General features: G+C 69.0%; 56 protein-coding genes and 4 pseudogenes. 36 read left to right on the top strand and 24 right to left on the bottom strand.

Features of this window, described 5'->3' with window-relative positions; all coding sequences use genetic code 11:
- The first annotated feature begins 363 nt into the window (after positions 1–363).
- The 4 genes from ACH35V_RS32385 to ACH35V_RS32400 all read left to right on the top strand — a co-directional run bounded on the left by ACH35V_RS32385 (position 364) and on the right by ACH35V_RS32400 (position 3821).
- Entirely contained in the window at positions 364–1266 is a 903-nt protein-coding gene (locus tag ACH35V_RS32385) for a hypothetical protein (RefSeq protein ID WP_395978302.1), read from the top strand.
- 200 nt (positions 1267–1466) lie between these two features.
- The gene (locus ACH35V_RS32390) at positions 1467–2456 is read left to right on the top strand and encodes a beta-propeller fold lactonase family protein (RefSeq protein ID WP_395978304.1); all 990 of its coding nucleotides are present in this window, start codon (positions 1467–1469) and stop codon (positions 2454–2456) included.
- A 482-nt stretch (positions 2457–2938) separates the two neighbouring features.
- Positions 2939–3313, top strand: a complete 375-nt coding sequence (locus tag ACH35V_RS32395) for a hypothetical protein (RefSeq protein WP_395978306.1) — start codon at positions 2939–2941, stop codon at positions 3311–3313.
- Between the two features lie 178 nt (positions 3314–3491).
- Complete coding sequence (locus tag ACH35V_RS32400) at positions 3492–3821, top strand: hypothetical protein (protein ID WP_395978308.1); 330 nt, start codon at positions 3492–3494, stop codon at positions 3819–3821.
- 23 nt (positions 3822–3844) lie between these two features.
- On the opposite strand, the gene ACH35V_RS32405 is transcribed toward ACH35V_RS32400, so the two are convergent.
- Positions 3845–4222, bottom strand: a complete 378-nt coding sequence (locus ACH35V_RS32405) for a hypothetical protein (RefSeq protein ID WP_395978310.1) — start codon at positions 4220–4222, stop codon at positions 3845–3847.
- Positions 4223–4274: 52 nt separating this feature from the next.
- Between ACH35V_RS32405 and ACH35V_RS32410 the strand changes: the two are divergent.
- From ACH35V_RS32410 to ACH35V_RS32420, 3 genes and pseudogenes are all read left to right on the top strand, one after another.
- A pseudogene (locus tag ACH35V_RS32410) lies at positions 4275–4340 on the top strand (hypothetical protein); the annotation flags it as partial.
- Positions 4339–4509: a pentapeptide repeat-containing protein gene (locus ACH35V_RS32415; protein WP_395978312.1), complete on the top strand. Its 171-nt coding sequence runs from the start codon at positions 4339–4341 to the stop codon at positions 4507–4509. The pseudogene ACH35V_RS32410 and the gene ACH35V_RS32415, both read left to right, overlap by 2 nt.
- A 31-nt stretch (positions 4510–4540) precedes the next feature.
- Positions 4541–4789 (top strand): hypothetical protein, encoded by a 249-nt coding sequence (locus ACH35V_RS32420; RefSeq protein WP_395978314.1) that lies wholly within the window; start codon positions 4541–4543, stop codon positions 4787–4789.
- A 785-nt stretch (positions 4790–5574) separates the two neighbouring features.
- On the opposite strand, the gene ACH35V_RS32425 is transcribed toward ACH35V_RS32420, so the two are convergent.
- The 3 genes from ACH35V_RS32425 to ACH35V_RS32435 form a co-directional block, all read right to left on the bottom strand.
- On the bottom strand, positions 5575–7164 hold the full coding sequence (locus ACH35V_RS32425; RefSeq protein ID WP_395978316.1) for a caspase family protein: 1590 nt from the start codon (positions 7162–7164) through the stop codon (positions 5575–5577).
- Between the two features lie 31 nt (positions 7165–7195).
- Positions 7196–7579, bottom strand: coding sequence for a hypothetical protein (locus ACH35V_RS32430; RefSeq protein WP_395978317.1), 384 nt, complete (start codon positions 7577–7579; stop codon positions 7196–7198).
- A 201-nt stretch (positions 7580–7780) separates the two neighbouring features.
- Positions 7781–8221: a hypothetical protein gene (locus ACH35V_RS32435; RefSeq protein ID WP_395978319.1), complete on the bottom strand. Its 441-nt coding sequence runs from the start codon at positions 8219–8221 to the stop codon at positions 7781–7783.
- A 1088-nt stretch (positions 8222–9309) separates the two neighbouring features.
- Between ACH35V_RS32435 and ACH35V_RS32440 the strand changes: the two genes are divergently transcribed.
- The 8 genes from ACH35V_RS32440 (at position 9310) to ACH35V_RS32475 (ending at position 17148) form a co-directional block, all read left to right on the top strand.
- Positions 9310–9681 carry a CU044_2847 family protein gene (locus tag ACH35V_RS32440; RefSeq protein ID WP_395978321.1) on the top strand — a complete coding sequence of 124 codons (372 nt, stop codon included), beginning with the start codon at positions 9310–9312 and terminating at the stop codon, positions 9679–9681.
- On the top strand, positions 9678–10622 hold the full coding sequence (locus ACH35V_RS32445) for an AAA family ATPase (RefSeq protein ID WP_395978323.1): 945 nt from the start codon (positions 9678–9680) through the stop codon (positions 10620–10622). The genes ACH35V_RS32440 and ACH35V_RS32445 overlap by 4 nt, the downstream gene beginning before the upstream one ends.
- Before the next feature lie 26 nt (positions 10623–10648).
- Positions 10649–12367, top strand: coding sequence for a hypothetical protein (locus tag ACH35V_RS32450; RefSeq protein WP_395978325.1), 1719 nt, complete (start codon positions 10649–10651; stop codon positions 12365–12367).
- Positions 12364–13680: a CHAT domain-containing protein gene (locus ACH35V_RS32455; RefSeq protein ID WP_395978327.1), complete on the top strand. Its 1317-nt coding sequence runs from the start codon at positions 12364–12366 to the stop codon at positions 13678–13680. The genes ACH35V_RS32450 and ACH35V_RS32455 overlap by 4 nt, the downstream gene beginning before the upstream one ends.
- Entirely contained in the window at positions 13677–13892 is a 216-nt protein-coding gene (locus tag ACH35V_RS32460; protein WP_395978329.1) for a hypothetical protein, read from the top strand. Before ACH35V_RS32455 ends, ACH35V_RS32460 begins: the two co-directional genes overlap by 4 nt.
- A 105-nt stretch (positions 13893–13997) precedes the next feature.
- On the top strand, positions 13998–15314 hold the full coding sequence (locus tag ACH35V_RS32465; RefSeq protein WP_395978331.1) for a TIR-like protein FxsC: 1317 nt from the start codon (positions 13998–14000) through the stop codon (positions 15312–15314).
- An 866-nt stretch (positions 15315–16180) separates the two neighbouring features.
- Positions 16181–16633: a hypothetical protein gene (locus ACH35V_RS32470; protein ID WP_395978333.1), complete on the top strand. Its 453-nt coding sequence runs from the start codon at positions 16181–16183 to the stop codon at positions 16631–16633.
- A 110-nt stretch (positions 16634–16743) separates the two neighbouring features.
- Entirely contained in the window at positions 16744–17148 is a 405-nt protein-coding gene (locus ACH35V_RS32475) for a hypothetical protein (protein WP_395978335.1), read from the top strand.
- A gap of 316 nt (positions 17149–17464) precedes the next feature.
- On the opposite strand, the gene ACH35V_RS32480 is transcribed toward ACH35V_RS32475, so the two are convergent.
- Positions 17465–18013: an AAA family ATPase gene (locus ACH35V_RS32480; RefSeq protein ID WP_395978337.1), complete on the bottom strand. Its 549-nt coding sequence runs from the start codon at positions 18011–18013 to the stop codon at positions 17465–17467.
- Positions 18014–18377: 364 nt separating this feature from the next.
- Positions 18378–18899, bottom strand: coding sequence for a transposase family protein (locus tag ACH35V_RS32485; protein WP_395978339.1), 522 nt, complete (start codon positions 18897–18899; stop codon positions 18378–18380).
- Here ACH35V_RS32485 and ACH35V_RS32490 point away from each other — a divergent pair.
- Together ACH35V_RS32490 and ACH35V_RS32495 are read left to right on the top strand one after the other, a co-directional pair.
- Positions 18892–19086, top strand: a complete 195-nt coding sequence (locus ACH35V_RS32490) for a hypothetical protein (RefSeq protein WP_395978341.1) — start codon at positions 18892–18894, stop codon at positions 19084–19086. The genes ACH35V_RS32485 and ACH35V_RS32490 overlap by 8 nt on opposite strands.
- Positions 19087–19134: 48 nt before the next feature.
- Positions 19135–19374 carry a hypothetical protein gene (locus ACH35V_RS32495; RefSeq protein ID WP_395978343.1) on the top strand — a complete coding sequence of 80 codons (240 nt, stop codon included), beginning with the start codon at positions 19135–19137 and terminating at the stop codon, positions 19372–19374.
- Positions 19375–19436: 62 nt separating this feature from the next.
- On the opposite strand, the gene ACH35V_RS32500 is transcribed toward ACH35V_RS32495, so the two are convergent.
- Positions 19437–20330, bottom strand: coding sequence for a tyrosine-type recombinase/integrase (locus ACH35V_RS32500; protein WP_395978345.1), 894 nt, complete (start codon positions 20328–20330; stop codon positions 19437–19439).
- A gap of 294 nt (positions 20331–20624) precedes the next feature.
- Here ACH35V_RS32500 and ACH35V_RS32505 point away from each other — a divergent pair, with 294 nt between their 5' ends.
- The 4 genes and pseudogenes from ACH35V_RS32505 to ACH35V_RS32520 all read left to right on the top strand — a co-directional run bounded on the left by ACH35V_RS32505 (position 20625) and on the right by ACH35V_RS32520 (position 23029).
- A complete protein-coding gene (locus ACH35V_RS32505) occupies positions 20625–20897 on the top strand; it encodes a hypothetical protein (RefSeq protein WP_395978347.1) in 273 nt (90 codons plus the stop codon).
- An 86-nt stretch (positions 20898–20983) separates the two neighbouring features.
- Positions 20984–21667: a DUF5994 family protein gene (locus tag ACH35V_RS32510; protein ID WP_395978349.1), complete on the top strand. Its 684-nt coding sequence runs from the start codon at positions 20984–20986 to the stop codon at positions 21665–21667.
- A 138-nt stretch (positions 21668–21805) separates the two neighbouring features.
- A pseudogene (locus tag ACH35V_RS32515) lies at positions 21806–22060 on the top strand (STAS domain-containing protein); the annotation flags it as partial.
- A gap of 306 nt (positions 22061–22366) precedes the next feature.
- The gene (locus tag ACH35V_RS32520; RefSeq protein ID WP_395978351.1) at positions 22367–23029 is read left to right on the top strand and encodes a DUF4386 domain-containing protein; all 663 of its coding nucleotides are present in this window, start codon (positions 22367–22369) and stop codon (positions 23027–23029) included.
- Between the two features lie 165 nt (positions 23030–23194).
- Here ACH35V_RS32520 and ACH35V_RS32525 read toward each other — a convergent pair whose 3' ends face one another.
- Positions 23195–23356, bottom strand: coding sequence for a hypothetical protein (locus tag ACH35V_RS32525; RefSeq protein ID WP_395978353.1), 162 nt, complete (start codon positions 23354–23356; stop codon positions 23195–23197).
- A 1200-nt stretch (positions 23357–24556) separates the two neighbouring features.
- Between ACH35V_RS32525 and ACH35V_RS32530 the strand changes: the two genes are divergently transcribed.
- A complete protein-coding gene (locus tag ACH35V_RS32530) occupies positions 24557–24856 on the top strand; it encodes an ANTAR domain-containing protein (protein WP_395978355.1) in 300 nt (99 codons plus the stop codon).
- Positions 24857–25439: 583 nt separating this feature from the next.
- Here the strand turns inward: ACH35V_RS32530 and ACH35V_RS32535 are convergent.
- Entirely contained in the window at positions 25440–25925 is a 486-nt protein-coding gene (locus ACH35V_RS32535; RefSeq protein WP_395978357.1) for an STAS domain-containing protein, read from the bottom strand.
- A gap of 525 nt (positions 25926–26450) precedes the next feature.
- Here ACH35V_RS32535 and ACH35V_RS32540 point away from each other — a divergent pair.
- The 3 genes from ACH35V_RS32540 (at position 26451) to ACH35V_RS32550 (ending at position 27981) form a co-directional block, all read left to right on the top strand.
- Positions 26451–26813 (top strand): hypothetical protein, encoded by a 363-nt coding sequence (locus ACH35V_RS32540; protein WP_395978359.1) that lies wholly within the window; start codon positions 26451–26453, stop codon positions 26811–26813.
- A gap of 47 nt (positions 26814–26860) precedes the next feature.
- Entirely contained in the window at positions 26861–27457 is a 597-nt protein-coding gene (locus ACH35V_RS32545) for a DUF5994 family protein (RefSeq protein ID WP_395978361.1), read from the top strand.
- Between the two features lie 92 nt (positions 27458–27549).
- Positions 27550–27981, top strand: coding sequence for an STAS domain-containing protein (locus ACH35V_RS32550; RefSeq protein ID WP_395978363.1), 432 nt, complete (start codon positions 27550–27552; stop codon positions 27979–27981).
- Between the two features lie 595 nt (positions 27982–28576).
- Here ACH35V_RS32550 and ACH35V_RS32555 read toward each other — a convergent pair.
- The 14 genes and pseudogenes from ACH35V_RS32555 to ACH35V_RS32620 all read right to left on the bottom strand — a co-directional run.
- Entirely contained in the window at positions 28577–28894 is a 318-nt protein-coding gene (locus tag ACH35V_RS32555; RefSeq protein ID WP_395978365.1) for a DUF6458 family protein, read from the bottom strand.
- Positions 28895–29528: 634 nt separating this feature from the next.
- A complete protein-coding gene (locus tag ACH35V_RS32560; RefSeq protein ID WP_395978367.1) occupies positions 29529–29804 on the bottom strand; it encodes an ATP-binding protein in 276 nt (91 codons plus the stop codon).
- Positions 29805–30719: 915 nt separating this feature from the next.
- Positions 30720–31742 (bottom strand): CrcB family protein, encoded by a 1023-nt coding sequence (locus ACH35V_RS32565; protein WP_395978369.1) that lies wholly within the window; start codon positions 31740–31742, stop codon positions 30720–30722.
- The gene (locus ACH35V_RS32570; protein WP_395978371.1) at positions 31739–32731 is read right to left on the bottom strand and encodes an urease accessory protein UreD; all 993 of its coding nucleotides are present in this window, start codon (positions 32729–32731) and stop codon (positions 31739–31741) included. The genes ACH35V_RS32565 and ACH35V_RS32570 overlap by 4 nt, the downstream gene beginning before the upstream one ends.
- Positions 32713–33348 (bottom strand): urease accessory protein UreG, encoded by a 636-nt coding sequence (ureG, locus tag ACH35V_RS32575; RefSeq protein WP_395978373.1) that lies wholly within the window; start codon positions 33346–33348, stop codon positions 32713–32715. Before ureG ends, ACH35V_RS32570 begins: the two co-directional genes overlap by 19 nt.
- A gap of 26 nt (positions 33349–33374) precedes the next feature.
- Positions 33375–34091 carry an urease accessory protein UreF gene (locus tag ACH35V_RS32580; RefSeq protein WP_395978375.1) on the bottom strand — a complete coding sequence of 239 codons (717 nt, stop codon included), beginning with the start codon at positions 34089–34091 and terminating at the stop codon, positions 33375–33377.
- Positions 34088–35812, bottom strand: a complete 1725-nt coding sequence (gene ureC / locus ACH35V_RS32585; protein ID WP_395978377.1) for an urease subunit alpha — start codon at positions 35810–35812, stop codon at positions 34088–34090. The genes ACH35V_RS32580 and ureC overlap by 4 nt, the downstream gene beginning before the upstream one ends.
- A gap of 158 nt (positions 35813–35970) precedes the next feature.
- A pseudogene (gene ureB / locus ACH35V_RS32590) lies at positions 35971–36267 on the bottom strand (urease subunit beta); the annotation flags it as partial.
- Complete coding sequence (locus tag ACH35V_RS32595) at positions 36257–37078, bottom strand: sirohydrochlorin chelatase (RefSeq protein ID WP_395978379.1); 822 nt, start codon at positions 37076–37078, stop codon at positions 36257–36259. The pseudogene ureB and the gene ACH35V_RS32595, both read right to left, overlap by 11 nt.
- Positions 37075–37386 carry an urease subunit gamma gene (locus ACH35V_RS32600; protein WP_395978381.1) on the bottom strand — a complete coding sequence of 104 codons (312 nt, stop codon included), beginning with the start codon at positions 37384–37386 and terminating at the stop codon, positions 37075–37077. The genes ACH35V_RS32595 and ACH35V_RS32600 overlap by 4 nt, the downstream gene beginning before the upstream one ends.
- 55 nt (positions 37387–37441) lie before the next feature.
- Positions 37442–38416 carry an urea transporter gene (locus ACH35V_RS32605; RefSeq protein WP_395978383.1) on the bottom strand — a complete coding sequence of 325 codons (975 nt, stop codon included), beginning with the start codon at positions 38414–38416 and terminating at the stop codon, positions 37442–37444.
- Between the two features lie 142 nt (positions 38417–38558).
- Positions 38559–39770 (bottom strand): ammonium transporter, encoded by a 1212-nt coding sequence (locus ACH35V_RS32610; protein ID WP_395978850.1) that lies wholly within the window; start codon positions 39768–39770, stop codon positions 38559–38561.
- Between the two features lie 237 nt (positions 39771–40007).
- Entirely contained in the window at positions 40008–40325 is a 318-nt protein-coding gene (locus ACH35V_RS32615) for a hypothetical protein (RefSeq protein WP_395978870.1), read from the bottom strand.
- 76 nt (positions 40326–40401) lie between these two features.
- Positions 40402–40644, bottom strand: a pseudogene (locus ACH35V_RS32620) (hypothetical protein); the annotation flags it as partial.
- A 260-nt stretch (positions 40645–40904) separates the two neighbouring features.
- Between ACH35V_RS32620 and ACH35V_RS32625 the strand changes: the two are divergent.
- The 7 genes from ACH35V_RS32625 (at position 40905) to ACH35V_RS32655 (ending at position 49755) form a co-directional block, all read left to right on the top strand.
- Complete coding sequence (locus ACH35V_RS32625; protein ID WP_395978385.1) at positions 40905–41075, top strand: hypothetical protein; 171 nt, start codon at positions 40905–40907, stop codon at positions 41073–41075.
- 499 nt (positions 41076–41574) lie between these two features.
- Positions 41575–43011, top strand: a complete 1437-nt coding sequence (locus ACH35V_RS32630) for a sugar porter family MFS transporter (protein WP_395978387.1) — start codon at positions 41575–41577, stop codon at positions 43009–43011.
- Between the two features lie 88 nt (positions 43012–43099).
- Positions 43100–43438, top strand: a complete 339-nt coding sequence (locus ACH35V_RS32635; protein ID WP_395978389.1) for a TraR/DksA family transcriptional regulator — start codon at positions 43100–43102, stop codon at positions 43436–43438.
- Between the two features lie 239 nt (positions 43439–43677).
- The gene (fdh, locus tag ACH35V_RS32640) at positions 43678–46992 is read left to right on the top strand and encodes a formate dehydrogenase (RefSeq protein ID WP_395978391.1); all 3315 of its coding nucleotides are present in this window, start codon (positions 43678–43680) and stop codon (positions 46990–46992) included.
- A complete protein-coding gene (locus ACH35V_RS32645) occupies positions 46992–47987 on the top strand; it encodes a 4Fe-4S dicluster domain-containing protein (RefSeq protein ID WP_395978393.1) in 996 nt (331 codons plus the stop codon). The genes fdh and ACH35V_RS32645 overlap by 1 nt, the downstream gene beginning before the upstream one ends.
- Positions 47984–49075: an NrfD/PsrC family molybdoenzyme membrane anchor subunit gene (gene nrfD / locus ACH35V_RS32650; protein ID WP_395978395.1), complete on the top strand. Its 1092-nt coding sequence runs from the start codon at positions 47984–47986 to the stop codon at positions 49073–49075. The genes ACH35V_RS32645 and nrfD overlap by 4 nt, the downstream gene beginning before the upstream one ends.
- 146 nt (positions 49076–49221) lie before the next feature.
- Positions 49222–49755: a hypothetical protein gene (locus ACH35V_RS32655; RefSeq protein ID WP_395978397.1), complete on the top strand. Its 534-nt coding sequence runs from the start codon at positions 49222–49224 to the stop codon at positions 49753–49755.
- A 162-nt stretch (positions 49756–49917) separates the two neighbouring features.
- Here the strand turns inward: ACH35V_RS32655 and ACH35V_RS32660 are convergent, their stop codons facing one another.
- Positions 49918–50766, bottom strand: coding sequence for a cation:proton antiporter (locus ACH35V_RS32660; protein ID WP_395978399.1), 849 nt, complete (start codon positions 50764–50766; stop codon positions 49918–49920).
- A gap of 188 nt (positions 50767–50954) precedes the next feature.
- Here ACH35V_RS32660 and ACH35V_RS32665 point away from each other — a divergent pair, with 188 nt between their 5' ends.
- The 4 genes from ACH35V_RS32665 to cydC are packed head-to-tail and all read left to right on the top strand — an operon-like array spanning position 50955 to position 56736.
- Positions 50955–52349 (top strand): cytochrome ubiquinol oxidase subunit I, encoded by a 1395-nt coding sequence (locus ACH35V_RS32665; protein WP_395978401.1) that lies wholly within the window; start codon positions 50955–50957, stop codon positions 52347–52349.
- A 21-nt stretch (positions 52350–52370) separates the two neighbouring features.
- On the top strand, positions 52371–53459 hold the full coding sequence (cydB, locus tag ACH35V_RS32670; RefSeq protein ID WP_395978403.1) for a cytochrome d ubiquinol oxidase subunit II: 1089 nt from the start codon (positions 52371–52373) through the stop codon (positions 53457–53459).
- Positions 53460–53467: 8 nt separating this feature from the next.
- Positions 53468–55081, top strand: coding sequence for a thiol reductant ABC exporter subunit CydD (gene cydD / locus ACH35V_RS32675; RefSeq protein ID WP_395978405.1), 1614 nt, complete (start codon positions 53468–53470; stop codon positions 55079–55081).
- Positions 55078–56736, top strand: a complete 1659-nt coding sequence (cydC, locus tag ACH35V_RS32680; protein WP_395978407.1) for a thiol reductant ABC exporter subunit CydC — start codon at positions 55078–55080, stop codon at positions 56734–56736. Before cydD ends, cydC begins: the two co-directional genes overlap by 4 nt.
- Positions 56737–56748: the final 12 nt, after the last annotated feature.

The following is a 56748-nucleotide window of genomic DNA, read 5'->3' on the forward strand; positions in this document are numbered from 1 at the left end:
CATTGTGCGCCGCGTGCCCCCGCCGCACTGACCGGGGCCCCAGCGACATCCAGGCCCGACGGAACGGGCGCTCGCTGCCGTTCCTCGACCTTTGCGCCCCGCCGTGTCCGAAATTCGGGGCGACACGCGCGACCGGTGCGGTCCGGCCCCATGCCAGGCCGCACATATTGCCTCCCGTCTCGCACTTAATTGCGATTTCGGCCATTAATGCCGGTCGTCGAGCACGGAGTCATGCATTTGCCGTGCCCAATTTCGAAGACCTGTCGGCTCCTCAAGTTGGCAGGCATTGCACTGTTTCTCTGCGCCGCCCGCGCCTACCTTCATCGGTGTTCGAGAATCCGACCACGATTGGCGGTGTTCGAGATGAGTCAGATCACCCCGAGGGAATGGACGGGCAGGTGGGAGGCGATTGTCCAGGCTCCGACCCTGACCAAACTGTATTGGCTGCTGCGGATCGGAGTGGCCGTGGAATACGTGGGCCACGGGTGGGCGGGACTGAGCCGCTCGCGGGCCTGGCTGCCCTACTACGACATGTTCGGCATCTCCGCCGACTTCGCCCTCGACTACATGTTCTTCATCACCGGCTCCATCGACATCACCGTGGGACTGCTCGTCCTGGTGTGGCCTGCCCGGATCCTGCTGCTGCACGCCACCGTGTGGGGAGTGTTCACCGCGCTGCTGCGCCCCGCCGTCGGCGAAGGCTGGTGGGAGTTCCTGGAGCGTGGCGGCAACTACGGAATGCCGGCGGCCATGCTGATCCTCGTCGGACTGGGAGGCTGGTCGGTGCGCGGCTGGCTCCGGCGTGCCGACGCGCCGACCGCCGTCTCCGACCGCTCCCTCATCGCCGCGCACTGGGCCGCCCGCGGCGGCCTGGCCCTGCTCCTCATCGGCCACGGCGGATTCGGCGCTTTCGAGGACAAGCCCTACTGGTACGACTTCTTCGACTTCTTCGGCATAACCCGTTCCACGGTCGAGTCCGCCGATCTCATGGTGGTGTTCGGGACTTTCGAGATCTTGCTCGGCCTGGCCATACTCATCAAACCGTGGCGGGCGCTGCTGCTCTTCGCGCTGGCCTGGAAACTCGGCACCGAACTGCTGCGGCCCCTCGTCGGGCAAGAATGGTTCCAATTCGTGGAACGCGACGGCGACTACGTCCTGCCGATCGCCCTGATCCTCATGGCCGGCCTTTACACCAGAGCTCTCCACCAGCGCACACCCGAGGCCCCGGCGATGCCCTCCGCCCCGACACGTGCCCCCGCAAAGTAATCCCGCCTCCAAACGCTCACCCGCTCTCTCAGTGATCAATTCTCCCGGCCGACCGGCAGGGCACGATCCCAGAGTGCTCACCTGCCGGATGGCCATCAACCCAGGAGTCTGCCCGACGGCCTACTCCCAGAACTGATGTGGAACCCCCGATGTCTCACCACAGCCCTGCATCGAAAATCCGTGCCGCCTCGCTCGCACTCTTGGCCGGTACCGCGCTCCTCACGGCCGTGCCCCTGCCCGGCCCCGCCGCCCACGCCGACCATCCCGCCGGTCACGGTGCCCCGGCGGGCCGCCCGTCCTACAAACCCGTCGTGCTGGCCACCATCAACGTCGGCCTCAACCCCCGCGCGGTGGCGTTCGCTCCCGACCACGAGACCGCCTACGTCGCCAACGCCGGTTCCAACACCGTCTCGGTCATCGACGTGGAGACCCGGAAGGCGGTCGCCGCCATCGAGGTCGGCAAGTTCCCCTACGGCGTCGCGTTCGTGCGCGATGGTGACTTCGTCTACATTCCCAACCGCGACTCCGACGACCTGTCGGTGATCGACACCCACACCCGGAAGGTCGTCAAGACCGTCACCGTCGGCGACGCCCCCCGCTGGGTCGAAATCGCTCCCGACGGCCGCCACGCCTACGTCAGCAGCACCGGATCCGGCGTCGTCACCGTCATCGACACCGCCACCCACGCCGTCACCGGCAACATCCCCGTCGGCCTGTCCCCGCGCGGCATCGCCTTCACTCCCGACGGCCGCACCGCCTACTCCGCCAACTCCGACTCCGACAACGTCGCGGTCATCGACACCCGCAGCCAGAAGGTGGCCGCGACCATCACCGTCGGCGACGAACCCCGCGGCGCCTTCGTCACCCCCGACGGCCGGACCCTCTACATCTCCAACACCATCGGCGGGACCGTCTCGGTCATCAACACCCGCACTCGCACCGTCACCGACACCATCACCGTCGGCGCCAACCCCCGCGGCCTCAACCTCTACCGCGGCGGCCGCATCGCCTACGTCGCCAACTCCGGCTCCGACACCGTCAGCATCTTCGACACCCGCACCCACCGGGTCCTCGGCGACGTCGCCGTCGGCGACGACCCCCGCTGGACCGCCGCAGGACCCGACGGCGACTACCTCTACGTCACCAATACCGGCTCCCACACCGTCTCGGTCGTCACCGTGGCCCGCTGACCGTCCCACTCCGCCTTGGTGAAGCCACCCTGAACGGCTCCCTGGAGCATGTCCGGAAGGTGGCGCCCGAACTGAAGGTGCGGGCGGTGCTCAGGCGTGGGCCGGCGGCCGCCGGCCTGATCGAGGCGAGCGGGACCGCGGATCTGATCGTGCTGGTCCGCGTGGGCTCGGCGGATTCGTCGGGCTGCTGCTCGGTTCGGTGGGTGCGCAGGTGATGGGCGTCGTCAGCGGACCCGCCGCGGCGGGTCCGCGACCCAGGAAGGCAGCTGAAGAGGCTCTAGCCCGCCACCGGGCACCCTCGGAGTCGGGCGGTGAGCTCGTCACGTGAGCAGGTGGCTCAACTACTGGCTGGCCATCCGAACCGGTGTAGCTTCCACCATCAGCGGATACGCGAGCCGCCCAGTCCATTACTTTCCGTGTTCAATAAAATTCATTGGGTAGTGCACCGGTGGACGCCCAACCTCCGTGGAAGGTGTACTCCTATGCGCAACCTGCTCGCCAAACACGCTTCCGCATCGCCTACCGGTCTCCACCGCACCTTGCGGAAGCTCCTCGTTGGCAGCGCGCTGAGCACAACGGCGCTGCTGGCCACGCTCACTCCAGGCATACCAGCTCACGCTTCCAGCACCGCTTCTTCCTCGGCGCCCCGCAGCACCCCGGCTGACAAGGTTCCCGCCATCGCGACGCCCGTGACCAGCCGGGACGACAAGTGGGAGAGCAAGGGGGTCTACCCTTCCCAAGACGAGTGCGTGGAGGCGGCGTGGGACTGGCGCATGCGGGGCTACGACACCATTTGCGCGTGGCACCCGCCTTTGCACCCCGACGCCATGGAACTGCTCGTGTGGAAACCCAAGTAAGTTCCGGTAGTTGCGTGAAGCCGACCCGGCTAAGACTGCTCGGAGTGAGGCGCTGGCTCGTCCCCACCACCCGCGTCCCTTGGTGTCCCAGATCCCGGTAGCCGCCCGGCGTTCCTGTGGCGACGTACCGCCTCCTAGGGAGTGGAACAGGTGTACCGGCCTGCCTCTGCCGAGGTCGGTGCGGGACGGCGGATCGGAGTCGGTTCGGCCCCGGGCGGGGAGCGCCACCCAGCAGTGCCAACACGCCCTGCAAGCCGGCACCCAACCCGTCGCCGTCGCCGAGCGCGCCTCCCAGCAGGCCCGCGACCGGCTCCGCGAATCCGAGCAGACCACCGCCCAGGTCGTCGCACTCACCGACCAACTGCGCAAGCTCACCCGCGACCACGCCAACGGCATTCGCCCCGGCCGCCACCCCGCACCACCAAGACCCCGCCAGATCGCTCCCCGGCGAGGTCTTGGCATGCCCTACGCCCGGGCCCGCGGCCGCCCCTGCAAGAGGTCGTCGTAGGCGGCGACGAAGGTGCGGGACGGTCATCGGTGGGCAGCTCGGCCAGGTGCGCCTGCAGGTCGGCTTGGGCGGCGGTATCGGCGTTGGGCGGCGCGGCGGTCGCCGACAAGCAGGACGGGCGCGAGTTGCTCCCAGGTGGCGCCAGCGGCCCTGGCGACGGGGATGACGTCGGGCTCCAGCTCGGTCAGCCAGTCGTGCAGCGCGTGGATCAGGGTGAGCGCGGCCAGGGCTTGGTCCTGGCTGAGGTCATCGTGGTTCGGGCGGTGCTCGGTGTACTGGCTGAGCGAGGCCGGGAACGAGGCCATGTAGTGCCATCTGCCCGGCGGTTGTGACCGCTGGCCCTGATCTCGCAGGAAATGCAGGGCGTCGTAGGAGTCGGTCAGGTCGTAGGCGGGCTCCATCGAGGCGGGCTCCGTGGACCTGGAGGGCGCGAACCTGTGGCCCGCGAACCTGATGGACGCGGACTTGCGGGGCGCGGTCCTGGCGGCCGCGCTCCTGATGGACGCGGACTTGCAGGATGCGAACCTGTGGCGCGAACCTGAAGGGCGCGCACCTGGCGCACGCGAACCTGAACCGCGCGGTCCTGGTGGGCGCGGACCTGTGGCGCGCGGACCCGGTGGGCGCGGACGGCCTCGCCAGTGGGGCCAGGTCAAGACGTCCTGCCGGGGGCCATGTGCGAACGCCATAGCCACGTGGTGGTCGTGGTGGATGGTGTGGGGGTGGGTGGCCAGGTGCGCCGCGCAGGAGGTCAGCGTGAGCGGCAGCCGGCCGCGGTGGGCGATCAGGGCGCGGGCGGCGTCCGGGGCGGCCGGGGTGCGGTCGGTGCCGGCCATGGCGTCCAGCAGGTGCAGGGCGCCGGTCTCGTCCAGCGGCTGCAGATTCAGGTGGTGGGCTCCCTCGACTCGCAGGCCGGGCAGGGTCCGGCGGGTGGTGACCACGACCAGGCAGCGGCCCGCGCCGGGCAGTAGCGGCCGGGACTTGGGCGGCGGAGGCGGCGTTGTCGAGCAGGATGATCAGCCGCGGGGCGGCAGTGACTGATCGAAACAGGTGCTCTGCTCGTCGACCGTGAGGGGGAGGTGGTCGGGTTCGATGCCCAGGCGCGCAGGAACCGTTCCAGGACCTCGCCGGGAGGCGCCGGGCGAGCGCCGGAGAACCAGCGTAGGTCGGTGAACAGTTGACCGTCGCGGTGCCGGGGGCGGAGCCGGTGCAACCATCGCAGTGCCAGCGCGGTTTCGCCGATGTCTCCGGTACCGGTGATGACCATCAGGGTCGGCGAGTCGTGGTGGTCGGTGCTGGGGTCTGGCGGTTGTCGGAATGGGCGCCTGGTCGGGTGTATCGGTCCAACAGGTCCAGCTCATCGGTGCGATCGGCCCGGCAGGCGGGCGCTGCGCGCAGCTGGGCCGGGACGGGCATCGTGGCCGGATACGGGGCGGGCGTAGTGAGGCTCACGCCGCCGTGGACCGTGCCGGCTTGTAGTACGGCGTGGACGTCGCCGGTGAAGTCGTTGTGAGGCCCTGGTCTGGTCATCGCGACTCACCCGGGCGGCATGTTCGCGGGGAGAGCAGAACCGGCGGTTTCGCGGTAGCGGACGCCCGTGCTGGCGTGGTGCGGCCACTAGCTCCGTCCATGCTCGCCGCTGGGCTTGGCCGCTCGCTCCTGCCGTTGCGCGTTGATCGCCGTGCCCACAGCATCATCAGCAGGTCCTGTGCATTACCGCACCAACGTCACCCGATATTGATCGGCGGATTCAAGGTCAGCCTGCCGTGCTTCCTCGGCAAGACATTTCGTTGATCTCTTCCAAGGTGGGTTGTGCCTCGAGGAAGTCCCGGGTCAGGGGGAGGCGTTCGCTGAAGTGCTTCCGCCAATCGTTGCTGCCGACATAGTTGTGCAAGGCTGTTCGGAGGCGTTGGCAGGTATCGTGATTGCCTTTGGCTATCGCGAAACCCGTGGAGGTGCGAGGGCCGAACCTGATCCCGTCGACAAGTTTGGTATCCTGCCGATCTGCCAGCTGCATGCCGGCGAGCGTCAACCGGTCTCCGACGATCGCGTTCACTTTGCTCGCCAATAGGCCGGTACGGCAGTCACCAAAATCCTTTTCCAGGACGATCCGCGCCCCCTTTTCGACCTTCGTCAAATCATCGATCGACGTCGAGCCGGCAATCATGCATACGGTCCGTCGGGAAAGGTCCGATATTTTTTCTATATGTGTATCATCGCTGCGAACCAACACACCCAGTCGCGAGGACGCGAGCGGTCCGATAAAGTCGACTTGCTGTTCTCTAAATGAAGTTATGCCCAGCGTGCCTGCAATGTGGACCTGCTGACTCCTCAGTGAGTTTATCGCATCCTCTCGCGCGACTCTCCTGAGCGTGATAACACCGTTGAAGTCGGTACGATTGAGCAATCCCATGATGACGTCAGCGTTGTAGCTTGAATCCGCTTCGTGACTCCGATCTCCTGCGCCGTCTTGCCAGACTCCCGCCACTACTTGCGTGGTATCGAGGAATGAGTCCGGCGCTTGGGGTACGTGGGTGCTGCCCTGGAGTAGTGCGAGCGGCAACATCGCGAGCACGGCACGGCCGGTCTTCGCCTTGGCGCTCGGCGGCTTCTTGCGGGGCCGGGAAGCGGTGGCGGCAGGTAGGGGCGGGAGTGGGGGTTGGATTGGCCCCCGCGTCACGGTGAGGTTTCCGGCGGCGCCGACAGAGCGGCGTTGCGGGCGCGGGAGGCCTCGGCCGGCCAGCTCTTGGTCAATGTGGTGGTGGATCTGATCCAGGGTGAGCGGGCCGGGTATTCGTAGCGCGTCCAGCAACGCTCCGGTGAAGGCGGTGTTGCGGGCACCGAGTGGGGCGTGAGAGAGGGAGGTGGCAGGCGTGGACGTCAGGGTATAGGTGCCCGTCAGGTCAAGCTGCCCCAGGGCGAGGCTTTTCCGCCTACTCATGACCGTGACGGCTTGGCCGGAGAAGCAGCAGTCCAGTAGGAGCACGCGGGCTTTGGCGCGAGCGCTGCCGACCATGCGTTTGACAAGGTCGACGTGGATGGCGGAAAAGCCAACGTGCTCGGCGTCCGTGCCGGTCAGAGCGAAGTGCAGCACTCCGGTGTCGTCGAGGACCCCGTGGCCGCAGTAGTAGACCAGCAGCAGATCTTCCGCCTCGCGGACAGCGGTGGTCAAGGCCACGCCGACAGCTGCCTGGTCCGCGGGATCGGCCAATACCTGGCAATGCTCGGCGGCGAGGAGGCCATGTACGGGATGCGTCAGCACTTGGCGCAGGTCTTCCAGATTCGCGCGCACAGCCGGAATGTCAGGCAACTCCGGGTCGCGGAAGGCACCTGCCCCGATGAGCACCGCCCGGCTGCCCTTACCATCCAGGAGCGGTTTATGACTCACTATGCCGCTCGCCGGCCGCCGGGAACTGTTCCGCCACCTCGCGCAGCACCGCCGCCGGGTCCGCGGCACGACGGACGTCCACCTCGATACGCCGCCCGTCATCAGCGCTGACGGTGACCTTGACGTCGGCACCGCGGGAGGTGAGCCAGGTGCACACCGATTGGATCAGCACCACCACTGCGCCACCGGAGCCCACCGCCACCGTCAGCAACTCCACCGACGCGCCCATCTCTCCCGGCTTTGGCGCCCGCCGCTGAGGTCGTACCCGCCCTCGCAGTTCATCCTCCAAACCAAGCCAGTCGCACAACCCCACATAGTGAGTCGCGGCCTCCGCACCCTCGACAACTACCTGCAGGTCCGCTGCATCAGACATCTCAGACACGAGGTGACGTCCCTAAAATTGCGGTGATTGGGGATCAATCATGCTAGCGGCCCGGACGTGCCCGAGCCCGATCATCTCGCTAACAGGACGTCCCGCAGCCTCAACTGAATCACGCTGGCCCAGCTCGTTCCGCCCGCCCGTTCTTGCACCCGCGTTTGGTGTCTTACCTGCTGATCGGCGGCGACAGGTTCGCTAACCAGCGGTCGTGATCGCCCTGTGCTCGTGCCGCTTGGCCGGCCGATCGCATACGCACCGAGTTGGTATGGCTTGCGTGTACGGCAGGTGGCAGCGCGTCCCTTTATCTGAGCCCGAATCCACCGCGTGAATTCGGTTGGTTGGTTTCTGGTCCAATCTCTTGCCCGGGGGGCGGTTTCTGCTGGTGGGTGGCGGGTTTGGGGTATGCGAGGCCTGCCGTGCACGGTTCGCGGCCTGTCCACCGGCGCCTGCGGTCTGTCCATCGGCGCCCGCGGCCATCCCCGCCACGATCGAGCAGACCTTCGCCGCGTCATTGGCCCCACACCGCTCACGGTCCCGGACGTGCTCGATGACCAGGCCCGGCAGGCCACAGCGCTCGGCCAGCTGCATCACCGGCACCAGACCGCCATAAGCGATGACGTGCTCGTCGTCGAACACCGAATGCGTCTTGCTGGCAACGTGAGACAATCGCACTAACGAGGTGCCCACCCGAACCGGGTCCATGGAAGCGTGAAGAACTCCCATCTTCCCAATTCAGAGGGCACCTCTCTGCATTACCGCACCATCGTCACCCGATATTGATCGGTGGATTCAGGCTCAGCCAGTCGTAGGGCGACTGCCGCGAAGCGTGCATGTATGCGATGCCTAGACTGGGAGCGAGGTCGTGGCGATGTCGGAACGCGCTGGCCAGGCTGGAGTCTCTGCGCGCGGGCTTTTCGTTGGTCAGGAGCCGGAGATGAAACTAGGCCAGACCAGGGGGCAGCCCCACCGCCGGGGACGGGCGGCCAGTGCCTCGCCCTTTCGTGCTGGTCTGCGGCGGGCTTTTCTCGGCCATAGGTCTGGGAGCGGATAATCGAAGTCTGGAGCAGCACGGCCCTGGTCGCTGGCGGGCGTCCGGCCCAGCCGGGCAGCGCGCCAAGTTGCGAGCTGTTCGGGACCTCTTGGACGGTCAGGACGAGCCCGTGCTGCGCGACCACTCGCACACGGCCAGCGTGATCACCAGGGTCGCCGCCCCGGCCATGCGCCGTGCCTTAGGGCAGATGGTCTGCCTGACCGCTGCGGTCCCTGACGTCGCCGATGGCCTTGCTGGCGCGCCGAACGGGCTATGGCGGCACCGATGACGGCGAGCAGGCCGAGCGGGCCGTCGCCTCGTGGACCGGCGCATCGTGCTCAGGTACGACGTCGCTGCAGTCCCTCCAATGCGCAGGAATGGGAATATCTCGTTTCCTGCACGGGCATTTTTCCATGTTGCGCGGGTGTGGCACTATCCACGTCCACATGGCAACGCCTCTTTCACCGCCCTCGGCGGGATCGGCTTCGTGGTGTGTCATGAAGGCTCACGACGTGTCCAGAAGAGGTCAGGGGTGGTTGCCGTGGCCGGTGGTCGTGACGGGACTCGTGGGCCGATGGTCGTAACGGTCTTGACTAACCGGCAAATGCTTGGATGGCACACCTTCGGCGGCATATCCACAATAGGGTGGGTTGTTCGCGGGAGATGCTCCCCGAGCGTGCTGAAAGGGGCCCTTATGGCGGTGGTCGTGGACGAGAGTCGTCCCGGTCGAGGCGCGATCCAGATCGAGATCGAGGATGCGACCTCGACCGATCACGGGGATCTCTATGACGGGGTGGAGACGCGGGGTCTTGCGGACAAGGCGCTCCGTGTCAGCCGGCCGGTCTTCACAGAGGCCATCGCGCTCGTCCGGCATTGCGCCGAGGAGGTCGCGGCCCAGTTCGAGACGATGTCCGAGGCCGGGCGGCCGAATGAGGTCGAGCTCCAGCTCGCTGTGAAGGTTGACGGCAAGGTGGGGGCGAAGATCGTCGAGTTGACGTCCGGAGGGCAACTCCAGGTCACGCTCCGCTGGAGGGACGACCGCGGCAATGGGGACGACCGCCCATGATCACCGAGCCTGGTGTGTCCATCCTGCCCTACAGCTATCTGGTGGGTCAGGACGCACTTCGCATGTGTTTGGAACTGACCTATGTCGAGCCCGGAATCGGCGGGTTGCTGATCACCGGTGAACGGGGGACGGCGAAGTCGACGGCGGTCCGCGCCTTCAGCCGGATGGTGTTCGGCTCATTGCCGGTCACCCTTCCCATCAATGCGACCGACGACCGGGTGCTGGGCGGGTGGCGGATCGACGCGTTGATGGCCGGTGAGACCAAGGAGCAGCCGGGGCTGCTGGAGAGGGCGAACGAGACCGGCCTGCTGTACATCGACGAAGTGAACCTTCTCGACGACCATCTGGTGAACCTCATTCTGGACGTGGCGTCGACGGGAGTCCTCAACGTCCAGCGGGAGGGCCTGGATCGTCCGGAAGTGCCGGTGGAATTCACGCTCGTGGGCACGATGAACCCCGAGGAAGGCGGATTGCGTCCGCAGCTTCTCGACCGTTTCGGGTTGCTGGTTCCCATCGTGACGGAGACCTCCCCTGCCGCTCGGCAGGAGATCGTCGAAACGGTGCTGCGATTCCAGGCGGAGAAGGCCGCGTCCGGTTCGGCCTGGCTGGACGAGGGGCGGCGGCTTGATCGGAACCGCCGGGAACTGCTGGACCTGGCCCGGGAACTGGCAAGCCGCCATGCCCTGCCCGGTGACATTGTCCGGTTGTCGGCCACGGTCGCCGCGGAGTTCCGCGTCGCCGGACACCGCGGCGACATCGTGATGGCCTTGGCGGCCAGGGCCTTCGCCGCACTGCAGGGCAGGATCACGCCTACGGTGGACGATGTGTGCGAGGTCGCTCCGTACGCGCTGGCGCATCGGCTTCCGGACGCGGCTTTCGGGGAGGCGATCGAGTGGACCGAAGAGGATCAGAAGCGGCTGGTGGACATCACACGGCGGTAGCGGCGTCCGCCCGCGTATTTCAGCGGGTGACCACGGCGCTCACCTGTGCGGCCCTCGACCCCGAACTTCGCGGTGTGCTGCTGTTCGACCTCCGGCCGGAGATCGTGGTGCCGCTCGGCCGTCGGCTCGCGGACTCGCTGGCCGATACGACGGGCAGGCCGCGCGTCGTCCATGTGGGCTCCAGCGGGAGCGAGGACGCGCTCTGGAGCAGCGTGGCACCGCAGGAAGGCCGCGGAATCCGCGTCTCACCGGGCCGGCTCGTCGGCCTGCGGCAGGGGCCTCCTCCTGTCGTCGTCGCGGCTGACCTCGCGCGGCTCGGGCTGGCCGAACGCCGCGCCGCGATAATGCTGTTAGGCGCGGAAGTCGCCCATCTGGAACGCAACGGGCTGACCCGCACATGGCCTTCGCTGAGCCGCTGGGTCGCCGCCTGCGCACGGGCGGATGCCGGACGTGTATCGCCGCATCTCCTTGACCGGTTCCCGATCCGGATCAACGCGCGCGGATTGACGGCGGAATCGGTGAACGGCGCGCCGCAGGCGAGACCGGTTTCCACCGATGGCCGCCTCGCCGGCACCCCGGCCGAGGTGATTCGTTACGTCACCACACTCACCGGTAGCACCTCACCGGGTGTTCGAAGAGAGCTGGCGCTCGCGCGACTCGCCCGCGCATTGGCGACGCTCAGGGGCCAGGGTGTCACAACGGTGGCGGACGTAGACGCCGCCGCTTCACTCATGGGTCTGTTCGAAGAAATGAATTTCACCACCGATATCGGAGCACTGGACCTAGACGGCCTTGTCGGCGGCACGTTGGAGCCGACGGCGGAACAGGGCGTCACCGTGAGGGAGGTGGCCGAGGCTGACGGGCCGGAACCGCTCCAACCCGGCGACCATGCCATTGGTGGAGAAGCCTTTACACCCTATCCCGAGGACGCCGTGGAGGTCAGAAGGGATCCCGGCTCACTCCGCCCGAGCCCTGCCAGGAAGGCGCGATCCGCGTTGGACGGTGGCTGGCCCATCGGCACCCGCGACGCCGACCATGTGGATGACATCGCCATCGTGGCGACCTTCCTCGAGGCGGCTCGCCACCAGGCCGTACGCTGCCCCGTCCACGACCGGGCCCGGCATGCGATGCACATGCGGGCGGCGGATCTCCGCTCATACCGGCGCGCGATGAGGCCTCGGAAACTCCTGACCCTTGTCCTCGATCACACGTGCCGTGCCGCCGATTGGGATTGGAGCGGCCCTCTGGCTCCGTACCTCCAATGGGCCTACTCCAGCCGCGCCACCGTTTGTGTGGTGGAAGTCGGGAGCCGCGAGGCGAGTTGCGAAGCGCGTGCCCAGAGGTTCGTCGCCGCGAACCTGCTCGATCCGCGGGTGCTGCACGCGCTCGATCGGCCACCAGGGCGGTGCACGCCACTCGCGCACGGGCTGGAGCTGGCGGCCTCGCTGCTTCGCGACCGCGTCCACCGCGGACGCCTTCCGTCGGACGACGCGCTCCTCGTCGTCGTCACCGATGGACGCGGCAACGTGCCGTTGGATGCGAGCCGGCGCGGCACCCTCCCGGACTTCACCGGCAGCGAGGGATTCCAGGACAGTCTTCGGGCCGCGCGGACCATCCGCACCATCGGGCACATCGACACTGTCGTGGTCGCCCCCGGACCGCGGCACAACACCCGTCTCACCGACCTTCTGTCGGAGGCCCTGGGGGCTCAGCTGATTCCTGACCGGGTGGAACGGCGGACATGACCGGAGCGATGAGCCGCCTCAACAAAGTACTGAGCGGGCAGAGGCTCCAATCAGGTGCGCAACGGCGCCCGCGCTCCACCGGCGCACGGCACAAGGAACTGCCGAAGACTTCGCCGCCACCGGTGTCGTTCAGCCCCGCCCTCTCCGATCTGGCGGCCAGCCTGCCGCCCGGAGTCGCACGGCTGGTCGTGACCCGGGACAGGAGCGAGGGCGCCGAGATCTTCGGGCTCGCGGGCAGCTGCTGCTGCGGCATCGAACTCCCTTACACGGCCCCGCGAACCCAGGCGCGGCCGCCGCGGCTGGCGCTCGGTTCCCTGATCAGTCCGGAGGAGGACGGTGAGTCTCCGGCCGAAACGTGGAAGCGCCTCAGATCGTGGTCCGTCCATTTGAACGAGCAGCTCCACTCTTGGCTGGCCGACGTACGCCGCGCGCACGGGGACGACACCCAGCTGGTGATACTGGACCTCACCGACTACGACCTGCCCTGGGAACTGCTATGGCTCGACCATCAGGCCCACGCGGAACTTCCAAACGGATGGCTCGGCGCCCTCGTCGACGTGACCAGGTCCACGACGGCGATCGAACGGCGTCAGCTGGACGGCACACGACGCGCTGCGAAGACATGCAGAGGCGATGTGGCCGCGTTCATCCACCACGATATGCGGGTTGACCGCGTGCTGCTCGAACAGCTCAATGCCCGAATCTGGGACACCTCGCTGGACGACCTTTTCCGGCATCTCGACCAGCCGGGGGATCCCGTCGCCTTCGTCTATATCGCCTGCCATGGCGGCTATCCTGCAGCACGGTCGGATGAAACACCCTCCGGAGCGAAAATAAAGCTTTTCGACGGGCGTTCCGAGAACGATTTCCTGACGGTGCGGGACATCGACTCGCTCACCTTCCGTCGAATATCGAACTCCGGAAGCGTGGTATTTCTCAACGCCTGCCACTCTGGTCGGCTGGCGTTCGACCCAGAATTGGACGACGCGACTCTCCGTGGCTTCGCCGAAGTCTTTCTACGTTCCGGCGCGTCCGGCTTCATCGGGACGCTCGGAGCGGTCGGCATGCAGGCCGGCCACGAGGCGGCGCGCCGGCTCATCTCCCAGATCATGCGGGACGGTCACGTGCCGATCGCAAGGGCACTGCGGGACTACCGCCGCCAGATCGCCAACGCCACGCCGGCGCCGTCTCGCGGGACCGACAACGCTGCCGCCCGCCAACTGTTCCCGCTGTTCCACGCCTTCATGTACGTCTACTACGGCGCCCCGGAGACCGCTCTTGAACTACAACCGCGGAAGGTCGAGGGGGCATGAGCGAGAACCTTGTCAATTTGCAGCCCTTGATCGGCTGGCCGAATCACATGCGTCGCGGAGAGGAACATCTCGTCACCGTCGATTTCCGGCTCCGGCAAGAAAGCGGAGCATGGCCCTACGAGGCCGAGGAGATCCCGCTCACCTGCGTCCTCGACGGCGGAACCTCGTTCCGCGTGGAGTCGGTGGACGACAACACCGTCATCGTTCACTGATTCGGCGGCACTTACAGCCCGACGCGATTCATCGTCACCGCGAAGCCCTCGGCCGACCCAGGCAGACACCACCTAGCGCTCACCGTTCTCAGCCAGGGCGGAGCGGTGCTGCGTTCCGATGAACTGCGTGTAGTCGTCTCTGGCGAGGAGGAACCGAGCCCACCCAAACGACAGCCCGCTGAAGTACCCCAAACGATAAGGCAACCTCCACAGGGAACCGGGACGGCGAGAGGGAGACAACTGCCTGAAGAAAGGCGCCCCTTCTTCTACCTGAGTTATGCCAGGTCGCGCTACCGTCCCGAGGACTCCGACCGCTGGGTGGCGAAGTTCTTCAACGATCTTTGTCATGACATCGGCCAGGCTACGGGCACGTTGAATCCCGGGTTTATGGACAGGCAGATTCCGGTCGGCAGCGAGTGGCCCGATCAGCTCGCCGATGCGCTCGCGAACTGCCGCGTCTTCGTCGCGCTGTTCTCCCCGTCCTACTTCACCAGCGAGTACTGCGGCAAGGAATGGGCGGCGTTCCTGAAGCGGTACCACGCGCATACCGCCGGGCTCGATCGTCCGCCCGCGATCATTCCGGTGTGGTGGACGAAGATGGACATCAGCGAGATCCCCGAGCCGCTCCACAGCATGCAGAACGTTCCACCGGAATTCCCGTCCGCGTACGCGCTGGAGGGCATCTACAGGATCATGAAGCTGGGCCGTTTCCGCGAGCAGTACAAGGAGACGATCCTGCGGCTCGCCACGGTCATCAAGGATCGAGCCGCGGCGTGCGACCTCGATTCGGCCCCCATCCCCCGTTTGTCAACGCTGCGGAGCCCGTTCTCCGAGACCTCGACGGGATCACGGCGACCCCCCATCCGGCTCATCCTGGCCGCGCAGACAATCGATGGCCTGAGGCCCGAACGCGACGCCTACTACTACGGCCGGACGACCCGAGAGTGGCTGCCGTTTCGTGGCGAGGACCATACCCTCCCCATCGGCACGTTTGCCGAGCGTGTGCTTAGTGAACTCGGGCACCAAGTGCTCATCGAGACCATCGACGAGCCTCCGCGGGAACCGATCGACGGGCCCCGCGTGCTGGTGGTCGACCCGTGGGCCGTCAAGGACAAGGACATCGGCGAACTGCTCCGGCAGATCGACCGCGACGCCGTCCACCTCCTGGCACCGTTCAACGAAGAGGACCCACAGACGAGTGAGGCCGCCGACTCTCTCAGCGAGGATCTGAGGGAAGCCCTGCCGATCGGAACCGCACTGGCGGGATCGGCCGCCCGGGTCACGTCCCTGGACGCTTTCCGGGACGCGCTGGCCACCGCCGTCAACGATGCGCTCAGTCGCTACCTCAGGAGCACGGAAGAGCCGTCTGTCGGCAAGCCGCCAAGCCATGCCCCATCAAATTATGAAGCTCCGAAGAGGTAGCGACCGCAGCGGAAACAACGTGCGGAGCCTCTCGGCGCTATCAGCAACAGGATTGGCGACGAGCCCTGGGAGCGCCGGAATTCGGAGCATGGGTGATGTCCCATGTGCGGCAGCTCGTTCGTCGTAGGGGTGAGAGTCCAATGCCCTGGAGGTTGCGATGCGGTACGCCCTGTTGATCTACGTCGAACCCGGCTCCCATGACGGGTTGTCCGATGCGGACCCTGACGTGGTCAACGCCGACTATCGTGTGGATTTGTCGGTGAGTAGTGGATCTGGCTCAAATTCCGTGAAGTGGTGACAGTTCGTGAGGGTCACTCGGTGGCGGAGGTGTGGGCGGTGAGGACGCGGGCCATGCTGGTGTCGCCTTCGGCGATGGCCGCGGCGTTGCCGTAGGCGCGGGTCTCGGCCTCGTAGATCTCGTGGTCCTTAGGGTGTTGCTAGCGGACACAGAAAAGTGCAGGTAGGCGGACTGGTGGGTGCTGTTCGACGGAGACGGTTGGTGTCGTGGGGCGGACCGCCGATTGCAGCCTGGTGGACAGATCGATTGCCAGTAGGTGGCCAGCAGGTGCTGGCAGGCGGACAGGAGAAGTGCCGGCCGGTGATCAGGGTGGGATTGCCCAAAGACGAACTGGGCCCCGCCGAAGTAGCGGCGGGGGCTTCGTTCTATCCACGGACTCCTGGCCCCCGAGCATGCGTCTCGCCACTCGCACGCCCCGGGGAACTGGAGGCTTGTGGTGGCTCGGCGCCTACCGGCGCGAAACCCTGCGACGGCAGTACCCATTAGTCCGCCCAAATAGGGTTTGTGGCCCTTGGAGTGAGGTGGCAGCCTTCCGATTTGTCACCTCAACTGCACGGGGGAGCACACCATGAAGAAGAAGTACGTCCGGGCCGGGCTGGCCACTGGGGCGGCCGTCCTGGCTCTGGGGACCTTCGCCGGCTCGGCCTCGGCGGTCGAACGCGCCGACACCCCGAACTCGCCCTCGGCGGCCCAGCGCTCCGGCACCCCGCATTTGTCGCGCTGGTACATCGGGAGCGGCAACGCCTACGGCAATGTCCTGTGGATAGACTATCGGGGTAAAGGCAGCCCCGACGTAGATGACCTGTGGCTCTCTGACGACTTCTTCCCGTCCGGCTTTTCCGTCAAAATGACGGTAGTCAACGGCTCCCACAAAAAAACCGTCCACGCCAAAAATGGCGAGCTGGTTATGATGGATATGCCTGGCCCTTTCCCCAAGGGCAGAAAGGCCAAGTTCAAGGCCTGCGCTTGGGACAACGGCGAGGAAGTCATCTGTCGGCCCTGGACCACCATCACCGAGTAGGCCTACCAGACGCAGGCTGGACGGCTCGCTACCGGACCATCCCTCGCGAAAGCATTCAGCCCTTCAAGCTAGGGCTTTCGTTTGGTGCTCGACAACACGGGGAGAACATCATGAAGAATTACGTCCGCGCGGCACTGGCCACCGGGACGGCCATCCTCGCCCTGGGTATGTTCGCCACCTCAGCCTCGGCGGCTCCACGCGCCGGTACCCCGGACGGAGCGCACTGGTACATCGGGAGCGGCAACGCCTACGGCGAGGTCAGATGGGACGACTGGGCCGGCGACGATGATATGGATGTCCTGACCCTCGACGACGACATCTTCCCGCAAGGCTTTTCCGTCAAAATGACGGTGGTCCATGACTCCTGGAAAAGGACGGTCCACGCCACCTATGGCGAGATCGAACACGTGCGCATCCCGGGCTTCACCAAAGGCGAAAAGGCCAAGTTCAAAGCCTGCGCTTGGGACAACAATATCGAAATAAAATGTCGGCCCTGGACCACAGTCACCGAGTAGGCCCACCAGGCGCAATCCAACCATCCCCCTGCTCCCGGCCATCTGGCCGGGAGCTTTTCTCCAGAGCACCGATGCTTTCCTCAATGCTCCTCCACAGCAGCACCATTCACTTTCCGCCTACCGCCACTTCACCTGGCCGCCTAGCAGCACTCGACTGACCGCCCACCAGCACAAACCCCGGCCACCAGACAGCACTCCCACGACCGCACGCCAGCCCTTACGGATGTCCGTCAGCAGGTGCTGGAGGGCGAGGTCGCGGCGTGCCTGAGCGACACGGCGCAGGTCAGTGGAGATCACTGTCCGAATAGGTGTCAGGTCACGTGATTCTGGCCTCGGTCCATGCTCGTTGGAGGATCTCGTTGACGGTCTCGGTCGGGGTCTGATCGGAGGTGTCGAGCCAGAGGCCAAGGCGGGGTGTCTGGGTGCGGAGCCCGTGGTCGAGATGGTCGATGGTCCACCGGTTATAGGCGTTCTTGCTCCGGGTTGCTTCACGAGCGGCGACGGCGTCGGGTTGCGGGGCGAGCACGACGACGAGCAACGGCCGCTGCTGGATCGTTTGGATCATCTCGGTGAGGTGGCTGCCGAGGATGATGTCCTGGGCGACGACTGTGAACCCATGCCGGAAGTACTCATCGCAGGTGGACGCCGTCAATCGGTGGCGCAGTCGTAGTTGCCGTACTGCCTCGTCGGAGGGGTCAGGTGTCATGTCGGCCCGCCCGTTGATCACCATGAGGCGGAACAGGTCGCCTCGGATGTGCACCGACTGCGGTAGTTGCTCGGCGAGCATCTGCGCAATGGTCGACTTTCCGGCGGCCTGAATCCCGGTGATGAGGATGATGGCCTGGCGCGGCGTTGTTGAGGTCACGGCCCGTTCTCCTTTGCAGGTCGGCGGCTGACGTCGGTGGCATAAGTCATCCAGTCCCCGGCGGAGAGGTGTTGCCAGGTGACTGCGACGTCGATGTGGATGCCGAGCATGCGGGCCAGCAGGGCGGCGGGCAGTTCGGTAGCGAGTTGGAACAGGGCGGTGGAGCGTGCTTGGCCGGCCTGGATGCCGAGACCTCTGAGGCGTCGTGTCAGGTGCGTGGCTCTGATCGGGCCAGATCGACCTGCCGCACGTGGCCCTCCAGCCCATCAAACGCCTCCGTCTGAAGGTTGGATCATGCATGCAAGGGGTGCATCGTGCAAGCGGTTCAGGAGACGGCATGACTGGCCGAGCCACCTTACCCCTTTCAGAGATAGTGATGATCAAGTGACCAGCAAGAACTAGCCCATTTGATCGGGCGGTGGGTGTCCATGTCGATCAGCACAGAGCCGTAGACGTGCCCACGCCGGGTGGCGAAGTCGTCCACCCCCAGTACGCGGACCTTGCCGACCGGCGGGTCCGGAAAGGCTTGGACCAGGCGGATCAGCGTGGACCTGCTCGCACGCAACCCGAGCAGGCCCGCCAGCCGCGCGCCCGCCCGGCCCGCCCGGCCCGCCAAGGCCAGCCCGAGCCGCTCCAATAACCGGTGCAGCAACGCCGTGCGGCGGCCGTGCCGCCTCGTCACCACCGGAACCCGCTCAGCGAACGTACGCCGTCCGCACGCGGTGTTATCGCAGAAGAACCGGCTCACTTCCATGACGATCACGACCGGTCTGCCACCCGCCGCCAGGTCGTGCAGCCGACGACGGTAGCGGCTATGGCGCCGGGCGGCCAGTGTCCCGCACTGGTGGCAGACCGAGCTTGTGGTCTGGGTCCGCGCGGTGACCACGACACCGTCCTGGTCTTTCGGTAACACCATCGATCTGCACATCCTTCAGGTGCGGGAAGAGCAGATCGACGCCGCAGGGGTTCTCGCCCGTGCGGGCATGCAGCACAATGACCTCGCGGCCGCTCGTAGGGATCAGTTCCGGGATGAACAAGATCCTGACGATGCGGCCGCACGCATGCGCGCATAGTTACTCAACCGCGATTCGGCCCGTCTCACCGCCTAGAGAGCACACTCCGTGACCACTTCACGGAATTTGAGCCGGAAGCAGCGGCACACTGTCAAATGGATCTTCGATCGGCTGGTGGATGAGCATGATGCGACGCAGGTGACCTATCGGATGGTGCGTGCCTATGTCGCGGAGCGCCATCCGGAGATCCGGGTCAAGGCGGGCCGTGGCCCGCCGAACGCGTTCGTGCCGCAGTCGCATCGGCCCGGGGTGGAGGCCGAGGTCGACTTCGGTGACGTGACCTATTGACGGCCCGCGCCGAACAACGATCAAGGGTTTGGGAACAGGCGCTCCCGTCACAGCTGATGGGGTTACTCGTCGGTGGTGAGTCGTTCGATGGCTTTCTGCCGGTCTTGGTGGGTGGGCAGGCTGTAGCGGCGTGCGGTTTCGACGGAGTGGCCGAGGAGTTCGGCGACGATGACGATGTCGGTGCCCTGGCGGGTCATGGTGGTTCCGGCGGTATGGCGCAGGACGCGCGGGGTGAAGATTCCGTCGCGGCCCAGGGGCAGGCCTGCGGCGTCGGCGATGGTGCGCAGCACGGCGTAGGCCGAGCGGGCTGACAGGCGGCCGCCGCGGCGGTTGAGGAACAGCGCGGGGTTGGTGTCGGCGCCCTTCCAGCCGGAGCGTTCGCGCAGCCATTCCTCCAGTACGGTACGGAGTTTGGGGTGCAGGGGGATTTCGCGGCATTTGCCGTTCTTGCCGTGCCGGACGATCAGCTGGCCCTTGCGAGCTGACAGGTGGATGTCGCCGGTGCCCAGATTGGTGGTCTCGCTGATGCGGGTGCCGGCGTAGAAGGCGGTGAAGGCGATCGCCTTGTCGCGCAGCGGGGCGCGGTCGGCCTGGCGCAGCAGCCGGAGCTGGTCGCGTTGGTCCAGTGCGCGAGGGGCGGCCGGGGGGATCTCGGCGCGTTTGGCGGCGGCGGGGCCCAGCCCGCGGCGGCGGTAGAGGTCGTCGACCGCGGTCAGGTGCGCGTTGATGGTGGCGGGTTTGCGTTTGGCGACGGTCTGCAGATGGGTGCGGTAGTCGCGGGCGGCCCAGTCGCGGGCGGCGGGGTCGGTCAGCGGGTCACCGGCGACCGTCCCGTCGGCGAGGGCGGCGGCGAGCCAGGCCAGGTACTGGCGGACCCGGGAGATATAGACGCGGACGGTGCCGGATTCCAGTGGCCCGCCCGGCGAGGTGATGTCGCGTTCGTACTCGGCGAACACCGCCTGCAACTGCGGGGGGAGCGGGGTCGGCCGGGCGCCCGGCCGACCCCGCTCCCTGTGCCGCCAGCCCGGTGGTGTCGCGTCCGCGGCGGGACGGGGTGAAGTCTCGGAACCGGTTCGCGGGGGCTCGGGGCCGGCCGGGGGTTGAGTATCGGAAGCCACCCTCTAAGAATAGTTCAGATATTCGCGGATATCGGAAGTTATTCCGCGTAGAGTCAGACGTATCCGGCAACGACGACATCCCCATCCTGAGGCTGACCCGCCGCTCCGGCTCACCCCCCGAAGGGGGATGTCATGCCGATCCTTCATCGCGGCCAACGACCCGCCCGGCCCGAGGCCGCCCCGGCCGCACGCTCTTCCCTGACCGACCATGCCTGGCCCGCCGTGATCACGCTCGCCGCGGCCATCGTGTTCATCCTGTTCCTGGTCCAGGCCACGCTCGCGATGGCGCTGATCATGGCGATAGTGACCCTGCTGGCCGGCGCGGTCCTGCTCACCCTGGTGTCAGGGACCGCCTGGATCAGCCGGCTCCGCGAACTCCCCGCGGACCTGCGCAGACGCCACTGACCCCGGCCGCCCCATCGCGATTCCCGGCAACATCCCCGGGCCACCGAACCGGTGGCCCGGGGAGAAAAAGGGGGGGCCAGCGGGCCATGTGGACCACCACCGAACGCGCGACGATCAGCCTGTCGCCGCCATCGACTCCCCGGCTGCGGCTGCGGCCTCGCCCCCCGCCCGGCTCACCGCGAACACCCCTGGACGGCGCCTGGTGGCCGCGCTCGGCCGAACCGCCCGGGCTGATCCTGGCCCTGCAGGCCCACACCCCAGACACCACCGGGCCAGACACCACCGGGCCAGACACCACCGGGTTAGACACCACCGGGCCGCACCGCGGCGAGCACGATCCCATCGCCCACATCATGCTGCGCGTGGCCGACTGGACCAGCCGTCCACGCCGACTGCGCGTCGACGGCCCTGCCGGCACCCGGGTGGTCCGCCTCAGCTGGTTCGACACCCTGCCCGCCGGGCTGCTCACCGCGATCTGGGCCGACGGCCGGCGCGTCGACCTGCCCACCATCCCGCCCGGCACCGGCCCGGACGCCGCCGCCGCGGGACTGGATCTGGCCGCCGACCCCGACAATCACCTCCACACCCGCGCCCTGCTGGCCGCGCTCACACCGAACACACCGCCAGACCATGTCACGCGCAACCCAGACCATGTCACGGGCGAGCCAGACCATGTCACGGAAAGGGGCGCAGGCCAGACCGCAAGCGAGGCCGCATCGGAGAACATCTGGGAAACCGAGGGCGGGCGGCTGCGCGAACCCGCACCGTGACAGGTGCCGTGACACGACCGGTTCGCCCCCGGCCAGGCCCGCACTCTCACACGCACCCGCGATCGGAGATCACCTTGACCACCGTCATCATGGCCGCAGCGCCCATCACCGGCACAGCCACGGCCACCCGCCGCCCCGGCCCTGCGCGAGCACCTGGTCGGTGTCCTCAGCCACAGCCCCGGGCTGCCGACCCTCGACCTGAGTGAGATGTCGTCCTGCGACGCCGCCGGACTGGCCGTGCTGATCGGCACGCAACGCCGCGCCACCCGGCTCGGCATCACCATGCGCTTGGCCGCTCCCAACCCGCAGGTGACCAAGCTGCTGCGCATCACCGGGCTGGACCGAGTCCTCACCGCCCGCCCCGCACCGGCCCCATCGCAGACCCCGCCCTAGACGGCCGCAAGTTCCTCCCGAACCGCATCTCAGCTCATGTCCGGGGTGAAGGGATCGGGGCGCAGATCGCCCAGGGACCGCACCCCCTGGCCCGGGGCAGAGGACGCGATGGCGTAGCGACGCAGGCAGTTGACGTGGGCACGCCCGTGCGGCGCCGCCGTCCGGCGATGTCTTCGTCTTTGACCGGGACGCCTGGGGTGGTGCGCGGCGGATCGACGATCGCCGACGGGCACGTCGCAGGCCGGACCTGGTTGGTGACCAGCGAACCGGCGACGGGGTCCATGTCCCGAACACGGACGCACGGGCATGGCGAACCAGACCGAGAAGGGAAGGGGCGGTCCAGTCATGACACCCCGGAAGATCGCCGCCACGGTAGGGGCCTTGTTCGTCTTTCAAATGGTCTCGGCCATGATCGGCACCACGCTCACCGAGGCGTTCGCCGACGGCAACGCCGACAAGGCGGCGCTGAGGTTTGGCGTAGCGCTCATGATGTGTTCGGGCCTGGCCGTGATCGGGATCGGCCTGCTCATGTACCAAGTCCTGAAGAACTTCCACCAGAAGCTGGCCCTGTGCTACCCCATCATGAGGGTCGTCGAGTTCACGGTCTCCGCGACCTGCGGCATCTACCTGCTGACGCGACTGCAGGCCGTCCCCCATGCGATGTTGTGGATTTACATCCCCACGGCCATCGGCGGCCTGGTCTTCACCTACCTGCTGTTCGTGACACGAACAGTTCCCCAGCCCATCGCGGTCCTTGGACTCATCGGCTACGCCTTGCTTCTTCTGGGAGTGCCCCTGGACCTGCTGGGTGTACTCGACATGGGCGCGGGTCTGGGCATGATCTTGTTGGCTCCGGGCGGGCTGTTCGAAGTCCTGGTCCTGCCCATCTGGCTGTTCGCCAAGGGCTTCACACTGCCTCGCACATCTCAACCGACGCGGCTTAACACGGCCCAGCCAACCGTCGCATAGCCAAGATCAAGGCAAGAGACCGGTTCGGCACCCGCACCGGTGCCATCCCCGCCGACCCGTCTTTCTTCGAGTGCCCGGCTCCGTACACCAGGTGGTCGCGCCCGCTTCTGTGCAGCTTTGGCCATCCTCCAGGCTATGGGGGGCCGGCTAGCGCTCGCGCGAACGTCACAGCGCGTTCTCAGGACGCGAAAGCAGCCCCTCCTTGGCCTCACCAGCGGTGTGATCGTCATTCAAGATCGCTGCCTTCTTGCCGGGGGACCTGGTGATTTCCAGGATTTTGGAGCTGACGCCAATGGCACTCTTGGGAACCGAGGTGTAATACGGCATCGCAGACCACCTCCTTTCCGGAGTGGAGCGATCGTTCTGTTCAGGCCCTTATTGAGACGCCGTCCGAGCGCGCGGGAGTGGCCCGGTCACCGATCGGGTGGAGGGCGACGGGCAGGTTGCGTCGGCCGGTCGAGGGCGGCGGCGGGGCCTGCGCTGAAGAGGGCCAGCGCCTCGGCCATTCCGAGGAACCCGCCCGGGTCCATTTCGCCCGGCGGAGCCGGGCCAGGGGTCGGGGCCGGTTGTGCCGGGGTGCTCGCGGTGTTGGGCGCGGGTGCAGGCGGCTGGTCCGGGCGACGGCGGGCTGGCTGATTCATGACCGTGCTCCTTGGGTTCCCGCTGACATCGATGGTGAGATGTCGCCGGGGTCCGGAGCGACGGGATCGGCCACCGGTACGCGTTCGGGGCCGGGATCCTGAGGGTTCTTTTGGCCACTCTACGCCTGCGGTCCTCTGTCGAGCCACGGGTGCGGGCAGGCCCTGGCCTGTCATGTGTTCGCGGTCTGGCGCGGGTCTGTGTTCGCGCTCGCCGACGCTGTTCGGGAGGCTGGGGTGGGCGTGGCCGTCCGGTCGCCTCGGGCTGGGTGAGGCGGTGGGCGGCGATACCGGCGGCGGGCGAGGCGCGGGCGGCCCGGTTGTGGGAGCTGGTCGCCGGGTGCGCGGACGGTGAGCTGGTAGCGGTCGCGCATGTGTGTCAGGCGGCAGTGGTTGCGGTGGAGGTGGACGGGGCGGCGCTGTCGGTGGCGACCCGTCCCGACAGGCGGCAGCGCGCGCGCCACCGATGCGCTGGCCGCGCTCTTGGAGGAGCAGCAGTTCACCCTGGGGGAAGGCCCGTCCATCGAGGCGGGGCCTCCGGCGGCCAGGTACTGGTCGCCGACGTGTCCTCGCCTGCCGCCGCATCCCGGCGGCCGGTGTTCGCGCCGGTGGCCACGGCGGCCGGGGCGCGGGCGATGTTCGCCTTCCCACTGCAGGCGGGGGCGATCCGGCATGGCACCCTCACCCTGTACCGGGCCAGGTCGGGGTCGCTGACCGGGGAGCAGGCCGCCGACGCGGTGACGCTGTGCCGGACGGCGGTGGCCGTGAGGCTGACCGCCGACCCGACCCCGCCGAACGGGACGGTCTCGGACCAGGAGGCGTGGCCGCTGGGCGGGCCGGGCGAGGGCCGGATCGAGGTGTACCAGGCGGCCAGGGGCTGGGGCAGGCGATGGCGGACGTGGCCACCATCGGCATCCTGGGCGAACGCGCGGCCCGCGAACATGAGCTGCTGTCCCGGCAACTGCAGATCGCCCTCAACAGCCGTGTGATCATCGAGCAGGCCAAGGGCATGCTCGCCGAACGCCACCAGACCTCAGTCGATCAGGCCTTCGCCGCTCTGCGCACCCAGGCCCGCAACACCAACCGCAAACTCGCCGACCTTGCCCTGGCTGTCATCGACGACGACCCCGCCGTGGTGAGCTCCCTGCGCCCGCCCCACGATCCCAGCCGCCGCGCCGGCCAAACCTGACCGCGAACGATAACGGGGAAGGTGATGAAGAGCGCGCGGACGACGGCCGACTCCCTGCGCCTCAACTCGCGACACCCGGCACGTTGCGGGTCCGCGCTGCCTGAGTACTTGACGAAAGCCCAGTTGAACACCTGGGTGCGCACTATTGGTGCCCCACAGGCCGCCCAGTTGGCAACACCGAGCATGTGGGTGCGTGCCTGCGAGCGGTGTGCTCACCCGCGCCGCCTGGGCCGCGACACCGGCCATAGGGGAGGCGGCGACAGGCTGACCATCGTGGCGCGTTGGGTGCTACTTCAGATCACCGTGCCGTTTCGCGGCCTTGAAGGTTGTGCGCCTGGTGGCCGCCGCCCCCTGGGGCGCCGCCGCTGCGGGGCGGGGCGGGGCGGGGCGGATGGGCTCGCGGACGGGGTCGTGGTCGGTTTCACGACGCCGTGCGGCGATGCGGGCCCGGATGGGCCAGTGCACGTCGTGTGCCCAGCCGAGCTTCTCCAGCCACCGGATGACCCGGGCCTAGGGGTCGATCTGACCCCGCAGCATGCCGTGCCGGGCGCAGGTGTGATCGGGATGCCGAGCCGTGTGGTGGTCACGTTGGGCTGCACAGCGCCTTCAACGCGTCCGCCGGCTCCGTGTGCAGGGTAAGGACGTCGTCGATGCCGGTCAGGCGAAGGATGCGGTCGACCCGGCCCGTGGCTCCGGCCAGCTCCAGGACCAGGTGCATGCTCTCAGCATGTTTGAAGGCCTTGACCAGGGCAGCGATACCGGTGGCGTCGCAGAACCTGACGCGCGTGAGGTCGATGATCACACCACCGCTCGGCGCGGCGCCGGTGTGGCCGGTGGACGCGCTGGTGATCATGGCGCTGAGCCGGACGGTCAGCCAGCCGCTGTTGGAGGCGTCGATCTCACCGGCGAGTGCCAGCAGCATCGCCGGCGGCTCGGCACCGCAGTCGACGTCCGTCCGCCGGAGACTGACCTGCGACCCGGCTCGGACGCGGTCGCCGGTCGTGGTGTCCAGCCGCGTCCGCACCGCCAGTGGAACGGAGGATAGGGGCGAGGGTTCGAATGCCGTCATGACAGCCCTTCCCTGGAGCGTGTGCACACACGCCGCCAGGGTCTGGAGCGGCCCGACAGACGACTGCCGCCGTCGCACGTAGCATAGGCCGCTCACGACCTGCGGTCTAACCCCCGCGACCCGTTCAATGCACAGCGCCAGCGGCGCGCCTGCTGCTTCGCCTGTGCCACTGGTTCGTGGTGCCCGACCTGGCAGAGGGGAAGCCGCCCGGCCCGTGGCCAGTAGGGGAGGCGGCGAACAGACTGCGCCGGGGACCGGAAGCGGCGCGTATTCACGCGGCGCCCCATGCACAACCCATCACTCGCGCTGATAACCCGTCGGCTCAACCGGAATCGGCTGAAATGGAGCGGATTTCTCGCGCTCCAGTGTCGACGGCCCCTATGTGTGAGCGAATCACTCAGAAACAATTTCTGTTTCCCGCATATCGGCAATTATTCGGGTAGAATAAAAGTATCCGGTAAACGACGACATCCCATTCTGAGGGCTGATCCGTCACACCGGCCCGCCCCCCGGAGAGGGGGAGCCATGCAGACCTTGCACAAGCCGCGCGCCAACGGCCAGACCGGTTCGGTGTCCCAGCTCAGACCACCTGGCCCCAGAGTCCCCGATCGGCACAAGTCGCCGCCGTCGCCGCGAACGGTGAAGGCGGCCCGCACGAGCGTGGTGTGGTCCGAGCTGTGGGCTGTCGCCGCCATCTTGATCCTCTTCATGGTTCTCGTGGTGAGCAACACCGGCGATGTGCGGATCTCCTTTGCCGGGATGAGCGGCGTCCTGCCACAGGCGGTCGTGCTCATGGCCGCCATGGCCGCCGGGATTGCGGTCACCCTGCTCCTGGGCATGGCCCGCCTCACGCAACTGCGCCCGCTGACCCGCAAGCGCCTCCGCTGAGAATCCGACCCACCACCCCGATCGGAAGCCCGAGGAAGGCGCCTGCCATGTGGACCACCACCGAACGCCGCACCACGATCAGCCTGTCACCACCCTCGACTCCCCGGCTGCGGCTGCGTCCCGCGGCCCCTCCCGGCTCGGCGCGGCCCGTGCTGGACGGTGCCTGGTGGCCCCGTTCGACCGACCCGGTCGCGGAACTGCCCGGCTTGATCCTGGCCTTGCAGGACCACGGCCCGATCGACGGCCAGCGTCCCATCGCCAACGTCCTGCTCCGGGTGGACGACTGGGACGGCCGTCCCCGGCGGCTGCGCATCGACGGCCCGGCCGACACCCGGGTGGTGCGGCTGAGCTGGTTCGACTCCCTGCCTTCCGGGCTGCTCACCGCTATCCACGCCGACGGCCGGCGCGTGGACCTGTTCACCGTCCCGGTCTCCACACCCCAGGCCGAGGCCGATGCGTCGATGGAGCTGGCCTCCCACCCGCACAACCTCCTGCACACGCCCGACCTGCTGGCCGCCCTCACCCCGCCACCCGGCCGGACAGACCGGGCCGGCGCCCCGACGGTCTCCGAGAGCGACCGGAAGTCCGAGAGCGACTGGGAGTCCGAGGGCGGACGACTGCAGGAACGCCTCGCAGCACATTGATCCGCTCCGCCGCCCGGCCGGCAGTCATCCGGCCGTCCGTCATCCGGCCGTCCGGGGCCGGCGCGTCCGCCCACCCGTGATCGGAGATCACCATGACCACAGTCACCGCCGCCGCACCCGCCGCCGCACCCGCCGCCGCACCCGCCGCCGCGTCCGCCACTGCGGGCCTTGTGCGGGCCCCCGACGAAGTGAGGATGCCCGCCCACCGGCGTCCCGGCCACACCATCGTCGCGTTGTCGGGCGCCCTGGACAGCGCCGCCGCTCCAGCGCTGCGCGAGCACCTGATCGGCGCGTTGCGTCACAGCGGCCGCCTGCTGATCCTCGACCTGAGGGAGGTGGCGTCCGCCGACGCGGCCGGACTGGCCGTACTGGCCGGCATCCACCGCCGCGCCGCAGCGCTCGGCGTCACCGTGCGCCTCGCCGCCCCCGGCCCCCACGTCGCCGCGCAGCTCCGTCTCACCGCGCTCGGTCGCGCCCTCACCGTCCACCCCACCCCGGACATCCACGCCGAAATCGCTGTATAACCGGCGAATCACGCTGGCTGCAGCCTGAGGCGATCCAGCCGAACCGCGGCCGGTTCCGCGACGCCCGACCATACGGCGGGCGTCCCGGTACGGGCTCGATCCTGATCGGGGCCCCGCACCCGCACGGGAGTCGAAGCCGCCGCGCAACCCCGTCTGCGCCCCGTCCGGTGACCGTTGCCGACCAGACGGGCAGCGGCCTGCTAGGTAGGCCATCGGCGACCGGTGACCCCATCACCGGAAATAGGGCGCGCGACCAGCCCAGTGTTCAGGCCGTCCTCACGTGCTGGTTCCCGGCCCTCGGCCGCGTCAGGAGACGACGATGGCGACCGTCGCGATGAGCGCGCAGCCGAGGGCCACCGCAATGGCCATGCCGCCGATGAGCCCCCTCATCAGCCGCAGGTATTCAGCTTTCATGGTCATCGGGCACCTCTTGTCGGGCCTGGTCATGGTCACCGGACTCGGGGCGACAGCCGTGTGCCGCGAGTGCGGTGGACCGCTGCCCAGGGACGGCGCTTCCACGAACCTTCGCGGGCCGGCCCAGCCTCAGGACCTCCCTGGCGGTGTTCACCGACGATGTTCATGCGGGCACTTTGGTCTAGCGTCGGCCACGTCGCGGCGGGGCGCGGTCTGGGCGGGTTGGTCCGTCAGTGTCGGGTGGGCTGTCGTGGTGCGGCGCGGCGGAGTTCCGCCGTCTGTCGTCCGCTTCGTCGAGGGCGTCCTGGCGGCTGCGGGCCGACCATCGCTTCGGGGGTGACATGCCGCGCATGACCAGCGGAAGTAGCAGCACGGCCGCACCGGCGGCCATCAAGATGGTGCCCACCGCGTGCAGATCGATACCGCGTATGGACCCCGTGACGGCGAAAATGAGGATCGCGCCGATCGTCAGGAGGGCGACGCCGCCCGCCATGGGCATCACAGACCGCTCTTCGGCGAACTCAGGTGAATGATCCAGGCGACGATGATGTTCATGACCGGACTCCTCGACGAGCCATGAATTCGGTGACTGCCAGGATCGGTCTTCCGAACCGGTCGAAGCAGTGGCCCCAATGCGCCGCAGAAGGTACGGCCACCGGGGCCGGCATGCCCGTTCATTTTCATTCAACCCTTCCCCGGCAGAGGGGGAAACAGTCGTTTTCCGAACGTTCCTTCTCCCCGGGAGATGACAGTTTGGACGCCACCAGCCGGACTAGGACACCGAGCATGGAACAGGGAGCGGGCGGGGCGTCGCCACAAATGTCGCTCATCGCCCGTTCAAATCGTGAGCGCCGTTCAAGTTGTGGGCGGCTCGGCTTGGCGGGGCGGTCGACCACCGGAGGTCTTGGAAGGCGGAACCCTCGATCCGGGCAACCTTGGTGAGCAGGAGGCGGCCGAGTGTTTGCTGTTCGGTCTCGGCGGCCTCCGTGGCGCTAAGAAGGCTGAGCAGGGCTGTCCCCTGGGATCCAAATTCCTCAACGGTGGTGATCCTGGTGAGTAAATCGAGGACTTTGAAGCGCTGCCTGCGAGCGAGGGGTGAGCTGGTCTGCGCGAGTGTCGCGATTGACGCCGAGTCAAGACCTTCTCGACCGAAACCGCGTCGAGTGCCGGCAGAAGTCGCTTTGGCTGACGCCCTCGTCGGTGAGAACGATGTTGATCGCGTCGAGGAGGTGTGACTTTCCGGCCTCGTTCGTGCCCACTACGGCGGTGATGTCCCCTTCAAGAGGAACGCGCACATGTGGGAGCCACCCGTCAGTTGTTTCCTGCCAGGTCCTCTTGGATGAGCCGGGGTTTGCCTTCAGCTCATAGTCATAGTTGAACAACTTGTACCCAACGAATAAACACCTCACGGATACGCACGCTAACCCCTCCAGCCCCTCGACTCCGAGGCTTAGAAACCATGAGCCTCGGACACTCTGGGTGAGATCACGAACTCAGGCCCCGTCCGGTTTAGGCCATCAGCGATAGCTGCATCCCACTGACCGGAGAGCTTCGTCGCGCCAGCATTTACCACGCCTGAGGCACCCCTCGAAGTCGAGGACAGCAGCCCACGAACCAACCGGTTCTGCCGCTGGCGCGAACCGTGGTCACCAACCCAGTCCGGGATCGAGTGGCGGCACGACCGCGGCCGTGCGGTCCGCCACCAGCACAGTCGGGAGGCGAGGCCGCAGCGCTTCGGGTCGCCGGTTCCTCGGAATCAAGGCAGGATCACCGCAGGTCGGGGTGCACCCTAGTCGGCGAGAGCTCCGGCGGGCGACCTCAGCGGGTTTGGGACGCTTCAGTTGGTCGATGGAGGTCGTGTGAGCCTCGATTCCGCGCGAAGGGGCCTTTTGTCGATCTTTCCGGTCGGGCCGAGGGGAGTGCGTCCACCTGCTTGATCAGGCGGGGTACTTGTAGGGGTCCAGTCGTTCTATGCAGTAGTCGGTGAGCTGCCGGGTGTCGATGCGGTGTCCGGGACGTGCCGCCGCGCTGGCGGCTTCGCGTGCGCCGGAGCGGCGCGACCGGGCACTGGGCGCGGAGGCGCGATAATCCTCGAAAAGGCGTGCCGCCTGCACTCCAGGTTGCGGCTGCCGCCGGCACCTACGACCACCCACGACCACCTGCGACGAGGTTGAGGCCCTGCCTAACGCGCTCGCTGCTGCGCCCCCTGCACAACTGGACGCCGCCTGGGCCTATCTGGTCCGCCGCCCGGTTTTCGCTGCGTAACCCTTAGCCGTCCGGGCAACCGTTTCGGGCATGGGCCCTCCGAGGTGCGCGGTGCCTGGTCAGTCGCGGCGGGGCCGCTCTAGGACGAAGCGGTCGACGGGACGTGACCCGTTGCCAGTGACGGCGTAGTAGGTGACGGTGATCCGGGTGGTGCCGCCGCGGTGTCCCGGGTCCACGTCGAAGGCGCAGAAGCCGTAGGGGTTGTGGCGGTCTCGGAATGCCGACCAGGGGGCGGGCTCCTTGACGTAGATGGGCTTGAGGTGGTTGAGCACCTCGGGGTCGCGCTCGTCGCTCAGGTCGACGATGACCTTGGCCTCGGGCTTCTCGTAGAGCAGCCCGTTGGACGCGTGGCCCATGCCGCCGCCGCCGATGACCATGTGGACCGTGCCCTTGCTGGTGTCGGCGTGCCGCAGATCGCTGGAGACGGGAATCGGGGTCATGGTCGAGTTGGACTGGTGGCCGCGGATGGGCAGCGACCGCTCGTAGTGGTGTTCGTGGCCGCACACCACCAGGTCGACGCCGTACTTGTCGAACAGCGGCAGCCATGACCTGCGTACGCCCAGGTCGGCGCCGTTGCCGTCGGCGGTGGAGATGGCGACCTGGTGCATGCAGACCACGATCCAGTCGATGCCGCGGTCGGCGCGGGTCCGGCGCAATTCCCGCTCCAGCCAGCGTTCCTGGGCGCCGGCGGAATAGCCCCGGATGTACGAGCCGCCGCCGTCCTGGATGGCCACGTCGTCGTTCTGCAGCAGGTGGGAGAACGTGCTGAAGCCGCCGAGGTAGCCGGTCACCGCGAAGGGCCGTATGAAGCGGTGCGGTGGGCCGCTGAGCAGGTACGTGGTGAGCACGCCCATGACGAGGCAGGCCAGCATGTTGATGGTGAAGGTGTTCCAGGCGAACCCGGTCTTCGCCGTCGGGATCGCTTCACCGAGCCCGTACCGGGACAGGGCGCCGAGCGCACCGCCCATCGCGATCTCGGCGATGACACGCGGTTTCAGTCCGGGCGGGGGCGGTTTGCCCCGGTGCGGGTGGAGGGCGGCGGCCTCGGCTCGTTCGCCGCGTTGCAGGCGGGTGTTGGTCATTGGTCGGCCGTCCGGGCGAGTAGATCGCGGACGGCGTCGAGGGTTCGGCGGTAGGCCGCGTCCACCTCGGGGGAGCGGTCGCCGAGGATCCGGGCCCAGGCGCCGCAGCCCGCGGGCAGGACGCTCGCACCACCGCGCAGCCCGGATTCGGTGATCGCCTGGTGCATGGTGTCGGCGGCCCGCTGGGCGGGTTTGGCCCCGGTGATCACGTAGAGGGACGCCATGAGCCCGAAGTCGTCCATGGCGGTGGGCCCGGTCACCGGGCACTCGGCGGGGACGAGCCGGATCGGGTCCGCGAACAGCAGGCGCCCGCCGGGGTCGTGGACGTCCAGGTCGGTGCAGTAGGCGGTGTAGGCGTGCCGTTCACCGCGGGCCAGACGTCCCGCCATGAGTTTCTCGCCGAGGACGATCGTCGCGTCCGGGTCGGCGGTCACGCGCAGGCGCTGGTAGTAGCGCGAGCCGCCGAACGGGATGGTGGTCTCGGGCAGGTATTCGACGTAGGCGCCGGCGGCGGCGGTGATGTCGATCATCTGGGTGGCGTAGTCGTGGTCCATCCGGTAGAGCCGCGTGGCGGTCTGGGTGGTGACGTGCACCGACGTCCCGGGTCCGCAGTCCAGTTCCATGCGGTACCGGTCGCCTTGCAGGACGCCTCCTCCCGAGGACATGACCATCACGTGCGGCATTCCGGGCCGGGCGGGGTCCGGATACAGCGGGCGGGTGGTGTGCAGCGGCGCCTTCTGGAAGTGGCCGGTCAGCACCGTCCCGCCCCCGGTCTCCGCGAAGGCCAGTTCGAGCACGCCGACTTTGCCCGCTGCGCCGACCGGAAGGGTGTCGGGGACGGCGGCGTGGTCGGCGACGGCGGCGGGCAGCCATTCGGGGGTGCAGCGCTCCGGCGCGCAGCGGTCCTGCGCGGCCGGGGCGGGGACGCCCGCGGCCCCGCTCGCAGGAGCGGGCGACCGCTCGGGTGCGGTCACGGCACCGGTGAGCACGTCGACTCCTTGCGTGCGAGGACGAAGTCGGCGACGTCGGCGACACCGGTCCCGGTGAGGCAGTCGGTCAGGACGACCGGGCCGCCGTGGCGCACCGCGCGGGCGTCGCGTTCCATGACCGTCAGGTCGGTGCGCACGTAGGGCGCGATGTCGATCTTGTTGATCACCAGCAGGTCGGAGTCGGTGGTGCCGGGCCCGCGCTTGCGCGGCATCTTCTCCCCCTCCGCGGTGTCCAGGACGAACACGTACACGTCGGCCAGCAGGGGGCTGAAGGTGAGCGTCAGGTTGTCGCCGCCGCTCTCGAACAGCAGCAGGTCGATGTCGGGGAACCGGTCGAGCAGTTCGGCGGCGGCGGCGAGGTTCATCGTGGGGTCGTCGCGGACCGCCGTGTGCGGGCACGACCCCGTCTCGACGCCGACGACGCGGTCGGCGTCCAGCGTCCCCGCGAGGGTGCGGCGGACGTGCTCGGCGTCCTCCTGGGTGTAGATGTCGTTGGTGATGACGCCGGGGCTCAGCCCCCGGCCGACCAGGACGGGCACCAGCGCCTCGATGAGGGCGGTCTTGCCCGACCCGACCGGGCCGCCGACACCGATCTTGTACACCTGCTCCAGTTCCATGCGCGTCCCTTCGGGTGATGTTCGGGTCAGGTGATGAACAGGCGGGCCTCGGCCCGCTCGTGCGCGGCGGCGACCGCGTCCGCCGCCGGGGTGGAGGCGTGCAGGTCCCGCGGGTCCCGGGCGGCCAGCGCCGCCCCCGCCGCCCGGGTGACCTCGGGCCGGATCTCGCGCAGCAGCAGCTGCGCGCGCCGGAAGTCGATCCGGCCGAGCCGCACCGACGCCGCCGCGCAGCCGGCGGCGAAGGCGTACAGGTCGCTTGCCACGGCGTGCTGGACGGGCACTCCCAGGCCGGCGTGCACGGCGCCCACGACGACGGCGTGGTTGCCGGGCGTGGCGCGGTCGGCGACGAGCCGTCCCAGCCGTGCCGCCGGGGCGGAGGCGAACGCTGCGTCCGCGCTGTCGATGACCTGCCGTCCGGTGCGGACGGACGCCGTCCGCTGCTCCTGGTTGAGTTTGATCGCGTGGAGCCTGCGGTCGGTCTCGACCACCCGGTCCCAGTCGCCTGCCGACACCGCCCGGTGCGTCAGCGCGAGCGCCGCCGCGTCGGCGGTGCCCGCGGCCCGGACCAGGCCGGACACGAGCGCCGTCAAGTCGTCCGCCCCGGCCAGGCCCGCTTGGACGTACCCCTCCAGGCCGTGCGACAGCGTGTAGAGCCCGCTGGGGAAGCCGGAGTCGGTGAGCTGGAGCTGCGCCAGCAGCGGCCCCTGATCCTCGGTCTCCGGCGCGTGGTCGCGGCGCGTCATACGATGTAGTACAGCCTGGTCAGCGGCAGTTTCTTGGCCGGTTCGATGGTCGCCGGGTCGCCGTCCACGCTGACCCGGTAGGTTTCCGGGTCGACCTGGATGTCGGCCACGGTGGAGTTGCGGACCATGTGACGTTTGTCCACGCTGCGGCACTGCCGGACGGGGCGGATCAGCCGCCGCAGGCCGAGCCGTTCGGGGACGTCCTCCTCGATCGCCGCCGCCGACATGAACGTCACGCACGTCTTGCGCAGCGCGTCGCCGAAGCACCCGTAGGTCGGCCGCAGGTACACCGGCTGCGGGGTGGGCAGCGAGGCGTTGGTGTCGCCGAGCTGCGCCCAGCTGATCAGCCCGCCCTTGACGACCATCCACGGCTTGGCGCCGAAGGAGTGGATCGGCCACAGCACGATGTCGGCGAGCTTGCCGTCCTCCAGCGACCCGATCGTGTCGGCCATCCCGCTGGCGCGGGCCGGGTTGATGGTGAGCTTGGCCAGGTAGCGCAGGACGCGGTTGTTGTCGTTGCGGGTGGAGTCCCCGTCCATCGGGCCGCGCTTGTCCTTGTTGTGGTGGGCGACCTGGAACGCCCGGGTGAACGACTCGCCGACGCGTCCCATCGCCTGGGAGTCCGAGCCGATGATGCTGATGATCCCGAGGTCGTGCAGGACGGTCTCGGCCGCGATCGTCTCGGCGCGGACGCGGCTCTCGGCGAACGCCAGGTCCTCGGGGACGTCGTAGCTGAGGTGGTGGCAGACCATGGTCATGTCCAGCAGCTCGTCGGTCGAGTTCACCGTGTAGGGCAGCGTCGGGTTGGTCGAGGCGGGCAGCACGTTCGGCTCGCCGGTGATGCGCAGGATGTCGGGCGCGTGCCCGCCGCCCGCGCCTTCGGAGTGGTAGGTGTGGACGGCGCGGCCGTTGATCGCGTCGATGGTGTCCTCGACGAACCCGGCCTCGTTCAGCGTGTCGGTGTGCAGCGTGATCTGGACGTCGTGGTGGTCGGCGACGCTCAGCGCGCAGTCGATGACCGCCGGGGTGGAGCCCCAGTCCTCGTGCACCTTCAACCCGGCCGCGCCGGCCCGGACCTGGTCGTCCAGCGGGGCGTGCAGGCTGTTGTTGCCCTTGCCGTACACCGCGATGTTGATCGGGATGTCCTCGTAGGCCTGCAGGATCCGGGCGATGTTCCACGGCCCCGGCGTGCAGGTGGTGCCGCGGGAGCCGTCCGCGGGTCCCGTGCCGCCGCCGACCAGGGTGGTGATCCCGTTGCTGAGGGCGTTGAAGGCCTGCTGCGGCGCGATGAAGTGGACGTGGGTGTCGATCGCGCCGGCGGTCGCGACGAGGTTCTCCCCGGAGATCACCTCGGTTCCGGCCCCGACGATCAGCCGCCGGTCCACGCCGTTCTGGGTGTGCGGGTTGCCGGACTTGCCGATCCCGGCGATCTTCCCGTCCTTGATCCCGATGTCGCCCTTGACGATGCCCAGCACCGGATCGACGATCACGGCGTTGGTGATGACCGTGTCGAGCGCGGTGGTGGCGTTGCGCGAGGCGGGGTCGGCCGCCATCCCGTCCCGGGCCGTCTTGCCCCCGCCGTACTGGGTCTCGTCGCCGTAATGGCCTTCGGTGTGGTCCTTTTCGACCTCCACCACCAGATTGGTGTCGCCCAGGTGGAAACGGTCACCAACGGTCGGACCGTACATGGCCGCGTACTTCTTGCGAGAGATCGTCGTCATCGTCGTCAGCCCTTCTTCGACCGGCCGCCTGCGGCACTTTTCGAGGATTTCTTCGCACGCGATCCGGTCTTCTTCGGCTCCGGCGCCGGCTCGTCGAGATATCCGCGGGCGCGTGCCCTGGCCAGCGCCTCGGTCCTGGCGGCCTGGGACCGGGCGCTGCCGTTCAGCAGGCCGCCGAACCCGACGATGCGCAGCCCGCCGCCGTACTCGACCAGCTGCACCTGCTTGGTGTCACCTGCCTCGAACCGGACGGCGGTGCCGGCCGGGATGTCCAGCCGCATTCCGAACGCCTTCTCACGGTCGAAGCGCATCGCCCGGTTGACCTCGAAGAAATGGAAATGGGAACCGATCTGCACGGCCCGGTCACCGGTGTTGTGCACGGTGAGCGTCTCTTTGCGCTGTCCGGCGTTGAGTTCGATCGATCCCGTTCCGAACATGTAGGTGTCATCCGCCATGGACGGCCGCCCCCTTAAAGGCTCGCCTCAGTGGTCTCATGAGGTGATGGTGGTCGCTCTGGGTGTGGGCGTGGTGATGGTGGTGCGCGTGGCCCGCCGCCAGGCCGTCGTCGCCGTCGCGGTGCCAGCGCCGTTCCGCCTCGGCCGCCCGCTGGCGGACCAGCGCGTCCACCGCGGCCGGGCCGAGCAGCGGCCCGGCGGTCAGGGCGGCGTCGCACGCCGGAGGTGGCGCCAGCGAGGCGGGCACGAGCACGACCTCGCGGGCGCCCAGCCGGTGGCAGCGGTCCACGCCCTCGGGCACGTCGGGCTCGCCGCCGTCGATCGCGACCTCCACCCAGCGGACCGGCACGTGCCGCCGGACAAGCCGCGCCACCTTGAACAGCTCGGCGTCGTCCTCGGGCGCGCCGGCCGGCGCCACCAGCAGGACGGCCCGGTCCGCGCTCGCGCCGCGCATCGCCCGCACCAGGGCCGCCCGGAGCCAGCCGACCAGGTGCGTCACTGAGCCGAGCGGCTCGGCGAGCAGCAGGTCCCCGCGTCCTCTCCCGCGGGCCGTCCAGGCGATCGCCTGCGCGGCGGCGGGCGCGAGCGCCGGGTCGCGGCCGAGCGTCATCGGGACGACGACGGCGCGTGGACGCGCGGCGAGCGCCAGCGACAGGCCCCGCCCGGGCCCGGCGACCTCTGCGCCGGCCCGGCATCCGCGCAGCGCGCCGGGCGGGCATTCGTGCCCGCCGACGCGCAGGACCGTGCGCCCCGTCCCGGCACCGGCTCCGGCGCCTGGATCGGGGCGGGACGTGTCCGGCGGCACGGTCACTTGCTTCCGCCGACGGGATCGTGGCAGGAGACCAGCTTGGTGCCGTCGTCGAAGGTGGCCTCGACCTGGATGAGCTTCAGCATCCCGCGCACTCCGGGCAGCACGTCGTCGGGCCCGACGACCTTCTTGCCCAGCTCCATGCAGTCGGCGACGGACTTGCCGTCCCGCGCGGCCTCCACGATGGCGGCGCTGATCAGCGCCACCGTCTCGGCGTAGTTCAGTTTCAGGCCGCGCTTGCGGCGCCGGTCGGCCAGCTCCGAGACGGTGAAGATGAGCAACTTGTCGATCTCACGTGGTGACAGGTTCATCTGGGTCCTCTCTGCCCGGGATGGTGTCGGGCGGCGGGCGGCCCCTCACCTGGCCTCACCCGGCCCGCCGGATCTTCGGATAGCGCGGGACGGCGGCCAGGAACACCCAGCAGACCAGCACGTACGGCCAGGTCAGGGTGTGCCCGCCGACCACGTCGAACAGGTTGGTGAGGCCGGCGGTGAGGCCCGCCGCGGTCGCCGCGCCGATCGCCGCGTAGACGGCGCCGACCGGGCTGAGCGCGATGAACGTCCCGGCCAGCGCGACGCCGGTCAGGACCGAGTTGTAGCCGTACAGGCCCGCGCCGATATCAGCCGCCTGCGCGCCGAGCCACCAGCCGATCAGCAGCCCGACCAGGCTCGACGCCGCGGCCACCGCCGCGACGAACCGGCTCGCCAACGCCAGCCCGGCCAGGAAGATCACGCCGACGTACCACTCGTCCTGGAAGAACACCTGCGCTACCCCGTTCAGCAGGCCGTGCCAGAAGTCGCTCCAGGACATCGCGGTACCGGGGTCGGTGGCCGACGGCGGTGCGGTGTCGGGCCGGTTCTCCCACACCCGGTGGAAGGACGGCGCGCCGATCGCCATCACCGTGGTGACGACGCAGAACGGTCCGGTGGAGGCGGGCAGGCCATACGGCTTCAGGACGGTGCCCATCGCGGAGGTGAGCACACTCCCGGCGACCGTGGCGCCGACGACCAGCGCCGCCGTCATCCAGTTCGCGCCCAGGTAGAGCGCCAGCGCGACACCGGTGAGGGTCCCGCAGAACCCCTCAAGCCCGATCGAGACCTGGTCCCACGCGACCCCCATCAGATATGCCGTCACGGTCGCCGCGAGGGTGCCCAGCAAACCGAAGACACCGAATTGCCAGCCTCCCGCGAAAAGCCCCGCGATGAAGATCAGTCCTGTCCATTGACTGGTCTGGAAGATCACCTGCGCGACGCCTTTGGGCACCGTCGAAGCGGCGTCCGAAGGCCGCTCCTTCACGGGCGGCCGCGCCCCACCGGACACCTCCCCCGACGATGACCGCACGACGTTTCCCCTTGAACGCAAATCTCGTATCGTGTGGCGCCGCGCAGACGGGTGCCTCACGGGATACCGAGGGGCACGTTCCCTTGGGTGACGCACAGTAACGACGGTGCTCCGTCAACAGTTGGCCAAGGGGCCGCCGAGGTCAGCCCGCCGTGAAGGCGGCATCCGACCCTCTCTCTTGTTCCTCATCGGTCATGCGCATCCGGACGAGCCGGTCGACCATTTGACCGATGACGTAGGTCACGGCGAATGCGTAGAGCCCGACGGCGAGGACCGCGACGACCTGCCTGCCCAGCACCGAGGCCGATCCGCCGTAGAAGAGTCCCGCTGTGCCCGGCCCCCAGCTCGTGGCCACGAAGCCCAGTGACACCATTCCCACGATTCCGCCGGCACCGTGGATTCCGGTGACGTCCAGCGTGTCGTCGTATCCAGCGACGAGCTTCAGTTCGACCGCGTAGGTGCACACCACCGCTGCGACGACCCCGATGAGAAAAGCGCCCTCGACGTTGACGAAGGCGCAGGCCGGGGTAATGGCCACCAGCCCGGCCAGCGCCCCGCTGCTCGCTCCCAGGCGGCTGAAGTGCCGGCTGCGTATCCATTCCAGGAGCCGCCAGGCGAGCATGCCGGAGCAGCCCGCGATCATGGTGCTGACGAAGGCTCTGGCCGCCAGGGCGCCGTCGCTCAGTGCCGATCCGGCGTTGAAGCCGAACCAGCCGAACCACAGCAGAGCCAGGCCCAGCAGAACGAACGGGATATTGTCCGGGCGCGGGCCTTCCGCGCGCCGGAAGGAGGCTCCGCGGCCCAGGACCAGTGCCATCGCCAGGCCCGAGATGCCGGAATTCAACTCGACGACCAGGCCGCCCGCGAAGTCCATCACGCCCCATTCGTTGAGCCATCCGGACGGGGCGAAGACCCAGTGCGCTATGGGCAGGTAGACCAGCGTCACCCACATCACGACGAACAGGATCCACGGTCCGAACCGGGCCCGGCCCGCGATCGAACCGCTGATCAGGGCGACGGTGATGATCGCGAAGGTGAGCTGGAAGCAGGCGTAGATCTGTTCGGGGATCCGCCCCTGGAGGGCCTGCGGTGTGACGTTGCCGAGGCGCCAGTCTCCCCAGCCGATGAGCCCGATACCGCCGACGTCCTTGCCGAAGGCGATTCCGTACCCGTAGAGGAACCACAGGATGGTCACCAGGCTGATGGAGATGAAGCTCATGTAGAGGGTCGTCAGCATGTTCTTGGAGCGAACCATGCCGCCATAGAAGAAGGCGAGACCCGGTGTCATGAGCAGCACCATCGCGGTGCTCACGAAAAGCCAGGCTGAATCGCCGGAATTCAGTTGCGCGGACATGTGCACCTTCCCGGTCGCTGCTCTCGGGAGGGCGGCGGCGGGGGAACACCGTGCGGACTATGTCTTCTCCGCGCCCGCGCCCGCGGCAAACGTCAGGTGTCACGAATTGACTCGTCCTTGGCGAATGCCGCATTGGACGCTCGCCTGAAGGAGGCGGCCGGTCACGCGGGCCCACCCACTGCCCTGACGCAGGGGAGTAGTTTGATCACGGTGGGTAGCGGGCAGTCTCGCACGAGATCACGCCGGTCGCGTCGACCGGCCACTGGCAGCAGTCCAGGACCAACCCGCCGCTACCCGCCAAGTGCGGGCTCGACGTGGCGCTTGTCCTGGACCTGTCCTCGTCCGTCGGCAGATTCCTGCCTTCGCGGCGTGGTCCTCTTCTTCGGCCAGGATGCTCTCCATGATGCGGCGGCTGGTCGGGTCGGCGTCGCCGAGCCAGCGGATGATGTCCTGGTAGGACTGGATGACGATGCGCTCGGCCGTCGGGTTGCCGTCGGTGAGAACGACCACGAGCTGGTAGCGCTGAGCAGCCTGGGCGACGGTGCCCAGGGCCACGTCCCAATTGGTGCCGGTGCCCAGTCCCCAGTCGGCGTAGCGTTCCTTGAAGGCGTCCGCCCCCGCCTGCGGCGTTGGAGCAGCGCCACGGCGAAGAGCGGTAACCCTCCGGACCGTCCTCCGACAGAACATAGGTTCCCGGCTCGACTACGCGGCCGGTAACCGCGTCCTCGCCGCTACGACCCCGCACCGTGGTCGGACCCGCCGCGGACAGGATCCAGTCCTGCGGCCGCGCCTCCCCGCCGTGAACCTTCTTGACGAGCGTCAGGCGCGGCGGCTCGGGCGTGGGCGGTTCGCGCTCCGGCCGGTTGTAGACCATGCAGGTCACCGACGCGCCGCTCGCGACGTCCACTGTGAACCCATCCGTGGCCCTGTTCTCCACGGGAACCTGTTCGCCGGTGACGCGGTCGACGCAGGTGGCGTTCGCGCCGTCCTGGGTCCTCTCCCTCGTTGCCCTGCGGGACGATCTGCTTCACCACCGACAGGGACCCCTCGCACTGGCTCAGGACGAGCTCGCGCAGGGCCGCTCCGGCGGCGGCGTAGTCCTCGGTCTGGTAGTAGTCGGCGGCGTCGTGGTTCGTGCCGTCGAACACGGTCGGTCCCGAGATCGCCCGCAGGTTGAGCCCCGTCAGGCCCTCCGAGGTCGAGGGCGATCGGGTCACCATCGGCCCGGAGGCCGACGTGGTCTGCGTGATCGTCAACAAGCACAAGCCGGACGACGAGCCGCTCCCACCGACGCTGCGCCGGTGATCGTCATGCGCCGGACGCCGCCGACGCTCTACCGGACGGACCAGAGCGGGAACGACCGCCGCGACTGAGCGGTCCCCGCGCCGAACGGCCGGCACTTGAACCCGTCGGCACCTGAAACGGCCGTTCCACCGACTGCCCGGTGGGACGGCCGCTTTCGGGTCCCCGGACAGCCCTGATCGCGCTCGCACTGGCGTGGTGCACGGTCGCCGCGGGCCTTGACCGGAACACGCACAGCACCTGGGGCAGCTGCGACTCCGCCCGATCCGCCAGCTCGGCGAGCGCTGCCCGCACACTCATCAACCCCGCACAACTGCCGTCCGGCGGGCCCAAGACTCGTTCGTGACGAGCCAAAAGAGCGATCAAGGCCGTGTCCGACGGAAGCCGACAGGGCAATCCGCCTTATGCACCGAAACGACATCGCGTCCGACCGGCTCCTTGAAGTCGTGGTCGCTCTCTGGGCGTGACGCCCTGATCGTCGCCGAGCCGAGGAGGGCGTGACTTGCAGGGCTACTCCACCGCGCCGACCACCGAGGGACCCCTGGCGCAGATCCCGGACTGGGGAATACGGAAGATCAAGCGGCATGCCGGACTGATCGCGGTCGGCGGGTTCCTGTTCGGCTTCGACACCGGGGTCATCTCCGGAGCGCTGCTGTACATCAAGACCGACTTTCACCTGAACTCCTTCGAACAGGGCAGCGTGGTGAGCGTGCTGGTCCTGGGCGCCATGGTGGGAGCGCTGGCGTCCGGTCGGCTCGCCGACCGGCTCGGACGGCGCTGGATCTTCGGTCTGGAAGGAGCGGTGTTCGTCGCCGGCACGGCGCTCGCGGCGCTGGCACCCGACTACGTGGTACTGATCGCGGCCCGGCTGATCCTCGGGCTGGCCGTCGGGGCCGCCTCGGCGACCGTCCCGCCCTACCTGTCGGAGATCTCCCCGAAGGAGATCCGCGGCCGGCTCCTCACCCTGAACCAACTGATGATCACGCTTGGGATCCTGGTCGCCTACATGGTCAACCTCGCCTTCGCCGGCAGCGGGAACTGGCGTGCGATGATCGCCGTCGGCGCGATTCCGGCACTGGTGATGGTCGCCTCGGCGATTTGGGTGCTGCCCGAGTCACCCGAATGGCTCCTGTCGCACGGGCAGCGGCGGAAGGCCCGCGACCTGATCGCCGGAGTCAGCGACCAGGACACCGCCGACCAGCTGCTCCGGCGCCGCGACCAGCTGCGGCAGGAGCAGGACAGGGCGACCCCGCAGGACCAGCGCGTTTCCGGATGGCGCTCGCTACTGACCGACCGCGTCCGGCCCGCGCTGATCGTCGGACTGGTGCTGGCGGCGACGCAGCAGTTCGGCGGCATCAACACGATCATCTACTACGCGCCGACGATCATCGAGAAGACGGGGCTGACCGCGTCCAATTCGATCGTCTACTCCATCGCGATCGGCATCATCAACCTGGTCATGACGCTGGTCGCGATCCGGCTGATCGACACCGCCGGGCGCCGCGAACTGCTCCTGGTCTCGTTCGCCGTGATGGCGGTCACCATGGCGCTGCTCGGCCTGGCGTTCGTGGCGGACTGGGGCTCGGTCCCGACGCTGCTGTTCATGGTGCTCTACATCGGCGGATACGCCGGCGGCGTCGGCCCCGTCTTCTGGACGCTGATCGGCGAGATCTTCCCGCCACAGGCACGCGCGACCGGGTCCGGCGCCAGCACCGCCCTGAACTGGGCGAGCAACTTCACGATCAGCCTGCTCTTCTTGCCGATAGTCGGGCTCATCGGGGAGGGCGAAACCTTCTGGATCTTCGCGGTGGTCTCGGCGATCGGCCTGCTGTTCACCAGCCGCTACATCCCGGAGACCAAGGGACGGGACTTCGCTCAAGTCGACCGCGAGCTGCAAAAGCGCTTCAGGCGTCGACATCAGGCCGAGAAGGGCGGGTAGGCCGTCCAGCGCCGGTCACGTCCAGCCGGCCGATTCCCCGGCGGCCCGGTCTGGAAGAAACGTGGCACCGCAGAACACTGGAGGTGATGTGGCAACGGCGAAGGAACGCCTGCTCGCGGACCGCGAGGACACGCTGGAGCTCGTGGCGTCGCTGAGCGCCGACTGGGACGGCGTCGTCAACGCCTCGGCGCAGGCCAACGTGGACGACGAACACGACCCGGAGGGAGCCACCATCGCCTTCGAACGCTCCCGGATCGAGGCGTCCTTGACCCGCGCCCGCGACCGCCTGGCCGACATCGACGATGCGCTGCGCAGGCTGGACGACGGTACCTACGGCGTCTGCGAACAATGCGGTGGCACCATCGCGGCCGAGCGCCTCCAAGCGCGCCCGTTCGCCCGCACCTGCTTCGCCTGCGCCAGCAACTGAGCTGTTCAGCACCGGAGCAAGGCATCTTTCCTGGAGTCCTTTCGATAGGCCAGGCCCTTGAGAAACAAAAGAGTGCACCATCAAGAGCAATCGTTCCTCTGGCCCCGATTCATTCCGGTTTCCGGCATTGTCCTCAAGGGCACTCCCGTACCACTGGGTGGACGACCATCGGGCACACACGTCCGCTGCCCACAGATGCTGCGAGCCCGCACATAGGGCTGGGAAGGGCTGGCTTGAGCGTGGCACGTCGACGTTTCCTGGAGTGGCCGGTCGTGCGGCAGGTGCGGTCGGGTGATCTGCTCGGCCGCGGGCCGGCGGTGACGTCCGCCCGGACGCGTGACCTCACCGCGCGGACGTCGACCGCCGACCGCGTCGTGCGGAGCGTGTGCCCCTACTGTGCGGTGGGCTGCGGCCAGCGGATCTTCGTCAAGGACGAGAAGGTCGTCCAGATCGAGGGCGATCCCGACTCGCCGATATCCCGCGGCCGGCTGTGTCCCAAGGGGGCGGCGAGCGAGCAGTTGGTCAACTCGCCGGGACGGCAGACGCACGTGCTCTACCGCGCTCCGCATGCCACCGAATGGCAGCGCCTCGACCTTGATACTGCCCTGGACATGGTGGCCGACCGGTTCGTGGAATCGCGCCGCAAAACCTGGCAGCAGCGCGACGAGAAGGGCCGCCTGCTGCGCCGCACCATGGGCATCGCGGCCCTGGGCGGCGCGACTCTGGACAACGAGGAGAACTATCTCATCAAGAAGTTCTTCACCGCCGCCGGCGCGATCCAGATCGAGAATCAGGCGCGCATTTGACACTCGGCCACGGTTCCCAGTCTGGGAGCGTCATTCGGGCGCGGCGGCGCGACACAGTCCCTGCAGGACATGGCCAATGCCGACTGCATCGTCATCCAGGGCTCCAACATGGCCGAGTGCCATCCCGTGGGGTTCCAATGGGTGGAGGAGGCGCGGGCCCGCGGGGCGACGGTGATCCATGTCGACCCGCGCTTCACCCGCACCTCGGCGGTGTCGGACCGGCACGTCCCGATCCGGGCCGGGTCCGACGTGGTGCTGCTCGGCGCGCTGATCAACCATGTGCTCACCCGCGACCTGTGGTTCAGGGACTACGTCGTCGCCTACACCAACGCCGCGACCGTGATCAATAAGGACTTCCGCGACACCGAGGACCTCGGCGGGCTGTTCTCCGGCTTCGACCCCGAGACCGGCCACTACGACCCGTCGACCTGGGCCTACGCCGAACAGGACGAGGGCGAGGGGAGCACGGCGCGCGCCCGGCCGCTCGGTGGCCGTCTGGAGCACGGCGCCGACGCCTCGGCCAGCGCGAGCGGTGACCATTACGGCGAGGGCGGTCCGGTCCTGGGCCACAGCCGGGTGCAGCGCGATGAGACCCTTCAAAATCCGCGGACGGTGTTCCAGATCCTCAAACGGCACTACGCGCGCTACACACCCGAAATGGTCCGGGACGTCTGCGGAATCAGCCTCGAAGACTTCGCCTATCTGGCGCGTGCGGTCACCGAGAATTCCGGCCGGGACCGGACCACCTGTTTCGCTTACGCGGTCGGCTGGACGCAGCACACGCTGGGTGCGCAGTTCATCCGCACCGCGGCGATCCTGCAATTGCTGCTGGGCAATATGGGGCGTCCGGGCGGCGGCATCATGGCGTTGCGCGGGCACGCGACGATCCAGGGTTCCACCGACATTCCGACGCTGTTCAATCTGCTCCCCGGTTACCTGCCGATGCCCAAGGCGGGCCGTCACGACACGTTCGAGGAATACCTGGAGGCGATCGCGTCCAAGCGACAGAAGGGCTTTTGGGCCGACGCCGACGCCTACACCATCAGCCTGCTCAAAGCGTGGTGGGGCGACGCCGCCCGCGCGGAAACCGGCTGGGCCTACGACTACCTGCCGCGGCTGACCGGCCCGCACGGCACCTACCAGACCGTGACCGGGATGCTGGCCGACCAGGTGGAGGGCTATTTCCTGTTCGGCCAGAACCCGGCGGTCGGGTCGGCCAACGGCCGGATGCAGCGGCTCGGCATGTCCCACCTGAAGTGGCTGGTGGTGCGAGACCTGAACCTCATCGAGTCGGCCACGTTCTGGAAGGACGGCCCCGAGATCGCGTCCGGCGAACTGCGCACCGAGGACATCGCCACCGAGGTGTTCTTCCTGCCGGCCGCGAGCCACGTGGAGAAGGCCGGGTCGTTCACCCAGACCCAGCGGCTGCTGCAATGGCGCCACAAGGCTGTCGCGCCGCCGGACGACTGCCGCAGCGACCTGCGGTTCATGATCGAGCTGGGCCGCCGGATCAGAGCGAGGCTGGCCGCCTCGACCGACCCGCGCGACCGGCCGCTGCTCGACCTCACCTGGGACTACCCCGCCGACGACAACGGCGACCCCGACCCGGAATCGGTACTGGCGGAGATCAACGGCCACCACGTCACCGGCGCGGACGCGGGCAGGACGCTCTCCTCGCCCACCGAGCTGCGCGCCGACGGCTCCACCGCCGCCGGCTGCTGGATCTACACCGGGGTGTACGCCGGGGGAGTCAACCGGGCCGCCCGCCGCAAGCCCGGCCGCGAGCAGGGCCCGGCGGCGCTGGAGTGGGGCTGGGCGTGGCCGGGCAACCGGCGGATCCTGTACAACCGGGCCTCGGCCGACCCGGACGGCAGGCCGTGGAGCGAGCGCAAGAAGTACGTCTGGTGGGACCGAGAGCAGGGCCGCTGGGTCGGCGACGACGTCGTCGACTTCGTGCCCGACCGCGCCCCCGGCAGCCGTCCCGATCCCGAACTCGGCGGTTCCGCCGCGCTCGCCGGCGACGACCCGTTCGTGATGCAGTCCGACGGCAAGGGCTGGCTGTTCGCGCCGTGCGGCCTGGTCGACGGGCCGCTGCCCACGCACTACGAGCCGCAGGAGTCACCGGTCGCCAACGCGCTCTACCCCCAGCAACGCAATCCCGCCCGGATCACGCTGGCGCGCACCGACAACCTCAGCGCGCCGAGCGCAGGCGAGCCCGGCGCGGGTGTCTACCCGTACGTGTTCACGACCTACCGGCTCACCGAGCACCACGCAGCGGGCGGGATGAGCCGCTGGCTGCCCTACCTGTCGGAGCTGCAGCCGGAGATGTTCTGCGAGGTGTCCCCGGAACTGGCTGCCGAACGCGGGCTGGAGAACCACGGCTGGGCCACCATCGTCTCGCCACGCGCGGCCATCGAGACGCGGGTGCTGGTCACCGAGCGGATGACGCCGCTGGTGGTGGGTGGACGGACCGTCCACCAGGTCGGGCTTCCCTACCACTGGGGCGTGAGCGCCGACGCCGTGGTGAGCGGGGACGCGGCCAACGACCTGATCGGCGTGACCCTCGACCCCAACGTGCTGATCCAGGAGTCCAAGGCCGGGTCCTGCGACATCCGGGCGGGACGCCGGCCGCGCGGCGCGGACCTGCTCCGGCTGGTCGAGGAGTACCAGACCCGGTCCGGCGCGACGATCGAGACCGGCCGCGCACGGATCACCGACCCCACCGACGATCCGAGGGGTGAGAGCTGATGGGGCAGCTGTCGGGGCCGACCGACCCCGCCGCCGACGCACGCTGGACGGACCCGCAACCCCGCAAGGGCTTCTTCACCGACACCTCGATCTGCATCGGCTGCAAGGCCTGCGAAGTGGCCTGCAAGGAGTGGAACCGGAACCCGCGCGACGGCGACCTGGCGCTGCTCGGGTCCTCCTACGACAACACCGGCGGGCTCGGCGCCAGCACCTGGCGGCACGTCGCCTTCGTCGAGCAGGGCCGAGACCGGATCGAACGGGCACGGGCGTCCGGACGCGCCCTGGTAGATCTCGGCATGCCGGGCATCGGCGCACCGGACGCCACCGCCCCCGTCGGCGCGGACACGGCGCCACCCGATACGCCCGAGTTCCGCTGGCTGATGTCCTCCGACGTGTGCAAACACTGCACCCACGCCGGATGTCTGGACGTGTGCCCCACGGGCGCGCTGTTCCGCACCGAGTTCAGCACCGTGGTGGTGCAGGACGACGTGTGCAACGGGTGCGGCTACTGCGTGGCCGCGTGCCCGTTCGGCGTGATCGAACGGCGCACCGACGGCACCGCCGCGCCGACCGCCGAGCGCGGTGAGCGCAAGGGCGAGCAGCCCGAGGTGCCCAAGATCGGCATCGCCCAGAAGTGCACGCTCTGCTACGACCGCATCCGCGAGGACCAGACACCGGCCTGCGCGAAGACCTGCCCGACGACCTCCATCACGTTCGGCGACCGCGCGGAACTGGTCGTCCAGGCCCGCGAACGGCTCGCCCGGCTGCACGCACAGGGGCTCACCGAGGCGCGCCTCTACGGCGCCAACGACCACGACGGCGTCGGCGGCACCGGCTCGATCTTCCTGCTGCTCGACGAGCCGGAGGTCTACGGCCTGCCACCGGACCCGCGCGTCCCGACCGCCGACCTGCCGCAGATGTACCGGCGGACCGGCCTCGCCGCGGCGGCCATGGCGGCCGCAGCCGTCCTCGCCTTCTGGAAGGGACGCTCGTGAGCACCTCCGAATTCGACGGCCTGCGCCCTCCCGAGGCCACCGGCCCGCGCGGCGGGAAACGCCGCAAGCGGCGCCGAGGCGCGGGAGGCGGAGGCGATGGCTCCCGCGAGATGCCGATGGTGCCGGACGCCGAGTTCTCCTCCTACTACGGGCGTCCGGTGGTCAAGCCGGCACCCTGGAGCCACGAGATCGCGGCCTACCTCTTCCTCGGCGGCCTCGCGGGCGGCTCCGGCCTGCTCGCCGCAGGCGCCCAGCTGACCGGACGTCCCACACTGCGCCGCAACGCACGGCTGTCGGCGCTGGCCGCCGTGGGGCTGAGCGGCGCCGCCCTCGTCATGGACCTGGGCCGCCCCGAGCGGTTCCTCAACATGATGCGCACGGTCAAACCGACCTCGCCCATGAACATGGGAACCTGGATCCTGAGCGCCTTCGGCACCGGAACCGGGATCGCCACCGTCGCCGAGATCGACCGGCTCTCGGCCGCCCGGCTTCCGCTCGGCCCGCTCCGCGCGGCGCTGCGGGCCGCCGAGGCACCGGCCGGGCTCGCAGCCGCCCTGTTCGGACCCCTGCTGGCGGCCTACACCGCAATGCTTCTCAGCGACACCGCCACCCCCACATGGAACGCCGCCCGCCACGAACTTCCCTTCGTGTTCGTCGGCTCGGCCGCCCTCGCCGCCGGCGGCCTGGCAATGATCACCACCCCGGCCGCCGAGACCGTCCCCGCACGCCGCCTCGCCCTGCTCGGCGCAGCCGCCGAACTGGTCGCCACGAAGGTGATGCACCACCGGATGGACCCGGTAGCGGCCGAGCCGCTGCACCGCGGCAGGTCCGGCCGGATGCTGCGCTGGAGCCACGCGCTCACCATCGCCGGGGGAGCGGGGACGGCGCTCGGCGGCCACCACCGCGGTGTCGCGGCGGCCTCCGGCCTGGCGCTGATGGCCTCCTCGGCACTGACCCGGTTCGGCGTCTTCGACGCCGGCATCGCCTCGGCCCGCGACCCCCGCTACACCGTCGAACCGCAGAAGAACCGGCTCGCCGCCCGTCGCCAGGCCGGCATCACCCACGACTCGATCACCACCGCCCGCTGACCGGGAGCGGCCGAACAACAGCACGACGGCGCCGCATGATTCCCCAGACCGGCAGGGGAGGTCTTGACGGCGACGTGGTCACTGATCGTCGCCGAGAGGTCGCGGGGGCCTTGCGCCCCCGCCGGGTCCGGGTCCGGCAGCGGTCAATGACCTGCACGTTCACCGGCACCAGCAGGGGTAATGCCATCCGTTCCGGGCAGGACGGCCGCATGAATCGGATTCTGACGGGGATGGCCGCGGGCGCGGCCGGGACCACGGCGCTCAACGTCGTGGGTTACCTGGACATGGCGCTGCGCGCGCGCCCGGCCAGCAGCACTCCCGCCGAGACGGTCCGCAAGAGCGAACGGCTGCTCGGTATCACGCGGTCGGTCAAGGACGGTGACGACGATGGGGTCGAAAATCGCCGCTCGGCCATCGGTGCTCTCCTCGGGGTCGGCTCCGGCCTTGGCGTGGGGGCGCTCTACGGGCTCGCGGCCCCCAAACTCAATGGTGCACCGCTCATAGCGCGCGGCATCGTCGCCGGGCTGACCGCCAACCTCGGCACCACCGGCCCCATGGTCGTGCTGGGCGTCACCGAACCGCGCACCTGGCCGGTCAGCTCGTGGCTCTCCGACCTGGCACCGCACCTGGCCTACGGCATCGTCACAGCAGCCGTCTGGGACCTGATGGAGCCCGAATAGTGCCGCACGTGGCGGATCCGGGGCCGATCGGGGAGCCACGGAGAGAGGCCAAAGGATCACGCAGCGGCGAATGGACGCCGGACCCGCAAGGCGTTCGCCGACTACGCGGCAGGGACCGAAAAGGCCTGGCAGTGAGAAGGAGGTCGGCGAAGGGAGCGGACCTCAAAGATCAACTAGCGTTCGTTCTTCGTGATCCAGCTCGCGCCGGAGGACGCGCAGGCTCGAGTCGGGCAAGCGTCCGGCATGGGTGACCAGCAGCCACAGCGGGCGGACGAGCAGCACCACACCGACGGTCGTCGCGGTGGCCGCGATGACGTCGCCGACCGGCTGGGCCTGCAGTCCTCGCCAGATGCTCGGCAGTTGCTGCCCGATGAGCAGGAACACCAGTCCTTCCAGCAGGAATTCGACGAACTGCCAGACCGCGCCGGTCTGCAGCCTCGATGCCCCGGTCTCTTCTCGTCCGGCGTCGTGCCCGACCATGAGACCCGCGACCACGACCGCGAGCACGCCGGAGGAGTGGATCTCCTCGGCGAGCAGGTAGGCGACGAACGGCGCCGCGAGGGACACGGCGTTCGCGATCAGTGGATCGCCCAGCCACGGCCGTGCCGCCCGGATCGCCAACGCGACGAGCACTCCCACGACCAGGCCGCCGGCGACGGCCAGCGCGAACCGGCCTGACGCGACCGCCCAGGAGAATCCGCCCCCCACCGCCGCGGCGACCGCCACCTGATACGTCGTCAGGGCGGTCGCGTCGTTCAGCAGCCCTTCCCCTTCGATCAACGTGATCAGCCGCGGCGGCAGCCCGGCCCGGCGGCCGATGGACAGCGCGGCGACCGGATCCGGCGGCGCCACCGCGGCGCCCAGGACCATGCCGACCGCCAACGGCATGCCGGGCACCACCAGGGTCACCAGCCCGCCAACGGCGAACGCGGTGACCAGCACGAGCAGCACGGACAAACTGACGATCGGACGCAGATTCGCTCCACCTACCCGGCCACGGCCGGGCCGCACATGGCGAGTGAGATCGCCGGCTGCCGGCGTTCATCGGCGCGGTCATCCCGGGCGCAACTTGATCAACGATTGACTATGGGACGCCTTTCGGCTGCGGCCGTCGCGGGAACTGTGGTCAATGCATCTCGTTGGGGCGGCTTCCATCACTGTTCTGCCGTCGAAGGCTCCGACGACGGGAAGGGAGATTGGTGGACGCGCCGGTTCTGGACCGATGGCAATTCGGTGTCACCATCGTCTACCACTTCCTGTTCGTGCCGCTCACGATCGGCATGGCGTGGTTCGTCGCCGGAATGCAGACCGCCTGGCACCGCACCGGAAAAGAGCATTACCTGCGGATGACGCGGTTCTTCGGGAAGCTCTTCCTGATCAACTTCGCGATAGGCGTCGTCACCGGGATCGTGCAGGAATTCCAGTTCGGCATGAACTGGTCGATGTACTCCCGGTTCGTGGGGTCGGTGTTCGGGGCGCCGCTGGCGATCGAGGCGCTGGTGGCGTTCTTCCTGGAGTCGACGTTCCTCGGGGTGTGGATCTTCGGCTGGGACCGGCTGTCGCCGCGCCTGCACCTGGCGATGATCTGGATCGTGGCGGCGGGTTCGACGGCGTCGGCGTACTTCATCCTGGCGGCGAACTCGTGGATGCAGCATCCGGTCGGGTATGCGATCAAGGACGGCCGGGCCGAGATGAACTCGCTGGGCGAGGTGCTCCTGCAGCCGTTGCAGATCACCCATTTCCTCCACACGATCGGCGCCTCGCTGGTCACGGCCGGGCTGCTGGTCATCGCCGTGTCCGCGTACCGGCTGCGCGGGCGGGAGGACGGCGACGCGACGCTGTTCCGGTCCGCGGCGCGCGGTGCGCTGTGGGCGACGGCGGTCGCCGTGGTCGTGGTGATCGGCGTGGGGCACTACCAGGCGCAGATCCTGGTCAAGGAGCAGCCGATGAAGATGGCCGCGGCCGAGGCGCTGTACGAGACGAAGGCGCCCGCGCCGCTGTCGCTGCTGGCGATCGGGCCCTGGGAGAAGCGCCCTGAGCGGTCCGAGGTCGACATCGCCGTGCCGCACGGCCTGTCGGTGCTCGCCACCGGCGAGTGGAACGGCGAGATCCAGGGGATCAACGACATCGAGCGCGAGTACCAGCGGCGGTACGGGCCGGGCGAGTACACGCCGATCGTCGGCGCGATCTACTGGTCGTGGCGGGTGATGCTCGCCATCGGGTTCCTGGTCCTGCTGTTCAGCGTGGCGTGGCTATGGTTCACCCGCCGGCGCCGATGGCGGTGGCCGCGCCTGTTCGCCTGGACGGCCTACGCGTTCCTCGGCCTGCCGTTCCTGGCCAACACGGCCGGGTGGATCCTCACCGAGATGGGACGCCAGCCGTGGATCGTCCAGGGTCTGCTGAGGACCCATGACGCCGCCTCCCCGAGGGTGGGGGAGAGCCAGGTGATCGCCACGCTGACCGGGTTCGCCGCCCTCTACGGGGTGCTCGCCGCGATCATGGGCTGGCTGATGCTCCGCACGATCAGGAACGGCCCGGAACGTCCCGCGCCCGAACTGACCCGCCAGGACGCCCTGCCCCCGATGGTCTACTGACAGGTCGAGAGGCGCATCACCATGGACACCGTCGGGCATTTCGACCTCCAGACGCTGTGGTTCGCGCTGATCGCGGTGCTCTGGATGGGGTTCTTCCTGCTGGACGGCTTCGACTTCGGCGTCGGCATGCTCTACCCCGTCCTGGGCCGCGACGATCCTGGGCGGCGCGCGCTGCTCGCCACGATCCTGCCCGTGTGGGACAGCTACGAGGTGTGGCTCATCGTGGCCGGCGGCGCCACCTTCGCCGCGTTCCCCGGCTGGTACGCCAGCATGTTCTCCGGCTTCTACCTGATCTTCTTCTCGATCCTGTTCGCGCTCATCGTGCGCGGCATCGCGATCGAGTACCGCAACAAGCACGACAACCTCACCTGGCGGCGCCGCTGGGACCTCGCGCTGCCGATCGCCAGCGCGGTGACCCCGTTCCTGCTGGGCCTGCTGTTCGGCGCCATCACCAACGGCGTGCCGATGGATCGCCGCGGCGACGTCACCGGCGGCGAGGGCGGCCTGTTCACCGGATACTCGGTCCTGGCCGGGGCCACGCTCGTGGCGGTGTTCGCGCTGCACGGCGCGCTGTTCCTCACCGTCCGCACCGAGGACGAACTGCACGAACGCGCGCGGCGTTTCGCACTCGCGCTGTGGCCGGTCGCGGCGCTGCCGCTGATCGCGTTCATCACCTGGACCGCCGTCCGAGCCTCGTCGGCGCCCTACCCCGTCCCCGTGTACGTGCTGCTCGGGCTGAGCCTCGCGGCGGGTGCCGCGTCCGGGCCGCTGGCCTGGGCGAGACGCCCCCTGGCCGCGTTCGCGGGCACGTCGATCGCGACCGTGCTGCTGGTCGCCGCCCTGTTCGCCCGGCTGTACCCGCGCGTCATGGTGTCGTCCACGGACGGCTCGCCGAGCCTGACGATCTACAGCACGGCCTCCAACCACTACTCGCTGGTCGCGATGACGATCATCGCCGCCGTGTTCGTGCCCATCGTGCTCGTCTACCAGGTCTGGGCGCTGTGGGTGTTCCGGGCCCGGCTCTCGCGCGCCGACTTCACCCACCCGCCGACCCCGCTGCACATGATCACCCGAAACCGGGGTGGCGCGTCGTCCGGGAGCGGGGAGTAGGCCGCCGGATGCGGGCACTCGATCGCTGCCTGCCGCGCGACGTCCCCGGCCTGCCCCGCTTCCTCCTGGCGGCCGGTGGCCTCGCCGCGGCCTCGACGGCGCTCACCATCGCCCAGGCCGTGCTGTTCGCCGACATCGTCACCGCCGGATACCTCGAACACCAGGACGTGCGAGACCTCCTGCCCGCCCTGCTCTGCTTCGCGGCGATCGGCGCGGCCCGCGCCGCGATCGGCTGGACCGCCGAGACCGGCGCCCGCGCGGCCGCGTCCCGGATGACCGGCACCCTGCGCGGACGGGTGCTGGACCGGATCGTGCGGACCCGTCCGGGAAGCGTCCCCACCGGCGAAGCGGTCACCGCCACCACCGACGGCGTGGAGGCACTGGAGACCTACATCGCCCGATTCCTGCCGCAACTCATGACGGCCGCGCTCGCACCGCCCACGATCCTGGTCTGGGTAGCGCTCCACGACGTCCCATCCGCCCTGATCATGGCCGTGACGCTGCCGCTCATCCCGCTGTTCGGAGCGCTGATCGGCAAGTCGGCACAGGCACGCACCCGGGAGAAGTGGCAGGCCCTCGCCCGGATGAGCGCCCATTTCCTCGACGTCGTCAACGGCCTGACGACCCTGCGCGCCCACCGCCGGGGCCGCGCCCAGGCCGCCACCATCGCCGCGACCACCGACCGCTACCGGCGCGAGACGATGCGGGTCCTGCGGATCGCGTTCCTGTCGGCGTTCGTCCTGGAACTCGCCGCCACCCTCGGCACCGCACTGATCGCCGTCGGCATCGGGCTCCGGCTCACGACCGGAGACCTCGGGCTCCGCGCGGGCCTGGCGATCCTGGTCCTCGCCCCGGAGCTGTACGGACCGCTGCGCGCGCTCGCGGCCGAATTCCACGCCGCCGCGGACGGCCTGACCGCCTCCCGCCGGCTGTCCGCCCTGCTCGCGCTGCCCCCCGCCGTATCACCGCCCCCGCGCCCACACCCGGCCCGGTTCGGCACCATCCGGATGGACGACGTCACCGCCGGATACAACGGCCCGCCCGTCCTCACCGGCATATCCCTGGAGATCCGCCCCGGCCGGCGGACCGCCCTCGTCGGGGACAGCGGCACCGGCAAGAGCACCCTGCTGGCCCTGCTCATGCGCTTCATCGAGCCGTCATCCGGGCTCGTCACCGTCGCGGGAACCGACCTCGCCGCGCTCGACCCGGACGAATGGCGGCGGCTGGTCGGCTGGCTCCCGCAGCGTCCGCGGCTGCGTCCGGGCCCCGTGCTGGAGGCGATCACACCGGCCGAGCCCGGCGAGCTGAGCCCGGCCGCCGCGGCCGACCTCGTCGGCGCCGGGCCGCTGCTGCACCGCACCGTGGGCGAGGCCGGCGCCGGGCTGTCGGCCGGAGAGCTGCGCCGCCTCGCCCTGGCCCGGGCACTGGCCCGCCCGGCGCCGCTCCTGCTGCTGGACGAGCCCACCGCCCACCTCGACGCGGCCGCCGCCCGGCGCGTGACCGACACGCTCCTCACCCTGCCCGGACGCACGATCCTGGTCGCCACGCACGACCCGCAACTGGCGTCAGGGGCCGACCAAGTCATCGACGTAGCCGCATCCCGCGCGGACGCCCTCACATGAGCGGCCACCCCACCCGGGCCATGCTCGCCGCCGCCCGTCCCGTAGCACACCGGTTCACCGCATCCGCGCTCTGCAGCGCCCTCGCCACCGGCTCGGCCGTCGCGCTCATGGGAACCTCCGGCTACCTCATCTCCCGCGCCGCACTCCGCCCGGACATCGTCACGCTCGCCATGGCGATCACCGCGGTGCGCGCGTTCAGCCTGTCCCGGGCGTTGTCCCGCTACACCGAACGCCTGCTCTCCCACGACACCAGCCTGCGGCTCCTGCGCGAGCTGCGGGTCCGGTGGTTCCGGCGGCTGGAACCGCTCGTCCCCGCCGGGCTGCCGGGCACCCGGTCCGGCGACCTGCTCAGCGGATTCGTCGGCGACGTCAACGCCGTCCAGCACCTGTACCTGCGCGGGCTCGCCCCGCCGCTCGTCGCACTCACCGTGGGCGCCGGATCCATCGCCGCCGCCACATCGCTGCTCCCCGCCGCCGGGCTCTGCCTGGCGCTCGGCCTGCTCCCGGCCGCGCTCGTCCTGCCCGCCGCATCCGCCGCCCTGACACGGGCCGCCACGTCCCGCAAGCCCGCCGCACGCGCCGCACGCGACGCCGAGACCGTCGAACTCCTGCACGCCGCACCCGACCTGATCGCCTTCGACGGGGTCGACGACCAACTCGCCCGGATCGCCACCGCCGACACCGCCCTGGCCCGCATCGCACGCCGCGACGCCCGCACCGCCGGGTTCACCTCCGCATCCGTCACCCTCCTCACCGCCGCCACCTCCCTCGCCGTCCTGACCGCCGGGCTGCACGCCGTCCACCGGGACGAACTGCCCGGCGTCCTGCTCGCCGCCCTCGCACTGGCCGTCGTGGCGGCGTTCGAGGCCGTCCGCCCCCTCCCGGACGCGGCCCGCGACCTGCAAACCGCACACTGCGCCGCCACCCGCCTCCACACACTCACCGCCCGCCCAGCCCCCGCCGTCGACCCGCCCCACCCTCTGCCCGCACCCCCCGGCGACCTGCTCCAGGCCCGCGGCGTCCGCGCCCGCTACACCACGGAATCACCCTGGATCCTGGACGGCGTCGACCTCGAACTACGCCCCGGCCACCGGATCGCGCTCCTCGGCCCCAGCGGCGAAGGCAAGAGCACCCTCGCGCACCTGCTGGTCCGGTTCCGCGACCCCGACCAGGGCGCGATCCACCTGGACGGGCACGACCTGCGCGACTACGCACAAGACGACATCCGCCAGGCGATCTGCCTCATCGACCAGCACGCCCACCTCTTCGATACCACGATCCGCGCCAACGTGGCCCTCGCCAAGCCGGACGCCACCGACACCCAGATCACCGACGCGCTGCACCGCGCCCGCCTGGCCGACTGGATCGCGAGCCTTCCCGACGGCCTGGACACCCACGTCGGCGAACACGGCGCCCGCGTCTCCGGCGGCCAGCGTCAGCGCATCGCCCTGGCCCGCGCCTTCCTGTCCGGCGCGCGCCTCCTGATCCTCGACGAACCCACCGCCCACCTCGACCAGACGACCGCCCGCGAACTCCTCCACGACATCCTCGACGAACCGTCCGACACAGGCATCCTCCTCATCACCCACACACCACCCCCACCCGGAACCGTCGACCAAACCCTGCACCTCCGACCGACTGCCCGGGACCGCTAGATCAAGTACCGT

Source organism: Actinomadura sp. 1N219, from assembly GCF_044326405.1.
Lineage (GTDB): Bacteria > Actinomycetota > Actinomycetes > Streptosporangiales > Streptosporangiaceae > Spirillospora.

Bases quoted from the DNA above. Each gene is read 5' to 3' on its own strand.
- ACH35V_RS32415 (WP_395978312.1), top strand. From the start codon at position 4,339: ATGCGAACCTGTGGCGCGAACCTGAAGGGCGCGCACCTGGCGCACGCG.
- ACH35V_RS32655 (WP_395978397.1), top strand. From the start codon at position 49,222: ATGACCTGCACGTTCACCGGCACCAGCAGGGGTAATGCCATCCGTTCC.
- ACH35V_RS32460 (WP_395978329.1), top strand. From the start codon at position 13,677: ATGAGCGAGAACCTTGTCAATTTGCAGCCCTTGATCGGCTGGCCGAAT.
- ACH35V_RS32550 (WP_395978363.1), top strand. From the start codon at position 27,550: ATGACCACAGTCACCGCCGCCGCACCCGCCGCCGCACCCGCCGCCGCA.
- ACH35V_RS32555 (WP_395978365.1), bottom strand. From the start codon at position 28,894: ATGCCCATGGCGGGCGGCGTCGCCCTCCTGACGATCGGCGCGATCCTC.
- ureG (WP_395978373.1), bottom strand. From the start codon at position 33,348: ATGGAACTGGAGCAGGTGTACAAGATCGGTGTCGGCGGCCCGGTCGGG.
- cydB (WP_395978403.1), top strand. From the start codon at position 52,371: ATGGACACCGTCGGGCATTTCGACCTCCAGACGCTGTGGTTCGCGCTG.
- ACH35V_RS32530 (WP_395978355.1), top strand. From the start codon at position 24,557: ATGGCGGACGTGGCCACCATCGGCATCCTGGGCGAACGCGCGGCCCGC.
- ACH35V_RS32440 (WP_395978321.1), top strand. From the start codon at position 9,310: ATGGCGGTGGTCGTGGACGAGAGTCGTCCCGGTCGAGGCGCGATCCAG.
- ACH35V_RS32580 (WP_395978375.1), bottom strand. From the start codon at position 34,091: ATGACGCGCCGCGACCACGCGCCGGAGACCGAGGATCAGGGGCCGCTG.
- ureC (WP_395978377.1), bottom strand. From the start codon at position 35,812: ATGACGACGATCTCTCGCAAGAAGTACGCGGCCATGTACGGTCCGACC.
- ACH35V_RS32520 (WP_395978351.1), top strand. From the start codon at position 22,367: ATGGCGAACCAGACCGAGAAGGGAAGGGGCGGTCCAGTCATGACACCC.
- ACH35V_RS32385 (WP_395978302.1), top strand. From the start codon at position 364: ATGAGTCAGATCACCCCGAGGGAATGGACGGGCAGGTGGGAGGCGATT.
- cydD (WP_395978405.1), top strand. From the start codon at position 53,468: ATGCGGGCACTCGATCGCTGCCTGCCGCGCGACGTCCCCGGCCTGCCC.
- ACH35V_RS32510 (WP_395978349.1), top strand. From the start codon at position 20,984: ATGTGGACCACCACCGAACGCGCGACGATCAGCCTGTCGCCGCCATCG.
- ACH35V_RS32600 (WP_395978381.1), bottom strand. From the start codon at position 37,386: ATGAACCTGTCACCACGTGAGATCGACAAGTTGCTCATCTTCACCGTC.
- ACH35V_RS32535 (WP_395978357.1), bottom strand. From the start codon at position 25,925: ATGACGGCATTCGAACCCTCGCCCCTATCCTCCGTTCCACTGGCGGTG.
- ACH35V_RS32470 (WP_395978333.1), top strand. From the start codon at position 16,181: ATGAAGAAGAAGTACGTCCGGGCCGGGCTGGCCACTGGGGCGGCCGTC.
- ACH35V_RS32645 (WP_395978393.1), top strand. From the start codon at position 46,992: ATGGGGCAGCTGTCGGGGCCGACCGACCCCGCCGCCGACGCACGCTGG.
- ACH35V_RS32475 (WP_395978335.1), top strand. From the start codon at position 16,744: ATGAAGAATTACGTCCGCGCGGCACTGGCCACCGGGACGGCCATCCTC.
- ACH35V_RS32525 (WP_395978353.1), bottom strand. From the start codon at position 23,356: ATGCCGTATTACACCTCGGTTCCCAAGAGTGCCATTGGCGTCAGCTCC.
- ACH35V_RS32545 (WP_395978361.1), top strand. From the start codon at position 26,861: ATGTGGACCACCACCGAACGCCGCACCACGATCAGCCTGTCACCACCC.
- ACH35V_RS32505 (WP_395978347.1), top strand. From the start codon at position 20,625: ATGCCGATCCTTCATCGCGGCCAACGACCCGCCCGGCCCGAGGCCGCC.
- ACH35V_RS32395 (WP_395978306.1), top strand. From the start codon at position 2,939: ATGCGCAACCTGCTCGCCAAACACGCTTCCGCATCGCCTACCGGTCTC.
- ACH35V_RS32445 (WP_395978323.1), top strand. From the start codon at position 9,678: ATGATCACCGAGCCTGGTGTGTCCATCCTGCCCTACAGCTATCTGGTG.
- ACH35V_RS32430 (WP_395978317.1), bottom strand. From the start codon at position 7,579: ATGTCTGATGCAGCGGACCTGCAGGTAGTTGTCGAGGGTGCGGAGGCC.
- ACH35V_RS32455 (WP_395978327.1), top strand. From the start codon at position 12,364: ATGACCGGAGCGATGAGCCGCCTCAACAAAGTACTGAGCGGGCAGAGG.
- ACH35V_RS32405 (WP_395978310.1), bottom strand. From the start codon at position 4,222: ATGGAGCCCGCCTACGACCTGACCGACTCCTACGACGCCCTGCATTTC.
- cydC (WP_395978407.1), top strand. From the start codon at position 55,078: ATGAGCGGCCACCCCACCCGGGCCATGCTCGCCGCCGCCCGTCCCGTA.
- ACH35V_RS32565 (WP_395978369.1), bottom strand. From the start codon at position 31,742: ATGACCAACACCCGCCTGCAACGCGGCGAACGAGCCGAGGCCGCCGCC.
- ACH35V_RS32610 (WP_395978850.1), bottom strand. From the start codon at position 39,770: ATGTCCGCGCAACTGAATTCCGGCGATTCAGCCTGGCTTTTCGTGAGC.
- ACH35V_RS32540 (WP_395978359.1), top strand. From the start codon at position 26,451: ATGCAGACCTTGCACAAGCCGCGCGCCAACGGCCAGACCGGTTCGGTG.